Source organism: Mesorhizobium sp. P3_B5 (genome assembly GCF_056402815.1).
Map to the genome: position 1 here is coordinate 1 of NZ_JBFUGR010000018.1, position 54,379 is coordinate 54,379.

Consider the following 54,379-nt stretch of genomic DNA (forward strand, 5'->3'; position numbering starts at 1 on the left):
TGAGAGCGGCAAGCTCAAGCGCAGGAGCAAGATCGGCGGTGGTCGCCCGCGGGTCCGACGAGCTCTCTACATGGCGGCGCTGGGCGCCATCCGTGCCAATGACCGGTTCAAAGCTTTCTACGTCGCCCTTGCCGCACGTTCCGGATCAAAGAAACTCGCCATCGTCGCCGTCGCAAGGAAGCTTCTGGTCACCCTCAACGCTATCATCAGGGACAAAACCGCATTCACGTGAACACAGTTGCCATGCCGAGACTTAGGAGAGTTGTGGCGGTGCAAAACCGGCTCTGGTGAGCGCCACCGTCATTCTGAACCGCTGTGCGCGTGTGGACCGTCACGGCATGGATCCGCCCAAATCCCGCTACGCAGCGCACTGCCAGCCGTCACGCTCTCGGATGCGCTGACTCGTAAATCTCGAGCAGCCTTGCTGTGTCGACGCCAGTGTAGATCTGCGTCGTCGACAGGCTGGCGTGGCCGAGCAGCTCCTGGATGGTGCGCAAATCGCCGCCGCGTCCCAGCAGATGCGTGGCGAAGGAGTGGCGCAGCGCATGCGGCGTCGCCGTGTCGGGCAGGTTGAGCGCCGAGCGCAGCTTGGCCATGTCGCGCTGGACGATGGCCGGGTTCAGCGGGCCGCCGCGCGCGCCGCGAAACAACAGGCCTTTTGGGTCGAGATGATAGGGGCAGAGCCGGCGGTATTCGGCGATCGCCCGCAACGCCACCGGCAGCACCGGCACCAGCCGCGTCTTGCCGCCCTTGCCGGTGATGCGCAGCACGGTGTCGCTCGCCAAGGCGAGATCGGCACCCGACAGGCCGAGCGCTTCGGAAATGCGCAGGCCTGAACCGTAAAGCAAGGTCAGCACGGCAGCGTTGCGGGCGGCGATCCACGGTTCCTCGGCCAGCTGGCCTTCCACCGACACGACATGTTTGGCGTCGCTTGCCGTCAGTGGCTTGGGCAGCGATTTTGGTTGGCGCGGCGCGCGTAGCGCCGCCGCACCCGCCGCATTGGCGAGGCCGCGCCGCTCGAGAAAGCGCAGCAGCGAGCGGATGCCGGCCAGTCCGCGGCCGAGCGTGCGGGCGCCGGCGCCGGCGTTGCGGCGGGCAGCGAGAAAGCCGCGCAGATCGGCCGGACGCAGGTTGGCGATCTCGGCAATGCCGGGCGAGCCGCCGCAATGGCCGGTGAGGAAATGCAGGAACTGGCGCGTGTCGCGCTCATAGGCTTCGACGGTTTCCGGCGACAGCCGGCGTTCGCGCGCCAGCATCTTCAGCCAGCTTTCGCGCGCCGCCTGAAGGTCAGGCTTGGCCGGGATGAGGAATTCCTGCATGGCGCTGTTCCAGTTCCCTGCCATTGTCGGGCAGTCGGGTTAGGAAGCGGTGAAGAGCTGTGTCATTGAAATGACGCCGAGCGATCATTGAAATGACGCCGGGGCGGCGCTAGAGCAAGGCAAAGGAATGTTTGCCATGACCAAGCCCCAGAACCCCGTCCAGATGGCCGTGATCGGCGCCGCCCACGGCATCAAGGGTGAATTGCGGGTGAAGACCTTCACCGGCGAGCCCTTGGCGCTAGCCGATTACGGGCCGCTTTACGCCAGGGATGGCCGTGCCTTCCAGATCATCGATATAAGGCCGGCCAACACGGTCGTCGTGGTGCGCTTCAAGGGCATCAGTGACCGCAACGCCGCCGAGGCGCTGGCCGGCACCGAACTGTTCGTCGACCGCTCGATGCTGCCGGACGATGGCGAAGAGGACGAGTTCTATCATGCCGACCTCGTCGGGCTGGAAGTCCGCGACGACACCAATGCCGCCATCGGCAAGGTCGTCGCCGTGCACAATTTCGGCGGCGGCGACATTCTCGACGTGACGCTGGCGGGGCGCAAAGGCGTGCTGATCCCGTTCACGCAGGCCGCCGTTCCCCAGGTATCAATTGCCGACGCCTTCCTCCGCATCGATCTGGCGGCGGCGGGGGTGGTCGAGGACGAGGACGGCGATGCGCCGCGCGAGGAGGATTTCGACGCCAAGGGCAGGCCGCGCGGACCGAGGGATGCCGGGGGCAACCGGTGAGTTTTTCCGCCTCGGTGCTGACGCTCTATCCCGAGATGTTTCCTGGCGCGCTCGGCCTGTCGCTGGCTGGCCGCGCGCTGGTATCAGGCACCTGGTCGCTTGAGGCGATCCAGATCCGCGACTTCGCCACCGATCGTCACCACACGGTCGACGACACGCCGGCCGGCGGCGGCGCCGGCATGGTGATGCGCGCCGATGTGCTGGCGAGAGCCATCGACCACGCGTCGCCAACAGGTGATCCGCGCCCGCGCCTTTTGATGAGCCCGCGCGGAAAACCGCTGACGCAGGCGCGTGTGCGCGAACTGGCCGCCGGGCCGGGTGCTGTCATCGTCTGCGGCCGCTTCGAAGGCGTCGACCAGCGATTGATCGAAGCGCGCGGACTGGAAGAGGTCTCCGTCGGCGACTTCATCCTCTCCGGCGGCGAGCCGGCGGCACTGGTGCTGCTCGATGCCGTGGTGCGGCTGTTGCCGGGCGTGATGGGCAATGCAGTGTCGGGCGAGGAAGAAAGCTTTGAGAACGGCCTGCTGGAGCATCCGCATTACACGCGGCCGCAGGAGTTCGAGGGCCGGCCAATTCCCGAGGTGCTGATCTCAGGCAACCACGCGAAAATCGCGAAATGGCGGCGCGCCGAGTCGGAAAAGCTGACGAAGGAAAGACGGCCGGATCTGCCAGGCGCTGCCCCTCAGCCCTTGGTGAAATAGTAGAAGGCGAGAAACAGGCCGACGGCGACGACGAAACCGCGCACGGCGTTCTGCGGCACGCGCTTGGCGATCCAGACACCGGCATAGCCACCCAGCGCACCGCCGGGGATCATGACGATCGCCTGCGGCCAGGCGATGACGCCGCCGGAGACGAAGACCAGGATGGCGACGGCGGCGATGACCACGGCCAGCATGTTCTTCAGCGCGTTCAGTCGGTGATAGTCGCCGGCTTGCGTCAGGCCCAGCATCGCCAGCATCATCACGCCCATGCCGGCGCCGAAGAAGCCGCCATAGATTGCGGTGGCGAACTGCGCCAGCGAGCCGGCCAGCGAGCCGACCGACGCTTCATGTCCAGGCTTCGGCGCCGGCTTCAGCCACGGCCCGGCGGCGAACAGAGCGGTTGCGCCCAGCAGCAGCCACGGTACCAGGACACGGAACGAGGGATTGGAGAGCGCCAAGAGGATGAGCGCGCCGGCCAGTGCGCCCAAAGCCGAGATCAGGCAGAGCAGCAACGCGCCGCGCCAGAAATGCTTGATGTCGGCCCAGTAGGCGAGCGTCGAGGTGACGTAGCCGGGAAACTGTGTCACCGAGGAGGTGGCGTTGGCGACGATCGGCGGCAGGCCGACCAGCGTCATGGCGCCGAAGGTGATGAACGTGCCGCCGCCGGCAACCGCATTGGCCGCCCCCGAGAGAAAGCCCGCGAGAAAGAGCAGGACTGCGTCGAAAACAGACATGAGGGTGCCGCCGAACAAGAGTGCTTCTCCCGGATTAGGAAGCTTGCAGGGTCGGCGCAACCCCGCACTGGATGATTGCGTGGTGGCATACGAGCAAAAAAGACAGGGCCAAGGCGTGACAAAGCCTCGAAATAGCTGTATGTGCCCGCCCGAACCGGAAGAACAATCTACCGGACCCGTCAACAATGACGGTGTAGTCGCCCCTGCCCGAAAGAGCATAGCCGAGCGGTCATAGGAACTGCAAGGCGAGTGTCGGACGCTCTGACTGTCGGAAGAACAAGAAGTGGACTTTTAGATGGATATTCTCCGTCAGCTCGAGGCCGAACAGGCCGCCAAGATCGAAGCCAAGCGCAAGCTTCCCGAATTCCAGCCCGGCGATACCGTGCGCGTCCAGGTCCGCGTGACCGAAGGCACCCGCACCCGCGTCCAGGCCTATGAGGGTGTCGTCATCGCCCGCGCCGGCGCCGGCTTCCAGGAAAATTTCACCGTTCGCAAGATTTCCTACGGCGAAGGCGTGGAGCGCGTGTTCCCGGTCTACTCGCCGATGGTCGAAGGCGTCGAGATCGTTCGCCGCGGCAAGGTGCGTCGCGCCAAGCTCTATTACCTGCGCGATCGTCGCGGCAAGTCGGCCCGTATTTCGGAAAACACCGGCGTGCGCGCCCGCAAGCTGAACGACGACGAGCGCGATGCGCTGAACGCCGAGAAGGCCCGCATCGAGGCCGAGAAGGTGGCCGCCGCCCAGGCGCTGGCCATCGAGAAGGCAGCACAGGACGCCGCCGAGAAGAAGGCTGCCGACGAGGCTGCCAAGGCCGCGGAAGCGACCGCCGCCGAATAAGTTTTTTCAGGCGCAGATTTCGGAAAGGCGGCTTCGGCCGCCTTTTTCGTTTTCGAACGGAATTAACGGGAAATTTCGCTCTCAGCCGGGTTGACTCCAATTATCTTGTACACTAACTAATCGTGTACAAATTAACTGGAGACATGAAATGCCTGCACTCTACTCCACCCAAGCTCGCGCCGTCGGCGGCCGCGCCGGCCACGTCCGGAGCAATGATGGCCTGCTCAGCCTCGACCTCGCGTCGCCGAAGGAACTCGGCGGCAAGGGCGGCGCCACCAATCCCGAGCAGCTGTTTGCCGCCGGCTATGCCGCCTGCTTCGAAAGCGCCATGCGCTTCATCGCCGGCAAGCAGAAATTGCCGCTGCAGGATGCGGCGGTGACGGCCAATGTCAGCTTGCATGCCAATGGCCAGGGCGGCTTCCGGCTTGGCGTTTCGCTGGAGGCGGAGACTAAAGGTCTTGATCAGGCGGCCGCGGAAGCGCTTGTATCGGCAGCGCACCAGGTTTGCCCCTATTCCAACGCCATCAAGGGCAATGTCGAGGTGGCGCTTTCGGCAGTGGCGCTTCCGGCAAAGGCAGCATGACGACAAAGACGACAGAGAGTACCAGCGACGTCCCGGCGGTATCAGCCGGGACGTTCCGCGTTCCGCGGCTCGACCAGCAGCTCTGCTTCGCGCTCTATTCGGCGAGCGGGCTGATGACGAAACTCTACCGGCCGCTGCTCGAGCCGCTCGGCCTGACCTATCCGCAATATCTGGCAATGCTGGTGCTGTGGGAGCGCGCGCCAAGCACGGTCGGCGCGCTCGGCGAAGCGCTGGGGCTCGACTCGGCGACACTGACGCCGCTGCTCAAGCGGCTGGAAGCGAATGGCCTGGTGACCCGCCGGCGCGACGCCGCCGACGAGCGCCGCGTGCTGGTCGAACCGACGGCAGAAGGCCTGGCGCTGCGCGCACGCACGCAGGACGTATCCGCCGGGCTGGCCTGCGCCATGCCGCTCGAGGCGGCCGAGTTGAAATCCCTGCACCGCACGCTAACCCGCTTTGTCGCCGGCTTGCGCGCGGCGGGCACTGCGCCGGAGCGTGACTGATCGCCCGGTTGGAACGCCTGCCCGGCGCCATAGGGTAAACAATCTCTTACTAATATATCTTGCATTGGACATAACATCGCTTAGCAATGGGGCTTCGGCTGCCCCTTCTGCTTTTTGGAGTGATGTGATGGATTCTTTCGCCAGGGCGAACCGCTTCAACTGGGACAACCGAGCCGAATTGCATACCACTGACGAGGCCCATCGCTATTACCCGATCGATCGGGTTCTGGCCGGTGGCTTGAGCCTGACCGCGCTGGAAAAGCGGGAAGTCGGCAACCGCATCGCCGGCAAGGACATCGCCCACCTGCAGTGCCATATCGGGCTCGACACGATCAGCCTGAAGCATCTCGGCGCAAAAAGCGTCACCGGGCTGGATTTCGCGCCCAAGGCGCTTGCCGCGGCGCGCCGGTTTGCCGCGCAGGCCGGCGCCGAAGTCAGCTTCGTCGAGGCCTCGGTCTATGATGCGGTGGCGGCGCTCGACGACTATTACGACCTCGTCTACGTGACGTGGGGCACGACGATTTGGCTGGACGACATCTTCAGCTGGGCCAAGGTGGTCGCCAATCTGCTGCGGCCGGGCGGCAAGCTGTATTTCCTCGATGGGCACCCGACGATGTTCCAGTGCGGCCGCAAGACCGATCAGCCCGGTCTGTTGCTGGATTGGCGGACGCCGCCACAGGCGCCGCTGGAATGGCACGACACGCACACCTATACCGGCGACGAGCGGCCGCTGACCCATCGCCTGAATTATGAGTGGATCCACCCGTTGGGCGACGTCATCAACGCCCTCATCGCGTCCGACATGACGATCGACTTCCTCAACGAGCATGCCATTCTGGGCTGGAAGGAATTCCCCTACATGGTCGAGGCCGGCGAGGGACTTTACGCGCTGCCGGACGGTATGACCAAGATACCGCTTTCCGTGTCTATCGGCGCAACCAAGCGGCGCTGAGTTTACGCGCGGCGCCATGTTGCGGCGGATGGCCGCCGGGCAAAGATCGTTCCGAAATCCCCCGATAGAAAGCATCGAAATCCGCTTTTGCGCGAAGGGTCACATCGGACCGGCTTGCACGGCGCTTGCGGACGGCTAAAGTCGGCGCCGGATTTTCCTGCAAACCTTGGCTGTGCCGAGGCCTTTCAAGTTCTGGGAGTGTGTCATGACCAAATCGAAACTGCTGCTGGCCGGCCTGTTGGCTTGCCTTCTCGCGCCCGTCGCCGCATGGGCGCAGGCGCTGCCCGACCTCGGCGGCAAGAAGGTGGTGGTGGTGACCGAAAACGCCTATCCGCCGCTGCAGTTCATCGATGCCAAGACCGGCAAACAGATCGGCTGGGAATATGACGCGATGAACGAGATCGCCAAGCGGCTGAACTTTTCCGTCGAGTACCAGAACACCTCGTGGGACGCGATGATCCAGGCGGTTTCCGACAACCAGTACAACATCGGCATGACCGGCATCACCATCAAGGACGACCGCAAGGAGAAGGTCGATTTCTCTGACCCCTATATGCGCTCGGAACAGTTCATGCTGGTGCGCGGCGACGAGAGCCGCTTCACCGACGCCAAGACCTTTGGCGCCTTCAAGGACGGGCTGATCGGCGCGCAGGCCGGCACGACGCCGTTCTACACCGCCGTCTACAGCGTGCTCGACGGCAATGAGCAGAATCCGCGCATCAAACTGTTCGAGACCTTCGGCGCCACGGTGCAAGCACTGAAGTCGGGCGACGTCGATGTCGTCTTGACCGACGGCACCGCCGGCAAAGGCTATGTCGATGCTTCCGAGGGCAAGCTGAAGCTGATCGGCGGCCCGCTCGGCACCGAGGATTTCGGCTTCATTTTCCCGAAGGGTTCCGACCTGGTGAAGCCGGTCAACGCAGCGATCGCAGCGCTGAAGGCGGATGGGACGATCGATGCGCTGAACAAGAAATGGTTTCTTGATTACAAGATGGGGCAGTAGCCTCCTTTGCCACGCGCATTGCATGATGACTGCGCGCAGCAATTTGCGCTGACCTTGCTCCTTCACGCCCCCCTCTGTCCTGCCGGACATCTCCCCCACGAGGGGGGAGATTGGCAGTTCTTGCGGAGGCGCCTTTCTTTCAACGTTGCAGATTGGCGAACGCAGCGGTGGCGGCCGATCTCCCCCCAAGTGGGGGAGATGTCCGGCAGGACAGAGGGGGGCGCCTCGGCACGCCCTGCCATCCGCTTCGCCGACATCGCCTGATGCAAACGCCCCCCACTTCCACCACCAAATCCGATTTCCCCTGGTGGCTTGCCGTGGCCGTGGCGATCGCCGTGATCGCTGCCATCTTCATCGCCACCAGCAACCTCTACGCGCAGGTATTCACCACCGTCGCCAAGGGCATCGGCATCACCGTCTTCGTCACCGTCGTCGCCTTCGCGCTGGCTTGCGCCATCGGGCTCGGGCTTGCGCTGATGGGGCTGTCGGGGTCGCGCTGGCTGAGCCAGATTGCCCGCTTCTATGTCGAGATCATCCGTGGCGTGCCGATCCTGGTGCTGTTGTTCTGGATCGCCTTTGCCGGCGCGCCGACCTTCGTCGCGGCCTGGAACGCGCTAACCGCGCCGCTGCAGAATGCCGGCTTCTTCGGCGAGCTTCTGGTGCGCGACGTGTCGCTGCTCTGGCGCGCCATCATGGCGCTGACCATCGGCTACTCCGCCTTCATCTCGGAGGTGTTTCGCGCCGGCATCCAGGCGGTCGAGAAGGGCCAGATCGAGGCGGCGAAGGCTTTGGGATTGTCGCGCACGCAGCGCTTCCGGCTGATCGTCTTTCCGCAAGCAATCCGCACCATCCTGCCGCCGCTCGGCAACGACTTCGTCGCCATGGTCAAGGATTCCTCTCTGGTCTCGGTGCTCGGCGTCGCCGACATCACCCAGATGGGCAAGATCTACGCCGCCGGCTCCTTTCGCTTCTTCGAGACCTATTCGATCGTCGCCTATATCTATCTCATCCTCACCGTCGGCCTGTCGCTGGCGCTCAGGGCGCTGGAGAAGCGGCTGCGCAACCAGCATCAGGAATAGAAGTCAGGCGAAGACGGCGCTACCATCACCGACGATGCGGCCAGTTCCGGAGCGAATTCCATGATCGTCGACAAGGCCAATGCGGCGCTGGATTCCGTCTATGCGGCCGACACGCCGGAGGCGCTGGCGCGAGCCTACGCCGCCTGGGCCGCGACCTATGACAGCGAAACCGCCTCGCTCGGTTATTTGCTGCCGTTCCTGATCACCGCCTGGGTTACGCGGCATGTGCCGGCGGGCGAAGGCCCGCTGCTCGATGCCGGCTGCGGCACCGGCCTGTCGGGCCCGTCGCTCAAGGCGCTGGGCTATCCCGACATTGCCGGGCTCGACCTCTCCGACGACATGCTGAAGATCGCCGGCAGCCGCAACGCCTACAACGACCTGAAGAACGCGATGCTTGGCGGCCCGCTGCCCTGGCCGGACGGGCATTTTCGCGCCTTCTTCTCGACCGGCGTGTTCACCATCAGCCATGCACCGGCGTCGGGCCTGCACGAACTGGTGCGCATCACGAAAAAGGGCGGCCACGCGATCTTCACCGTGCGCGACCAGGTTTTTGACAGCGGCGGGTTTCAGGCCGTGTTCGACGAGCTGGAGCAGGCGCAAAAATGGCGGCCGGTCGAGGAAAGCCCATGGTTCTGTTGCTATGCCATCGCCGAGCCGGATGCATTGGTGAAGACGTTTGTGTTTGAGGTGATGTGAGCGGTGACGCCCTTCCCTTCTCCCCTTGTGGGAGAAGGTGGCCGAGCGAAGCTCGGTCGGATGAGGGGTGTTCCAGCTTGGCGAGGATGGAGACTTGGCAAGGACGGCGATCCTTCGCGCACCCCTCATCCGTCTCGGCGCTGCGCGCCGATCCACCTTCTCCCACAGGGGGAGAAGGCAAGGCCGCGCCCACACACGCCGCAATTGCCGAAAACCCAAAACATTGGTATGAGCCACGCCATGGAAGAGCTTTTTGGCGATCCGGCCTATAAGGGGTTCGTGCTGCAGGACAGAAAACGCCTGCCGTCGCGCTTCTCTGCGCGCGTTTGCGGCGCGCTTACCAGCCGACTTAGCTAGACCGCTTTCGCCGACCGAAAGGCCTGCGGCACTTCACCTCTTCCCCATTTTCAGATCGACGGATTTACGCACATGAGCGCACCGCGCACCCTCTACGACAAGATATTCGACGAGCACGTTGTCGACCGCCAGGACGACGGCACTTGCCTGCTCTATATCGACCGTCACCTCGTCCACGAAGTCACCAGCCCGCAAGCCTTCGAAGGCCTGCGCATGACTGGCAGAAAAGTCCGGCATCCTGAAAAGACGCTGGCCGTGGTCGATCACAATGTCTCGACCTCGCCCGAGCGCAAGTTCGGCATCAAGAACGAGGAAAGCCGCATCCAGGTCGAGGCGCTGGCCAAGAACGCCAAGGATTTCGGCGTCGAGTATTATTCCGAGACCGATATCCGCCAGGGCATCGTCCACATCATCGGCCCGGAACAGGGTTTTACGCTCCCCGGCATGACCATCGTCTGTGGAGACAGCCACACCTCGACGCACGGTGCTTTCGGCGCGCTGGCGCATGGCATCGGCACCTCGGAAGTCGAGCACGTGCTGGCGACGCAGACGCTGATCCAGCGCAAGGCAAAGAACATGCTGGTGCGTGTCGACGGCGTGTTGCCGGAAGGCGTCACCGCCAAGGATATCATCCTGGCCATCATCGGCGAGATCGGCACCGCCGGCGGCACCGGCTATGTCATCGAATATGCTGGCGAGGCGATCCGCGCGCTGTCGATGGAAGGCCGCATGACCATCTGCAACATGTCGATCGAGGGTGGCGCGCGCGCCGGCCTGATCGCGGCCGACGAGACGACCTTCGCCTATGTCAAGGACAAGCCGCGTGCGCCGAAGGGCGCGTCTTGGGATGCGGCACTCGCCTACTGGCAGACGCTGCAGTCCGACGAGGGCGCGCATTTCGACAAGGTGATCGTGCTCGACGCGGCCAAACTGCCGCCGATCGTCTCCTGGGGCTCGTCGCCCGAGGATGTCGTCTCGGTGCAAGGCATCGTGCCGAACCCGGATGACATCGCCGACGAGAACAAGCGTACCTCCAAGCAACGTGCACTGGACTATATGGGCCTGACGCCGGGCACCAAGATCACCGACATCACGCTCGACCGTGTCTTCATCGGCTCCTGCACCAATGGCCGCATCGAGGATTTGCGCGCCGTCGCCAAGGTGGTGGAAGGGAAAAAGGTCAGCGCGCATGTCGATGCGATGATCGTGCCGGGTTCCGGCCTGGTCAAGGAACAGGCCGAGGCCGAGGGCCTCGACAAGATCTTTGTCGCCGCCGGTTTCGACTGGCGCGAGCCGGGCTGTTCGATGTGCCTGGCCATGAACGATGACCGGCTGAAGCCGCATGAGCGCTGCGCCTCGACCTCGAACCGCAATTTCGAGGGACGTCAGGGTTTCAAGGGCCGCACCCATCTGGTGTCGCCGGCCATGGCGGCGGCGGCAGCGATCGCCGGCCATTTCGTCGACATCCGCGAGTGGAAATAGCCCAGAGTTTCGTCCCTGTTTTCAGAGCATTCGAGAAACCCCGGACCGCAAACGGTTCGGGGTTTTTCTTTGGCTCCGAGGGCATATTCGGTCTCGCTTAACCGCTTGTTTGGGCTTGCGGCTTAAACATCTTCCCTGACGGAAGCGAGAGAAGTCACGGTCCTTGGACACCGGCCTGTTCATAGCGCTGCTCAATCCGACGATCGCGCTGGCGCTCGGCGCGGCGTTCCTCGTGCTGTGGTCCTATCAGCGCCACCGTCCTTATCTGGCGGTGCTGGGCGCAAGCTACTGCGCCTCGGCGGGCGGCTTCCTGCTGCAGTATTTCACGCTGCCCGTCGGCATGGTGCTGACCAAGCTTCTCTCCAACATATGCTTCACCTTTGCCGCCTGCTGTCTCTGCGGCGCCATCGTGGCGCGCTATGGCCGGCGCGTACCCTTTGTCGGGATCGGTGTCCTGGCGGGTGGCGGGTTGGCCGCTTTTTGCTGGTTCCTGTTCGTCCAGCCGGATCTCACCTGGCGCATCCTTGCCATCAATTTCGGCTTCGGCGGCCTCAGCCTGCTGGTCGCCGCCGAACTGCGCCAGGTGCGCAACAACGGCCCGACGGAAAACATCCTGTTTGTTCTGTCGCTGCTGTCGGGCCTGAACTTCTTCGCCCGCACGCTGGCCGTCGTCATCGCGCATGGGCCGTTCACCAGCTATGACGGCTTCTATGCCTCGTCCTACTGGACGACGGCGCTGCTCTCGCACGCACTGCTGTCGCTGCTGATCGCACTTTGCCTGTTCTCGGCAGCCGCGCTCGACGTGATGAAGGCGCTGAAAACCGAGACGTTTACCGACCCGCTGTCCGGCCTGCTCAACCGTCGCGGTTTCGAAGAGCGGGCGGCTCTGCTTCTGCGGCAGTGCGCCTCGGCCAGGCTTCCGGTTGCGCTGGTGCTGGCCGACCTCGATCACTTCAAGGCGCTCAACGATGTGCACGGCCATGCGGCGGGCGACCGGGTCATCGCCGATTTCGCCGCAAAGCTGAATTTCGCCACCGGCGCGCGCGGTGCTGCCGGCCGCATCGGCGGCGAGGAGTTCGCGGTGCTGCTGCCTTTGTGCGACCTGGCTTCGGCGCGCCTGTTCGCCGAGGCGATCCGCTCGCTCTATTCGTCCGGCGGTGTCGCCAGCCTGCCGCCGGGTATCCGAGTGACCGCGAGCTTCGGTGTCGCCGCCCGCACCGGCGACGAAGGGTTGGAACCGCTGATGCGTCGTGCCGACGAGGCGCTCTACAAGGCCAAGAAGAACGGCCGCGACAGCGTGCGCCTGTCCTACGAGCGGCCGGAAACGGTGTTCGTGCCGGACTACGCCAGCCTCGGTTAGAGACACTTGTTTTGGCATGATCTTTTCCGAAAACCGGGTCTCACTTTTCGCTGACGCGGTCCTTCGGTTCGGGATCATGCCTGAACGTTAACGTCTTTTTCGCGCGTCGGTGGTTAGCTGTCGCCCCGGAGTGCGAAAGACGCAATGGGCAGCGCAGACTTCATCCTTGTCATCAATCTGTTCGTTGCCGGACTGCTGGCCGCGGCCTTCATGGCGATTGCGATCTATGATGTAGGACGCGTATCGGCACGCTGGCTGGCGTTCGGCTATGTGCTCGGCATGGTCTATTTCGCCGTCGAATTCAGCATCCCGGTTTTCGCCGACGCACGGCCTGCGGTTGTCACCGCTTTCGCCGTTTTCCTGGGCGCCACCATCGCCTTCAATACCGGGCTCGCCCGCAAGTATGGCGTGGCGCCGCCCTGGCCGCCGATGCTGTTCTTCCTGGTCTTCGCCACCGTCGCGGTCTGGTTCGTGCAGGATCTGCCGCGCCAGTCGCTTGCCCGCATGATGGCCTACCAGCTTCCCTATGCGGCCATGCAGCTGGTCGGTTTCGCCATCGTCTGGTCGTCAAGGCAAAGGCGCGACCGGCTCGATCGAGTTCTGCTGGCCGTGCTGGTGGCCAGCGCCGTGCAGTTCGCCTCAAAGCCGTTCATCGCGCATGCGCTGGGTGGCTGGGGCGCTGACCCGCAGTCTTATGTGCAGACCAGCTACGCGCTGGTGTCGCAGTCGCTCGGCACCGTGCTGGGCCTGGCGCTGGCGCTTCTGATGCTGGGCATCCTGGTTCGCGACGTGCTGGCCGAGGCGACCTCGAAGTCCGAAACCGACACGCTGTCGCGGCTGCTCAATCGCGGCGGTTTTGAGCGCCATGCCGAGGTCGCGCTGCGCGATGCCGTGCGCCAGGGCGTTCCGGTAGCGCTGGTCATTGCCGATCTCGACCACTTCAAGGGCATCAACGATAGCTATGGCCACGCCTCAGGCGACCGGGTGATCGCGACCTTCGCTGGCTTTCTTCGCGATGCCGCTGCCGACCACCACGTTGCCGGCCGCATCGGCGGCGAGGAGTTCGCCATCATTCTGCCGGGAACCAACCTTGCCGCCGCGCGGCTGTTTGCCGAGGGCACACGCAGCGCTTTCGGCGCGCTGCCGATCGATAGCCTGCCGGCGGAGCATCGCTGCAGCGCCAGTTTTGGCGTGGCCGAGCTTTCCGCGCGTGAAGGGTTTTCCGACCTGCTGCGGCGCGCCGACGAAGCGCTCTACCAGGCGAAAGGCGCTGGCCGCGACTGCGTGCGGGTCTCGGCCGGACCGGTCGTCCGGCAGGCGACAGCAGCGAACGCCGGATAGATCAGCGGCAAGGGCTGAGGTTGGGCATCTCGCCGTCGGAGAGGCCGTACATATAGGAGCGGCCTTTGATGAAAACCGGCGGCTGGTAGCAGCCGCGGCGGATCACATTGTCCGATTCGTTCTCGTAGATGACGTCTGGTTCGCCGGCGTTGCCAGCGCTGGTGTAGTCGGACAATTCTTTCGCCAGCTTGCCTTCGCCAACGATGATGCGCTTGTAGCCGGCGGCGCTGTCGATGACGAGATTGCCGAAGGAATCGGCATAGACGCGGTCGTGGTGGCGCGTCCCGGCGAGCGCCGGTGCGGCAAAGCCGATCGATAGTGCCGCCAGCATGAGCGCCGGAAGTCGTAGTGTGCCTGAATTCGAACGCATGGCGTCCTCCGTTTCCTAGAGGCAAGCCTCCTCGAATCGGAAATTAACCTTTTATTAACCTTTGTTAAGGGGGACAGCCGGTGATGCGGCAATCTCTTGGCAAACATGGTTAATATCAGTCGGAATGGAAAGCCCGGCGGCCATCATTCGGCCATGCTTGCCCGCACCATCGCGGCCGGCGTCGACTTGCAACCATGACGCTTGATCTTGGCAAGGCATGGCGGCTAGTTTGCCGCGCGGGAGGACAACATATGGCGTTACGCCGGGCTTTTCGGATGACGCTTGTGCTTGGCCCGCTGCTGGTAGCAGCAGCCTGCGTGCCGCAGAGCAACGCGCCGAAGGCCGCAAGCACCGCCGCCGCCGCTGTCTCGATAGCGCCGGGCGCACCTTCGACTGCTGCCCCCATCATCGTGGACACGGCCGCGCCGCAACCGCGCACTGCGACCTACAATTGCGCCGACGGCGGCAGGATCACGATCGAAAATCTCGGCACGGCGCTGCATGTCCTCGGCCCCGACGGCACATCTGAAGACCTGCCGGCGTCGCCGGCCAACCAGAACAGCCGGTACGGCGCAGCCCATGACGCAATCGTGATTGACGGACGCGAGGCGCTGGTGATGAAGGGTGGGAAAACGCCGGTGACCTGCAAGCGCTGACCGGGTGTGTCGATATTCAGCTGATGCCGGCCTGCGAATGGCAGCTTCCTGCGCTTCCGGCCTTCGCCGGCCGAACCACTCATGAGGGGTGCGCAGTTAAGGCTACGGCCGGCGTAGGCCGGTGCTCACGTACTGAAGTACGCTCCCGCTCCGGTTCTCGCAAACCACCATTCTCGGCTCGGCCTGAGCTGAATCTCGGCACACCCTCCGCGCCCGAGCCAGGCGAAATACCGCACTGCAGCGAACGCTGCGCCGGCTTTGGGCCGATGCCCTAATCGATTGAAGCGAAACGCCGCCTTTTTGTCAGACTAAATGACGTTTTCAAAACGATTTTCTGGCTTTGACGCGGTGCAAAAAGAGCATTAGAAACCGCCTGTCCGAAGTCGCATCCGGAAGCGGCAATGCCGCATTTCCGCCGGTGGCTCCAGAGACGCCGAACTGGGGGAGCCATGAGCAAATCACCAGCCACCCGCGCGAGACCGCTTTCGCCGCATCTGACCGTCTATCGGATGCCGATCACGATGACGATGTCGATCATCCATCGCATCACCGGCGGGGCGCTGTATTTCGGCACGCTGCTGGTCGCCGTATGGCTGATGGCGGCGGCGAGCTCCGAGGCCACTTTCGATTGGGTCAACTGGGCCTTCGGTTCGTGGCTCGGGCGGCTCATCCTGTTCGGCTACACCTGGGCGCTGATGCACCACATGCTGGGCGGTGTGCGCCATCTGGTGTGGGACACCGGCGCCGGTCTTGAAAAGCACACGGCATCGAAGATCGCCTGGGCGACGCTGGCCGGCTCGATCTCGCTGACGCTGTTGATCTGGATCGCCGGCTACATGGCGCGGGGAGCCTGATCCATGAGCGGTAAAAACACCGATATGCGCACGCCGCTGGCCAAGGTCCGCGGCCTTGGCTCGGCCCGCGAGGGCACCCAGCATTTCTGGCGCCAGCGGCTGACCGCGATTGCCAACATCCCGCTGACGCTGTTCTTCGTCGGCTTCCTCATCGCGCTCAACGGCGCCGGCTATGCCGAGGTGCGCGCGGCCCTCGCCAATCCGTTCGTGGCGCTGGTGCTTGCCCTGGTGCTGTTGTCCGGGCTCTATCATATGCGGCTCGGCATGCAGGTCATCATCGAGGACTATGTGCATGGCGAGGGCATGAAGCTGGCGCTGATCGCGCTCAACACTTTCTTTTCCGTAGTGGTCGGCGTCGCCTCGATCTTCGCCCTGCTCAAGCTGGCATTCGGAGGCTGAATTTGGCCAAGGACGCGAAGACCGCCAACAAGGCTGGTTACACCTATGTCGACCACAAATTCGATGTGGTGGTCGTCGGCGCTGGTGGCGCCGGCTTGCGCGCCACGCTCGGCATGGCCGAACAAGGCCTGCGCACCGCCTGCATCACCAAAGTGTTCCCGACGCGGTCGCACACCGTGGCGGCGCAAGGCGGCATTGCCGCGTCGCTGTCCAATATGGGTCCCGATTCCTGGCAGTGGCACATGTACGACACCGTCAAGGGTTCGGACTGGCTGGGCGATGTCGACGCCATGGAATATCTGGTGCGCGAAGCGCCGGCCGCGGTCTATGAGCTCGAACATTACGGCGTGCCGTTCTCGCGCACCGAAGAGGGCAAGATCTACCAGCGGCCATTCGGCGGCCACATGATGAATTACGGCGACGGCCCGCCGGTGCAGCGCACCTGCGCCGCCGCCGACCGTACCGGCCACGCCATCCTGCACACGCTCTACGGCCAGTCGCTGAAGAACAACGCGCAGTTCTTCATCGAGTATTTTGCGCTCGACCTGATCATGGAGCCGGACGGCACCTGCACCGGCGTGGTCGCCTGGAATCTCGACGACGGCACCATCCACCGCTTTTCGGCAAAAATGGTGGTGCTGGCGACCGGCGGCTACGGCCGCGCCTATTTCTCGGCGACGTCGGCGCACACCTGCACCGGCGACGGCGGCGGCATGGCCGCGCGCGCCGGCTTTCCGCTGCAGGATATGGAGTTCGTGCAGTTCCACCCAACCGGTATCTATGGCGCCGGCTGTCTGATCACCGAAGGCGCGCGCGGCGAGGGCGGCTATCTCGTCAATTCCGAGGGCGAGCGCTTCATGGAGCGCTACGCGCCGTCGGCCAAGGACCTTGCCTCGCGCGACGTCGTCTCGCGCTGCATGACGCTGGAGATCCGCGAGGGCCGCGGCGTCGGCAAGAAGAAGGATCATATTTTCCTGCATCTCGACCATCTCGATCCGTCCGTGCTGCATGAACGGCTGCCTGGCATTTCGGAATCGGCCAAAATCTTTGCCGGAGTCGACCTGACCAAGGAGCCGATCCCGGTGCTGCCGACGGTGCACTACAATATGGGCGGCGTGCCGACCAATTATTGGGGCGAAGTGCTCAACCCGACGGCGAAGAGCCCCGACCGGGTGTCGCCGGGGCTGATGGCGGTCGGCGAGGCCGGCTGTGCTTCCGTGCACGGCGCCAATCGCCTCGGCTCGAACTCGCTGATCGATCTCGTCGTGTTCGGCCGCGCGGCGGCGATCCGCGCCGGCCAGGTCATCGACCGGACGTCGGCGATCCCGGCGCCCAACGAAGCCTCGGTCGAAAAGATCATGGATCGCTTCGACCGGCTGCGCCACGCCAACGGTTCGACGCCGACGGCAAGCTTGCGCGAAAAGATGCAGAAGGCGATGCAGGACGACGCGGCGGTGTTCCGCACCCAGGAATCGCTCGAAAACGGCTGCAAGCGCATTTCGCAGATCTGGACCGAGCTCAAGGACGTCAAAGTGTTCGACCGCTCGATGATCTGGAACTCGGACCTGGTCGAGACGCTGGAGCTGGAAAACCTGATGGCCAACGCCATCACCACGGTCTATGGCGCCGAGGCGCGCAAGGAGAGCCGTGGCGCGCACGCGCGCGAAGATTTCTCAGCCCGCGACGACGCCAACTGGCGCAAGCACACGCTGGCGCGGCTGAGCGAAGACGGCAAGGTGACGCTCTCTTACCGGCCGGTGCACACCGAGCCGCTGCTGGCGGAAAAGGACGGCGGCATCAGCCTCGCCAAGATCGCGCCCAAGGCCAGGGTGTACTGACGATGGCGCTGGCGGCCTCAGGATATTCCGGCACGCCCCTTCCGGCCAAGCTCGGCCTGAAGGACGAGATGATCGCCGCCTTCATTGCGCTGCCCGATGACCTCAGCGATCTCGCCGAGGCCGTTGACTTCGCTCAAGTCGACCGGCTGGCCGATTGGTCGGAGATTTCCGGCGCTGCTCTGAAATACGATGCCGTCCACGCCTTCACCCGGCAACGTGCCGAGATCGAGGATCGTCTCGCCGGTGTCCAGGCGGCGATCAAGCGCGACGGCATGGTCTGGGTGTCGTGGCCGAAAAAGGCCTCGAAGGTGCCGACCGATGTCACCGAAGGCGTCATCCGCACCGAAGCCCTGAAACTCGACCTTGTCGACGTGAAAGTTGCCGCCGTGAACGAGATCTGGTCCGGGCTGAAGCTCGTCATCCGAAAGGGCCTGAGGTAATGGTCGAACTGACGCTCCCCAAGAACTCGCAGATCAAGGCGGGAAAAACCTGGCCGAAGCCGGAAGGCGCGACCAATTTGCGGGAATATCGCATCTACCGCTGGTCGCCGGACGATGACGAGAACCCGAGCATCGACACCTATTTCGTCGACATGGACGATTGCGGGCCGATGGTGCTCGACGCGCTGCTCTGGATCAAGAACAAGATCGACCCGACGCTGGCCTTGCGCCGCTCCTGCCGCGAGGGCATTTGCGGGTCCTGCGCCATGAACATCGACGGTTCCAACACGCTGGCCTGCACCAAGGGCTGCGACGACATTTCCGGCGCCGTCAAGGTCTATCCGCTGCCGCATATGCAGGTGGTCAAGGACCTGGTGCCCGACCTGACCAATTTCTACGCCCAGCACGCCTCGATCGAGCCGTGGCTGAAGACGGTGTCGCCGGAGCCGGCCAAGGAATGGCTGCAGAGCCATGAGGACCGCGAGAAGCTCGACGGGCTCTACGAGTGCATCTTGTGCGCCTGCTGTTCGACCTCGTGCCCGAGCTACTGGTGGAATGGCGACCGCTATCTCGGCCCGGCAACGCTGTTGCAGGCCTATCGCTGGCTGATCGACAGCCGCGACGAGGCAAAGGGCGAGCGGCTCGACAATCTCGAAGACCCGTTCCGGCTCTATCGCTGCCACACCATCATGAACTGCGCCCAGACTTGCCCCAAGGGACTGAACCCGGCCAAGGCGATTGCGGAAATCAAGAAGATGATGGTGGAACGGCGGGTGTAGCTTCAGCGAGATCGCGGTCTGCTGCGATCCTTCGCGCCCCCTCTGTCCTGCCGGACATCTCCCCCACGGGTGGGGAGATTGGCCGTCACTGCGTCTTTCACCAATTTCCAAGGTTGAAGGATGACGTGCTGTCGGCGAAGCTACCGATCTCCCCCCCATGTGGGGGAGATGTCCGGCAGGACAGAGGGGGGCGCTGTCCCGCCAGCGTCAGAAAGGACTGCAACCCAATGAGCGACGATCTTCCCATCCTCTCCCCCGTCGAAGCCCGGATACTCGGCTGCCTGATCGAGAAGAAGGAACTGACGCCGGATATCTATCCGCTGACGCTCAATGCCGCGCACGCCGCCGCCAACCAGAAGACGGCGCGCGAGCCGGTTATGGCGCTGGAGCAGGTGGAGGTGCACCGGGCCCTGAAGCTGCTTGAGCAGAAGGGGCTGGTGCGGCAGATGTTCGGTTCCCGCGTGGAGCGCTACGAACATCAGATGGCGCAACGATTCTCGCTGACCACGCCGCAGACCGCCTTGCTGGGGCTGCTGTTGTTGCGCGGGCCGCAGACGGCACATGAACTCTTGGCGCGGGGCGAGCGGATGGCCAAGTTTCCGTCGATCGAAGACCTGCGCGGTGAACTCGACATGCTGATCGGCCGCCGGCCGCCGCTCGTCCAGGAAATCCCGCGTGGACCAGGCCAGCGCGAGGACCGCTTCGTGCAGCTTCTCGGTGGCCCGGTGGACGTTGCTGCCCTGTCCGCGCAGCGCAATACGCTGATCATGCCTGTCTCCGACCTGGAAGCGAGGATTGAATCGCTGGAGCAGGAAGTCGCAGCACTTCGCGCCCGGCTCGACGCGTTGGGGGCTTAGCAATTAGCGGAGATGTCGGAGGGACAGCGCCCCCCTCTGGCCTGCCGGCCATCTCCCCCACGAGGGGGGAGATCGGCAGCTCCGCCGTCCCGCTCTCTTTCATCGCCGGCGATTGGCGAAAGCCGAGGCGACGTCCAATCTCCCCACTTGTGGGGGAGATGCCCGGTAGGGCAGAGGGGAGCGTGAAGGATCGCTACCCCAGGGCAAAGATCACCCAATCAGCCCAATTTCGCGTCGAGCGACACCTTTATGGCGCCGAGCGCTTGCGACACGGGGCAACCGGCCTTGGCCTTTTCTGCCAACTCCTGGAATTTCGCCGCCTCGATGCCCGGCACCTTGCCGACCACGGTGAGGGCGCTGCCGGTGATGCCGGTGCCGGGCACCAGCGTCACCACCGCCTTGGCGTTGAGCTCGGTGGCGGGCGTGCCGTTTTCGGCCAGGAAATGCGAGAACTGCATGGCAAAGCAGCCGGCATGTGCTGCCGCGATCAGCTCTTCCGGGTTGGTGCCGGATTTGCCGCTTTCGTCCTCGAAGCGCGCCTTGAAGGAATAGGGCGTGCCCTTCAGGGTTCCGCTCTGGCTGTCGAGCGTGCCTTTGCCCCCCTTCAGATCGCCTTTCCAGATGGCGTTTGCGGTGCGGTCCATGAAGTCCTCCTTGATTGATCCGATTGCGCCGGCCCGGTGCCGGCGTTCCTTCCAACTATAGCGCGGGCACGAGGGAAGACCACCGCGGTCTTGCGGCCATCGCCCACTCTTCGTGGCACTTCGCAAATTATTTTGAAAAAAATGTGCGTGCAAAAATGTCGACTTCGCCGTGCCCCGACCGTCCTGCGGGCGGCCACGGATTTCGTGGCGGATGGAGGTTCCCATGAACAATCTGTTTTCCGCGCATTGGATAGACACCGGCCGAGCCGCCGGCGACGAAAAAACCGACTGGCTGTATCAGCAGCCGTCCGGCTTCGGCCGGCTGCTTGCGGCGGTCGCCATCATCGGCGTTGCCTTCTGCTTTATCGATCATGCAGCGGGCAAGCACCCGGCTGACACTTTGATCGCCTCATCTTATGTTTCGCAGCAAGGGAGATAAAAAATGCAATATGTTTGCCTGGTCTATGGTGAGGAGAAAGACCTTCACGCCCTGACCGCCGAGGGGTCGGCCAAGCTCGATGCCGAGTCGCTGGCCTATGACAGGTCATTGGAAAAGCGCGGCCAGCTGATCATCGCGCAGGCGCTGCAGTCGGTAAAAACGTCGAAAACAGTGCGTCGGCGCCAGGGCAAGAGATTGATTACCGACGGCCCTTTCGCCGAGACCAAGGAGCAGTTGCTGGGCTTCGTCATGATCGAAGCAAAAGATCTCGACGAGGCGCTGGAGATCGCAGGCGGAATTCCGCTGGCCGAAATCGGCACCATCGAAGTCAGGGCGATCTACGACGTGCCGGGGTCGTGAACCCGAAGTCGGCGACTTTGAAACCAGGGGTTCCAGGCCGGTGGAATGCCTCTGGTTCTTCGCCGCAAGCAATCTTTGCGTGTTGAAGCAGCGCAATACTTCTCCTATCGTCGGCGCGATTTTGGGGGATGTTGGCATGCCGTTCTTGATTGCTATCCTTGGCGTCCTTGGGGCGGCAGCGTTCTGGTGGTACCGGATGAAGGCCATGAACGAGGCGGCGCGAGAAGTCGCCGATGTCGTCGGTCGGGTCCAGGGCAATATCCGCCGCAAGAAGCTGCGCAAGCAGGCGGCGCTGTCGCCGCTGACGGCGATCGACGATCCCGTCGTGGCCGCGGCGACGCTGATCACCGCCATGGTTTCCGAGAACGGGCCGATCCTGCCGCAGCGCGAAGCCGTCATCCGGTCGGTGATCTCGGAGATCGCCGACAAGAAGAAGACCGACGAGGCGGTGATCTATGCCAAATGGGCGGCGGCGCAGATCGACGACACGACGATCGTCATCGACAAGCTGGCGCCGTTCCTGCGCGAACGTCTCGATGTGGCCGAGCGAAACGATCTGCTGCAGATGGTGAACCGCGCGGCCCAGGGCGGCGAGAAACGCCTGGAGATTGCCGACCAGCGGATATTGCGGCTGCGGCAAAAGCTGGGTTTCGAGGTGAATTAAGTTCGCTGGCGGGGATCTGAGCCCGCTACCTTGGCAGATCGCCTTGGCGATTAGCGGAAACACCCATCGCTTCGTCATCCTGGGGCGTAGCAAGGAGCGAAGCGACGCGGCGCAGACCCCGGGATCCATGCCGCGACTTCAAAGCGTTGCTACGATGCAGAATTCTGGTCCGCTGCATTCTTCGACCAAGGTCACGCAATGGATCCTTGGGTCTTGCTCCGCTTCGCGTCGCTACGCCCAAGGATGACGACGTTGGGCAACGCTCAGATCGCCTCGCCCTTCAACAGCCGCGGCGTATCACCCGACAGGCCGGACGCCTGGCGAATGAAAAACTCCTTCAGCCTGGGCATGCGCTCGACGAGACCAAGGCCGATGTCGCGGACGGCGCGCAGCGGGCCGATGTCGTTGGAGAACAGCCGGTTCAGCACATCGGTGGTGATGCCCATCTGCACAGTGTCGAAACGCCGCCATTGCTGGTAGCGTTCGAGCACGTCGAGCGCGCCGATGTCCTGCCCCAGCCGGTCGGCCTCGACAACCACTTCGGCCAATGCGGCCACATCCTTGAAGCCGAGATTGAGGCCCTGGCCGGCGATCGGATGGATGCCGTGGGCGGCGTCGCCGGCAAGCGCAATGCGCGGCGCGACGAAGGCGCGGGCAATGGTCAGGCCGAGTGGCCAGGCGCGCGGTTTGTCGGCGACACGGATTTCGCCGAGCCTCAGGCCGAAGCGCAGTTCGAGTTCGTGCTCGAAGACGAGGTCGTCGCCATCGACCAGTTTTTGAGCATCCTCGGACCGCTCGACCCAGACCAGCGACGAGCGATTGCTGCCGTCCTTGCCCGGCTTGAGCGGCAGGGTGGCGAAAGGGCCGGCTGGCAGAAAATGCTCTTCGGCGCGGCCATTGTGCGGGCGCTCATGCGCCACGGTGCAGACGATGCCTGACTGGCCATACTCCCATTTCACCGTCTTGATGCCGGCCATGTCGCGCAATTTCGAGTTGACGCCGTCGGCGGCGACCAGCAATCGCGCCTTCAGCGTCGCGCCGTCGGCCAGATGCACGGTGATGCCGGCGCCGTTGCTGTCGAAGGCGCCGACGGCGACGCCTTCGATGATGTCGATGCCGAGTTTCTGCGCGCGCCGGCGCAAGGCACCGTTTAAATCCGCGTTGGCGACCATGTGCGCAAACGGCTCGCCCGGCGCGACCTCGCCGTCAAAGGTCAGAAACACCGGACGCACCGGATCGGAGGTGCGCGAATCGGTGACGATCATTTCTGTTATGGCTTGCGATTGGCCGACGATTTCCTGCCAGACGCCGAGCTGGTCGAGCATGCGGCAAGCGGCAGCGGCGATGGCCGAGGCGCGGCCGTCCTTCTGCCAGACGCCTGCGGGTGCTGCATCGACCACGGCGACAGTGAGGCTCGGCCGTGCTTGTTTCAGCGATACGGCGGCGGCAAGGCCGACATAGCCGGCGCCGGCGACCAGAACGTCGAGTGAGCCTCGGGCTTTTGCATCCGCCTTGCGGTCCGCCATGATAAATTCCTTTCGTGGCCTTGGCTGTTGCCGGCGGCCATTCCGGCCTTGACTGCCCGCCATTCCTGTCGGAAACCGCCTTAACACTTCCGCAGCCAGTGTCCCGATTCTGAAATTCGTCCGAGTTGGATATCGAGGGCAGTACGAATTTCAGAATCGTAAGGACACTAGCAAACTGACGATTTCTAGTGTCGTTTTGATTTCGAAGTTCGCTCCGAGCGCAATATCAAAATCAAGCGAACTTCGAAATCACGACACTAGGGGCGCGAAAAACATGACAGCGGCCATGGACGAGCTTCTCAGCATTCTCGACCTCGAGCAGCTGGAACACAACCTGTACCGTGGTCGCAGCCCCAAACTCGACTGGCAGCGCATCTTCGGCGGCCAGACCATCGCCCAGGCGCTGGTCGCCGCGCAGCGGACGGTCGAACCGGAGCGCCACGTGCATTCGCTGCATGGCTATTTCATGCGGCCGGGCGACACCAAGGTGCCGATCATCTACGAGGTCGACCGCATCCGCGACGGCGGCTCTTTCACCACCCGCCGCGTCGTCGCGATCCAGCACGGCCAGGCAATCTTTTCGCTGGAAGCCTCTTTCCAGCAGGACGAGATCGGTCTCGAGCATCAGGTGCCGATGCCGCAAGACGTGCCGGCGCCCGATAGCCTGTTGTCGCAGCGGGAATTGCTGGGCAAGTTCGGCGAGGCGGTGCCCGAGGGCATCAAGCGCTACTGGGAGCGCGACCGGCCGATCGAGATGAAGCCGGTGATGCTGAAGCATTACACAAGCCGCGAAAAACTGGAGCCGAAGCAGAACATCTGGATCCGCACCACCGGTCCGGTGCCGGCCGACAGAGGCATACAGGCGGCGGTGCTCGCTTATCTCTCCGATATGACGCTGCTCGACACCTCGACCTTCGCGCATGGCCGCGCCATTTTCGATCGCGACATCCAGGCGGCAAGTCTCGATCACGCCATGTGGTTCCATCGCAGCCATCCGCTCGACGACTGGATCCTCTACACGCAAGACAGCCCGTCGACGCAAGGCTCGCGCGGCTTCACACGCGGCTCGCTGTTTGCCCGCGACGGCACATTGATTGCCTCGGTTGCCCAGGAAGGCCTCATCAGGTTGAAGCGGCCGCCCGCAGAATAGGCATTTTTGAAAAATTGCCCATTTTTTAATCACAAGCGTTACCCCGGCTGTGCACATTTAGCCGCCAAACCTCTCCCAATCCGTTTGTTTACAGAGGGTTAACACCCTGCTTCGGCAATTGGCACGGAGCTTGAATCCTAGCGGGCACTCTCCGGCTCTCATTGGGATCGGCGAAGTCGTAAACGCGGGGGACCCGCAACAGCAAAGGGTGAAACCTTATGAAAATCGTGATGGCAATCATCAAGCCGTTCAAGCTCGACGAGGTGCGCGAAGCGCTCACCGCAGTCGGCATCCAGGGCCTGACCGTCACCGAAGTCAAAGGCTACGGGCGTCAGAAGGGACATACGGAAATCTATCGCGGGGCGGAATACGCGGTCAGCTTCCTGCCAAAAATCAAGATCGAAGTCGCGGTCAGCGGCGACCTGGTCGACAAGGCCGTCGAAGCCATCACCGCGGCGGCCAAGACCGGTCAGATCGGCGACGGCAAGATCTTCGTTTTCGGCATCGACCAGGCGGTGCGCATTCGCACCGGCGAAACAGACACCGACGCGCTTTGAGCGGCGAACACGTATTCCAATGGAGAGTTCAATGAACATACCTTCCACCTTGAAAACAACGGGACGTGTGGCCGCGCTTGGCTCGCTCGCTCTCGCTGCAATGGGCACGGTCGCCGCCTTCGCGCAGACCGCGGCTCCTGCCGCCGCCGATGCAGCTGCGGCTGCGCCGCCGGCACCCGCGCTCGACACCGGCAACACCGCCTGGATGCTGACCTCGACGGCGCTGGTGCTGATGATGACCATCCCCGGCCTGGCGCTGTTCTATGGCGGCATGGTGCGCAAGAAGAACGTGCTCGCCACCATCATGCAGAGCTTTGCCATCACCTGTCTGGTGACGGTGCTGTGGTTCATGTTCGGCTATTCGCTGGCCTTCTCCGACGGCGGCGGCATCAACAGCTATCTCGGCGGTACCTCGAAGTTCTTCCATCACGGCATCACCACGTCCTCGCTGTGGCTGCCGGGCGTCGCGAACATTCCTGAATTCGTCTTCTCGATGTTCCAGATGACCTTCGCCATCATCACGCCTGCGCTGATTGCCGGCGCCTTCGCCGAACGCTTTAAGTTCTCGGCGCTGCTGATCTTCATGGCGCTGTGGCTGCTCGTCGTCTACGTGCCGATCGCACACTGGGTCTGGGGTGGCGGCTTCCTCGGCACGGCTGGCGTGCTCGACTTTGCCGGCGGCACGGTCGTTCACATCAACGCCGGTGTCGCGGGTCTGGTCTGCGCGCTGGTTCTCGGCAAGCGCGAAGGCTACGGCACCACCAACATGGCGCCGCACAACCTCGTCTACTCGGTGATCGGCGCTTCGCTGCTGTGGGTCGGCTGGTTCGGCTTCAACGCCGGTTCGGAACTGGCGGCCGACGGCCTCGCCGGTGCTGCCATGCTCAACACCCAGGTTGCCACCGCAGCCGCGGCTCTCGCCTGGATGTTCGCGGAATGGATCATCGCCAAGAAGCCCAGCGTGCTCGGCATCATCTCCGGCGCCGTTGCCGGCCTGGTCGCGGTGACGCCGGCTTCCGGCTTCGTCAACCCGACCGGCGCCTTCATCGTCGGCATCGTCGCCGGCGTGCTCTGCTACATATCGGCAGTCAAGGTGAAGCACATGTTCGGCTATGACGACTCGCTCGATGCCTTCGGCGTGCACGGCGTCGGCGGTGTCATCGGTGCCCTGCTCACCGGCGTGCTGGCCGATCCGGCGATCAACAGCCTGTCGTCGGGTGCTTCGCTCGGCAAGCAGATCTACGGCGTCGCCGTCACCATCGTGTGGACGGCGGTCGCCACCTTCGTGATCCTCTATGTCGTCAAGGCCCTGGTTGGCCTGCGTCCGACGACACAGGAAGAGGTCGAGGGTCTCGACATCAGCCAGCATGGCGAAGTGGTGCCGTAAGGCCAGCTTTGCCAACGGGACCGGCGGAACCCTCCTCCCGCCGGTCCCCTTATCTCTCTACGCAATTCCCTAGGGAAAGCGCTGCACACCCGGAATTGCTCTAAAGAATGGAATCCCGTCGTGACGCTCCCGAAAGGTGCTCACGCATTGAGGCCCGGACCGGGTCCGGGCCTCTTTTTTTGGTACAATCGTTCTGGCAACGCCGATATTCTCGCAATCACGTTCGCGTGATGGAGATTTTCCAGGAAACATCAACCCTGCCGGTTCCGAACTGTGGAGGCGAACGTCGTTCGGACGGTCGCACAAACAGCAGGGAAGGAACCATCTCATGAACATCAAGAACATCTGCCTCGGAGCGCTTGCTCTTTCGATGGTCAGCGGCGTGGCATTTGCCGGTGCACTCGACGAGCCGGACAACATGGCGCCGTTCTTCACGGATTCCGGCATGAAAACCATGAAGCCGATGGAAGAGTTCAAGGCTGCTTTCATGGCGATGCCAATGGAAAAGCAGGAAGCGATGAAGAAGGAATGCAATGACGCGGCGATGAGCAAGCCGCACGCCGAATTCTGCGCCAATGTGCAGGCGCTCGGTGGCGCCAACTGAGGTTGCCAGGGATCAGGCTTAATCGAGCCTGGTCGTCTTGTCGCTTGCAATGAACGGCGGTGGGCCAATGCGCCCGCCATTTTTTCCACGCATCGGGCAGGCCAAATCATCCTCCGAGCGGGAGATGACGGTGCTGGACGGGCGTGGTATCCCTTTGAGCGTCGCCGTATTGCGACTCGTGCCAGGACAGGGAACCACGCATGAGGAAGATCTATGAGAAACCAAGGCTGGACAAGCGCGGCAAACTCTCTGCCGTGGTGGCGTCTGTGGTGTCCGCGAACGGATAGTCAGGTTTCACCGCCTCTCACTTTTTGCCCTTTCGCGAAGGCCTTGCGGCTCCCGATCGCGCGGGTTTTCATCTGTGCCCGCACTGTCTGGCCAACCGCTCCATCCCGTGTTTTAACGCTGCAGGCTCCGTATAGTTAATGCGGCCTTAACCTTCCCGCCGATAGTCTGACATTCGAATCTGCCGGAGTGCGTCTTGCGCCCGGCCAGTCCATGACAGACGGGGAAGAGCATGCGTTCAGGGGCTTCAGCACCGCTCGCGCTGACCGATACGGGGCACGGCATCCAGGCATTCGCGCGGCGCCAGGTCGGCCGGCTGGTCGGCGCTTGCCTGTTCGTGACCGTCGCCTTCGGCGTCGCCAGCCTTGCCACCTGGAACGTCGCCGATCCGAGTTTCTCGCACGCCACCGACAACATCGTCACCAACGCCATGGGCTATGCCGGCGCTGTCTTCTCCGACCTCGCCATGCAGTTCTTCGGCCTCGCCGCTGTTGCTGCGCTGGTGCCGGCGGTGATCTGGGGCTTCCTTTTGTTTACCGCGCGCGGCGTCGACAGGCTGCCGAAGCGCGGCCTCGCATGGTTCGGATTTGCGCTGACTGCCGCGGCGATCGCCGGTTGCGTGGTGCCGCCCAAGACCTGGCCGCTGCCGACCGGCCTCGGCGGCGTGTTCGGCGACATGGTGCTCAAGATCCCCGGGCTGGTCATTGGCGGCTACCCGTCCGGCATCATCGCCAGCGTGCTTGCGGTGCTGCTCATCGCACCGACGCTGTGGCTGTTTGCCTATGGGTCGGCGTTGCTCGCGCGCAAGAATGGTTTTGCCGTCCAGGAGGAACCTGCCGCTGCCGATCCGCGCGAGGACGACCTGCTCTTCGACAATGACGACGACGAGGGCGACGAGGGCATATTGGCGCTTGGCGCCATCACCCATTGGTGGCTGTCGCTGCGCGCCTATCTGCGCCGCCGCGCCGCGCGTCGGCGAGAGGAGCGGGACGAATACGAACCGGAGATGGAGCCACGCGCCGGCGGCTGGCGGCGTGCCGCCGAACGGGTCGAATCGGCCGAGTTCGCCGAAGCGCGGATGAGCGCCGACGGCCGCGCCCGTGTCGAGCCGGAATTCTTCGCCGCCATGGTCAACGATCGCAGCGTTTCGGTCGACCCCGACGATGACGACGTCTTCGACAACGATGACGAAGACATGGATCTCGACGACGACGAGCCTGTCGTCCAGCGCCGCGCGCAGGTGCAGAATTACCGCTCCGATGCCGCCACTCGTGTCGCCGCACCGGCGCGGCGCCCGGCGCCCGGCGCCCGCGTCCAGCGCGAAGCGCAGACCTCGCTGATCGGCTCCGAAAAATTCGAAATGCCGTCGCTGCATTTCCTGTCCGAGCCGAAGAATGTCGTGCGTGATGCCAGCCTGTCGAAGGATGCGCTGGAGCAGAATGCGCGCCTGCTCGAAGGCGTGCTGGAGGATTTCGGCGTCAAGGGCGAGATCATCGCCGTGCGTCCAGGCCCGGTGGTCACGCTGTACGAACTCGAGCCGGCGCCCGGCATCAAATCGTCGCGGGTCATCGGCCTGTCCGACGACATCGCCCGCTCGATGAGCGCGATCGCTTGCCGCGTCGCCGTGGTGCCCGGCCGCAACGCCATCGGCATCGAACTGCCGAACGCCAAGCGCGAGACGGTCTATCTCCGGGAAATCCTGGCCAGCCGCGATTTCGAAACCACCAAGGCCAAGCTGGCGCTGGCGCTCGGCAAGACCATCAATGGCGAGGCCGTCATAGTCGACATCGCCAAGATGCCGCATGTGCTTGTCGCCGGCACCACCGGCTCCGGCAAGTCGGTCGCCATCAACACCATGATTCTGTCGCTGCTCTACCGGCTGACGCCGCAGGACTGCCGGCTGATCATGATCGACCCGAAGATGCTGGAACTCTCGGTCTATGATGGCATCCCGCATCTGCTCACGCCCGTGGTCACCGATCCGAAGAAAGCGGTGGTGGCGCTGAAATGGACCGTGCGCGAGATGGAGGACCGCTACCGCAAGATGTCGAAGGTCGGCGTGCGCAACATCGACGGCTTCAACGCGCGGGTTCAGCTGGCCGAGAAGAAGGGTGAAAAGATCTCGCGCACCGTGCAGACCGGCTTCGACCGCCAGACCGGCGAGGCGATCTACGAGACGGAGAATCTCGACCTCGAGCCGATGCCTTACATCGTCGTCATCATCGACGAGATGGCCGACCTGATGATGGTCGCCGGCAAGGATATCGAAGGTGCGGTGCAGCGGCTGGCGCAGATGGCGCGCGCCGCCGGCATCCATGTCATCATGGCAACGCAGCGACCGTCGGTCGACGTCATCACCGGCACGATCAAGGCCAACTTCCCGACCCGCATCTCGTTCCAGGTGACGTCGAAGATCGACAGCCGCACCATCCTCGGCGAGCAAGGCGCCGAGCAGCTGCTCGGCATGGGCGACATGCTCTACATGGCCGGCGGCGGCCGCATCCAGCGCGTGCACGGCCCGTTCGTCGCCGATGAAGAGGTGGAAAAGATCGTCGCGCATCTGAAACTGCAGGGCGTGCCGGAATATCTCGACGCCATCACCGAGGACGACGGCGAGGACGACGATGACGAACCGTCGGGCAAGGGCGGCTCCGGCGGCGGCAACAGCAATTTCGAGGATTCCGACGATCCCTACGATCAGGCGGTCTCGGTGGTGCTGCGCGACGGCAAGGCCTCGACCAGCTATATCCAGCGTCGGCTCGGCATCGGCTACAACCGCGCCGCCTCGATCATCGAGAAGATGGAGAAGGAAGGCATCGTCGGCCCGGCCAACCATGCCGGCAAACGCGAGATCCTGGTGCCGACGGAGGACGCCAAGTTCTGATTGGACCCGACGGGCGGCAACTTTGAACCTTTTGGCGCGTTGAAGCGACTGAGCGCTGTCCGGCCGCCAAACTTAAGCCCAACTGGGGGGCCAAGGACTGCGACACAACCGAACCAGACGAGAGTGACCGGCATGACAAACGCATCATTCAATCCAACCCGCCGCCAGGTGCTCGGCCTCGGCCTGGTCCTTGCCGGCGCTGCAGCCGTCAACGTCGTTCCCGGGTTCCAGCTGCTGGCGTCGGCGCAAGCGGCGGTGCCGCCAGCGGCGCAGAAGATCGCCGACCATTTTTCCTCGGTCAAATCGATGAGCGGCGAGTTCGTCCAGTTCGGACCCAAGGGCGAGCAGACCGGCGGCAAGTTCTTTCTGGAACGGCCGGGCAAGATCCGCTTCAATTATGACGGATCGTCGAATTTCAAGGTGATTTCCGACGGCAAGTCGGTGGTCATCCTCAACAAGAAGATGAAAACTTCCGACCTCTATCCGTTGTCGAAGACGCCGCTGAAGCTGTTGCTCGACACCAAGATCGACCTCTCCGGTAACCGCGTCAAAAGCGTCAAGGAAGAGAGCGACCTGACCACCATCCAGCTTGCCGACAAATCGGTGTTCGGCAATTCGAAGATCACCATGATGTTCGACCCGAAATCCTATGAGCTGCGCCAGTGGACCATCACAGACGCGCAGGGCAAGGACACGACCGTGATGATCTTCAACGTCAAGGAAGGCGTCAGCTTCGCCCCCGACACCTTTGCCATCGACTATACGGCGAACCGCGAGCTGAACACCAAGACGCGCTAGATTCAGGTGAGGCCGGCCTGCAAATGGCGGTCTCCTCCGCTTCCGGTGCTCACGTACTTCAAGTACGCTCCGCTCCGGTTCTCGGAGACCACCATTTTCGGCTCGGCCTGACCTGAATCAGGGCGGCCGCCGGGGAAGCAGCCCGCAAAAGGCTGGCTTGTGTTTATGGCGCTTGGCTGGCACTAGATCGGCGACCTTTGTCCGGATCGCCGCATGCCCTTTTCCATCGCCACCTGGAACATCAACTCCGTTCGCCTGCGCATGCCGATTGTCGAGCGGCTGCTGGTCGAGCAGGCGCCGGATATGCTCTGCCTGCAGGAAACCAAGGTTCCCGACGAGCTGTTTCCGGAGAAGGCTTTCCGCAAGCTCGGCTACGAGCACATCGCCTTCCACGGCCAGAAGGGCTACCACGGCGTGGCGACGGTGGCGCGGCGGCCGATCGAGGTGGTCGAAAAGCGGCGCTTCTGCGAAATCGAGGACAGCCGGCATCTGTCGGTCACTGTCCAGGCCGGCGGCAAGACGATCCTCGTTCACAATTTCTATGTTCCGGCCGGTGGCGACGAGCCCGATCCCGTCATCAACCGCAAGTTCAAGCACAAGCTGGATTTCGTCGCGGAGATGAACGCCATCCGCGCCGACCATAGCGAGGTGTCGGGCTCGATCCTGGTCGGCGACCTCAATATCGCGCCGCTCGAACACGACGTCTGGTCGCACAAGCAGCTGCTCAACGTCGTCAGCCATACGCCGGTCGAGACCGAGAATTTCGAAGCCATGCGGCTGGCCGGCGACTGGGTCGACCTGATGCGGCTCAACGTGCCGCACGACCAGAAGCTCTACACCTGGTGGAGTTATCGCGCGCAGGACTGGGAAGCGTCGAACCGCGGCCGGCGGCTCGACCATGTCTGGTCATCGCCAAATCTGGTGCCGAGCTTTGCCGGCTACGACATCCTGCGGCTGGCGCGCGGCTGGGACCGGCCGTCGGACCATGTGCCGGTGATTGCAAGATTCGACCTCGAGTAGGTATCCGTCAGCTCGAAAAGCGCGGCGCCAGCTTCTCGATGCGGGCGATCATGGCCTGAAAATCCTCCAGGATGCGCTGGTGCAATTTCACCGCCACCTCGGGATACTCCTCGAGGATGCGGCGGAACATCTTGCGGCTGAGCCGGATCACTTCCGAATCGATTTCGGCCGACGCGCTGGTCAGCCGGTTGGTGTCGGCGATCAATGCCAGTTCGCTTAGGATGGTGCCGGGACCGGCCTTGCCGATCGGGATGCGGTCGCCATTCTGCTCGCGATAGAGCACGATGCGCCCGCTGACCACAATATAGGCCGAATCGGCCTCGTCGTCCTCGCGGTAAAGCTTATGGTCAGCCTTGAGCAGGGTGGATTCGGCGCCGAAGGCGAGCAGACGCAGCTGTTCCTGCGTGAAACCCTCGAAGAGCTTCACGGCGGACAGGATGCGGATGTCGTCATCCAGCGCCATCTCTAGCTGTGTCCCCGAGCGGTCAGTCCAATCCCTCCCTTAGAGCGCCGCGCGTCCTTCTTGGACGCGCAAAGGACGCTCTAGCAACTTTCAATTTGCGCATCGTGCTTTCCAAAAATCGAATCGATTTTTGGCCGATGCGCGGGGTCGATCCAGACACCTCCAACTGGATCGTCCCCGAAAACAGCCCCGCCCTGGCCGTTTTATCCCTTTAGTTTTTACGCAATTCCGGACGGAAAACCGCCCACACTTTTCCTGGAATTGCTGATCGGATCATGAAATGTTTAAGGAACCAGCTTGTAGCCGCCGCTTTCTGTCACAAGAATTTCGGCATTGGAAGGATCGCGCTCGATCTTCTGGCGCAGCCTGTAGACATGGGTTTCCAGCGTGTGCGTGGTGACGCCGGAATTGTAGCCCCACACTTCCTCCAAAAGCACGTCGCGCGTCACCACCTTCTGGTCGGCGCGGTAGAGATATTTGATGATCGAGGCCTCTTTCTCGGTCAGCCGCACTTTCGCGCCGCGCTGGTCGATCAGCAGCTTCTGGCTGGGCTTGAACGTGTAGGGCCCGACCGAGAATGTGGCGTCCTCGCTCTGCTCGTGCTGGCGCAATTGCGCACGGATGCGGGCCAGCAGCACGGCGAAGCGGAACGGCTTGGTCACATAGTCATTGGCGCCGGCTTCGAGACCGAGAATCGTGTCGGAATCGGTGTCGTGGCCGGTCAGCATGATGATCGGCGCCTTGTAGCCACCCTTGCGCAGTATTTTCACCGCCTCGCGACCGTCCATGTCGGGCAATCCGACATCCATGATGAGCAGGTCGATGAGGCCGCCACGTGCCGAGGCGACACCCTTGGCGGCGGTGGATTCCTGCAGAACGTCGAATTCCTCGTAGAGGGCCAATTGTTCGACGAGGGTTCCGCGAAGGTCGTCATCGTCGTCGACGATCAGAATGGTGCGTGATGTCATGGATCAATCCGTTGTTTTGAAAAGAATATTCAGTTGACCGCCCCCCGTTTATGCTCAAGCTGACCGGCACAACAGCCGATCACAGTGATTTGTTCCGTGACACGATCATACAAGAAAAAACGGCCGCGCAATGCAGCCGGCGCATTTTTGCCAAAAGGGCTGCGTGTGCTGGTGGTGCGGGCACGGCCGGGCCACCCTGCACAAGGGTTTCTGCAGGCCGGCAGCCTGGTGTTTGCCTGTGCATTGGGGCGCGGCGGCATCTCGGCCGACAAGCGCGAAGGCGACGGCGCGACGCCGCTCGGCGCGATGCGGATCTTGTCAGGATATTTCCGCGGGGATCATTTTGCCGCCGGCCGCAAAACCCGGCTGGCGATGGCGCCGATCGGTCCCGATCTCGGCTGGTGCGAGGTGCCTGACGACCGCAACTACAACCGGCCGGTCAAAATCCCCTATGGCGCCAGCCATGAGCGGATGCGGCGCGACGACCGTCTCTACGACGCCTGCCTGGTGCTCGACTGGAACATGGCGCCGCGCCGCCGCGGGCGCGGCAGCGCGATCTTCTTTCACCTGGCACGCCCCGGCTTCACACCAACACAAGGCTGCGTCGCGGTGACGGCACGGACTATGGCGCGGCTGCTGCCGTTGTTGTCGGATCGGACGGTGGTGAGGGTGGTGAGGTAGGGAGTAGGGAGTAGGGAGTAGGGAGTAGGGAGTAGGGAGTAGGATGCGCGTCGGTTCCCCCCTATTCCCTTACTGCCCACTGCCTATTCCCTTGTTTCTCTGCCAGCCGATGTCGAGAAGGCCCAACCGGCCGAGTTCCCGGTCCATCGCCCGCGTAACGTCCTTCCGCTTGGCGCCGATGTCACGCAACTGGCGATCCGACAGATCCTCGACGTTCTCGCGTGGCAGGTTGAGCGCGACTCTGGCGTGGCGAAGCCAGTCGGTCACGGCGCGTAACCAGGCTGGACGGGCGGCTGGCGAATTCAAAACGATGATGGACATGGTGTGCTCCGCTTCCTCCGGATATCAAATCCGGTTTGATGGTACTTCGATGGATGCATCATGCCGGATTGAAATCTAAGGAGGAAACGAGTAGTTCTTTTCCCATCGTCAAGTTTTATTTGAGGATGGCATGGCCCGCCTGTTGCCCGGAACGCGTGCTCTGAGGACGCTGGAAGCCGCGGCACGGCACCTCAATTTCACCCGCGCTGCCGACGAGCTCGGCCTGACGCCGGCCGCGGTCAGCCATCAGATCAAGGAAATCGAGGATCAGCTCGGCATCGTGCTGTTCACGCGCACCAGCCGCACCATCCGGCTGACCGAGGCGGGCACGGTGCTGTTCGAAGCGGCGATCGATGCGCTCGACCTTTTGGGCCGGGCCGTCTCGCGGGCGCAAAAGATGACACGCGGCACGGCGCTGCTGAAAATAACCCTCGATGCCCAGTTCGCGACAAAATGGCTGATGCGGCGCATCGACGATTTTCGCCGGCATCAGCCGGGCATCGAACTCAGGTTCGACATCACCTACGAAGTGCGTGATTTCGATCGCGACGACGTCGATATCGGCATCCGCTTCGGCACCGGAAAATATCCGGGGCTTTGCGCGGACCGGCTGTTCGACAACGTCATCATCCCCGTCTGCAGCCCGGCCTTGCTGCGCGCCGGGCCGCCGCTGAAGGAGCCGCGCGACCTGTTCCACCACACGCTCGCCCATATCCAGTGGTCGCGCCAGGGGGTGACATGGCCGAACTGGCGCATGTGGATGGCGGCCGCTGGCGTCGACGATTTCGACGACAGCCGCACCCTCGTCTTCGGGTCCTCAACCGATGCAACGCAGGCAGCGCTCGACGGCAATGCCGTGGCGCTTGCCGATTTCGCCATGGTCGCCAACGACCTCTCCGAGGGACGGCTGGTGCAGCCGTTCGAACTGGGCATCAAGGTTTCGCCCGACTTCGCCTATCATCTGGTCTACCCCCAGGGATCGGCGAACGATGCCAGGATCGTCGCGTTCAAGGACTGGATGCTAAACGAAGTCCACAACCCGCAGCCGGACCCGACACGTCGAAGCTGGGACGAGTTATAGGTCGTCCTCGAATCCGGGCGCAGAAAGCCCTGAGGGTTCAGCCCGCAACCACCGGCGCGCCGAACCAGCCGATCACCGCGCCGATGATCAGCAGCACGCCAAGCCAGTGGCCACCGTCGATGAGGGTCAGATCCCAGCCGAAATTTTCATAGCGATGGTTGGCCGTCAGCGTCGTGGCGACGAAGCCGAGCCAAAGGACGAAGCCGAAGACGAGGCCTGCGACAAGTGTCGGCTCGCCGCCGGTTATCGCGCCGACGACCAGGGCAAAGACCAGCGCCATGATCAGTTCGGTGACAAAGGAGATGATGAAGGGCAGTATTGATTTCTTTGACGTTGACGGATCGATCCTGGCCGCCCTCATCCAAGGCTTGCTGAGTACTGTGTACCAGATGGCGCCAAACAGCCACGCCGCCACGGCTGCGACAACCACGGCCAACCAGTTCACCACCGAAAAATCCATAAAGTCCTCCCCTCAAGCATGTCGCCCAAACGTGTGAGCGATTTGGGATAACGATATGCATATTTTTCAAATCAGTGTGCGATGGAACGCCTGTTCGGCGGTGGCGTCAAGCGAAGCGCCAGACGGTCGTGCGCTTGACCAGGGCATCCTCCAGCGCCCGCGTCACCGCCACTTCATAGACGGCAAGCGGCATCAGTCCAGTCTTCGGCAGATAGGAGCGGCCTGGATCGCCAACGAGGATGTCGGCGCCGCGCGTCTTCAGCGTTGCAAACCATGGCATCAGCATGTCGGCGAAGGATTTGTCGTAGAAGACGTCGCCGGCGAGAATCACATCCCAGCCGGCATCGGTGCCGATACAGTCCGTGCCGAGGAATGTGATGCCAACGTCATTGGCCTCGGCATTGAGGCGGATCGCCGTCTCGCAGAACGGGTCGATGTCGGCGGCAATCACCTCGGCAGCACCCGCCTTGGCGGCGGCAATGGCGACAAGGCCGGAGCCGGAGGCGAAGTCGAGCACGCGCTTTCCGCGCACCGTATCGGGTTTGTCGAGGACATAGCGGGCAAGGCCCTGGCCGCCGGCCCAGGCGAAGGCCCAGAAGGGCGGCGGCAGGCCGATTTCGACCAGCTCGTCCTCCGTCCGCTGCCAAAGATCATGCGCCTCGTCGGCCAGCCGCAGAAGAATCTCCGGCACATGCGGCGGCGCCATCAGCGCCGTGTTGTCGAGGATGAATTTTTTCGCGCTGTTGGGGGTGAGCGCCGTCACGGCACGGGCGTCAGGCCGCCCATGCGGCAGACCTCTTTCCATTCGGCCGGCGTCACCGGCTGCACGGAAAGCCGGCCGAGCCGCACCAGTGCCATCTCGGCCAGCTTGGGATTGGCCTTGACCTGCTCCAGCGTCGGCGGGTTTGGCACGTCCTTGAAGGCGCGGATGTCGACGCATTCCCAGCGCGGGTCGTCAGTGCTGGTATCGGGATGGGCGAGCGCACAGACCTCGGCGATGCCGACGACGTTCAGCCCTTCGTTGGAATGGTAGAAGAAGCCGAGATCGCCGATCTGCATCGCCTTCATGTTGTTGCGCGCCGCATAGTTGCGCACACCATCCCATTGCGTGCCGGCCTTGCCCTTCGCCTTCAGCGCCTCGAAGGAGAACACAGAAGGTTCGGATTTGAACAGCCAGTAGTTCATTCTCTTGCTCCTCCTTGCGGTTCGCCCGCCAGCGATTAACTAGCCGCCGGCTTGTTGAAGGTCCAGTTCCACTGACGGATTTCGACGCTTTCGAACAGGCCGGCCTTGGCATAGGGGTCGGCAGCCGACAGCGCTTGTGCGCCGGCAAGGTCCGGCGCTTCGACCACAACGAGGCTGCCGTTCGGCTTGCCGTCGGCATCGAGGAACGGGCCGGCAAAAGCCAGCTTCTTGTCGGCGTTCAGACCCTCGAGAAAGGCGACATGGGTAGGTCTTGTGTCGATGCGCACCTGCAGGCTTCCAGGCTTGTCCTTGCATACCAACGCAAACAGCATTTTCAAAACTCCGGTTTGTTCGAGATCAGAGGTCGGTTTCGGTCTTCAGCGGCCTTGTCATCAATGCCGAGACAGCCTGGCGGATGGTGATGGTGCCGTCCAGTATGGCTGATACAGCGGCGATGATCGGCGCGTCGATCTGGCGTTCGGTGGCGATGCGGGCGGCGATCGCCGCAGTCGGCACGCCCTCGGCCAGCGGCAGGCCGGCAAGCGCCTTGCCTTGGCCGAGCGCCAGCCCATAGGCGAAATTGCGCGACTGGGCGGATGAGCAGGTAAGCAAAAGATCGCCGAGCCCGGAAAGTCCCATCAGCGTCTCCGGCCTGGCGCCGAAGGCGGCGCCGATGCGGCGCAATTCGACGAAGCCGCGCGTCACCATGGCGGCTTGGGCGCTGGCGCCGAGCCCGGCGCCGGTGACGGCGCCGGCGGCAATGGCAAAGACGTTTTTCAGCGCGCCGCCGATCTCGACGCCGATCAGGTCGTCGCTCGAATAGCAGCGCAGATTTTCAGCCGAAAAGCGGGCTGCAAGCTCCGCTGCCAGTTCGTCGCCACGGGCGGCGACCACCACCGCCGTCGGTAGGCCACGAGCGACGTCGGTGGCGAAGCTGGGGCCAGACAAAGCGGCAACCGGATTGTCGGGCAGGATCTCTTCGACGATCGCCGACAGCAGCGCGCCGGTGTCGCGCTCGATGCCCTTGGCGCAGAGCACCAGCGGGATGGATTTCGGCATGTGGCTCTTCGCGGCCGACAGCATGGCGCGCAGCGACTGCGCCGGCGCCACCGCCAGCACGCAATCGGCGCCATCTAGTGCCTTGCCGATATCGCTCGTCGCCTCGATGCCGGGCTCGATGGCAATGCCGGGGAGATAGCGCGGGTTCGCGCCGCCACGAATAGCCGCGACGGTTTCCGGGTCTCGCGCGAACAGCCGGACCGAATGGCCGGCGCGCAGCATGGCCAGCGCCAGCGCGGTGCCCCAGGCGCCGCCGCCAAGCACGGCGACCCGCCAGCCGGTCTTGCCCCGGCCCGTCATGCTTTGGCCCCGCGCCGGCCGGAGCCGACCATCGGCGCAGAAATGCTGTCCAGTGGCCAGCGCGAGCGCGGCACGAAATCGAAGCCGTTCTCTTCCGCCAGGCCCGCCCGCAGCCGCTCGATGCCAGCCCAGGCGATCATCGCCGCATTGTCGGTGCAAAGCTTTAGTGGCGGCGCGATGAAAGCGAAGCCCGCCTGATCGCACAGCGTTTCCAGCGTCGCCTTGATCGTCCGGTTGGCGGCGACGCCGCCGGCAACGACCAGCGCTGGGTCCGCCTTGCCGGGAAATTCCTGACGGAACCGGTTCAGCGCCCCCGAAACGCGGTCACCCAGCGCATCGGCCACCGCTGTCTGGAAAGAGGCGCAGATGTCGGCGACATCCTGATCGCTCAGCGGGGCAATCGCCGTTGCCGCCTGGCGCACGGCGGTCTTGAGGCCGGAGAAGGAGAAATCGGGCTGTGCGGAGCCCTTCATCGGCCGCGGAAAGGCGAAGCGCGAGGCATTGCCGTTGGCTGCCGCCTTCTCGACATTCGGCCCACCGGGATAGGGCAGGCCGAGCATCTTGGCGGTCTTGTCAAAAGCTTCGCCGAGCGCATCATCGATGGTCGTCGCCCAGCGCCGGTAGTCACCGACACCACGCACCGCGACGATCTGGGTGTGGCCGCCGGAAACCAGCAGCAGCAGGTAGGGAAAATCGAGGCCGTCGGTCAGCCTTGCCGTCAGCGCATGGCCTTCGAGGTGGTTGATGGCGATCAGCGGCTTGTTGGCGGCGGCGGCGATGGCCTTGGCCGTCATCAGGCCGACGATTAGCCCGCCGACAAGGCCGGGACCGGCGGTGGCGGCGATGGCATCGATGTCGGCGAGTGCGACGCCCGAATCGGCAAGGGCCGCCTCGACGATGCCGTCCAGCGCCTCGACATGGGCGCGCGCGGCAATCTCGGGCACGACGCCGCCAAACGCGGCATGTTCCTCGATCTGGCTGAGCACGATGTTGGAGGCAATCACCGGCGCAGAAGCGCCGTCGAGCGTCACCACGCTGGCGGCGGTCTCGTCGCAACTCGTCTCAATGCCCAGAACGCGGATCAATTCGTCGCTACCCTCGAGATTGTGCAGCCCGCCTTTCCCCGTTAGGAGAAAGCCCGGAAAGGCCTCGCTTGCCGGGGGTTATCACGGACCGCGCGCCATGCAAACAATCTTGAGAATCGGAACACGCGGCAGCCCGCTGGCGCTGGCACAGGCGCATGAAACGCAGGCGCGGCTGACGGCGGCGCATGGCATGCCGAGCCAGGCGTTCGAAGTGGTCGTCATCTCGACCAGCGGCGACCGCATCCAGGATCGGCCGCTGTCGGAAGCTGGCGGCAAAGGGCTGTTCACCAAGGAGATCGAGGAGGCGCTGCTCGCCGGCAGGATCGACATCGCCGTGCATTCGTCGAAGGACATGCCGACGAAACTGCCCGACGGGCTGGAACTCAGCGCCTTCCTGCCGCGCGAGGATGCACGCGACGCCTTTATCGGCAAGGCGGCGAAAACAATCGCCGACCTGCCGCAGGGCGCCAAAATCGGCTCATCGTCGCTCCGGCGCCATGCGCTGATCCGGCGCATGCGGCCGGATCTCGATGTGGTGATGTTTCGCGGCAATGTGCAGACGCGGCTGCGCAAGCTCGACGAGGGCGTCGCCGAAGGCACCATCCTCGCCTATGCCGGGCTGAAGCGGCTCGGGCTCGAACATGTCGTCACCGATCTGATGCCGCTCGACAGCTTTCCGCCGGCGCCGGGGCAGGGCGCGATCTGCATCGAAAGCCGCATCGGCGATCGTGACGTGGAAAAGATGCTTGTGGCCATCCATGATGCGCCGACCGGCCAGGCACTGGCCTGCGAACGCGCTTTTCTGGCGGCGCTTGACGGGTCATGCCGCACGCCGATCGCCGGGTATGCGACGATATCTGGCGAAACCATCTTCTTTGCCGGGCTGATCATCTCGCCGGACGGCACAGTCTCCCATGAAGTCGACGCGCAAGGCCCGGCACACGAGGCCGCTCGCATCGGCGAGGACGCGGCCCGGACAATACGGGCCAAGGCCGGCGAAACATTTTTTGACGGCTGGGCCTGACATGGTCCGCGTCCTGGTGACCAGGCCGGAACCGGGGGCGTCACGCACGGCGCGGCGGCTGCAGGACATGGGTTTTCAGCCGATTTTGTTGCCATTGACCGATACGATGGCGTTGCCGGTTGAGGCCGGCGCGGTCGCCAGGGACGCCACGGCCGTTGCGATCACCAGCGCCAATGCGGTGCGCCATGCGCCGAAAGAAATCATCGCCGCGCTCGCCGCCTTGCCTTGCCATGCCGTCGGCAAAAGGACCGCGGAAGCCGCGCGTGCGGCGGGATTTTTGGCCGTCAGCGAAGGTGCTGGCGACGCCGAGGCACTGGCTGATGCGATTGCCGGTGATTTTTCGGGTAGGACGATCGTTTATCTCAGCGGGCGGGTGCGGTTTCCGGCGTTCGAGGCGCGGCTGCAGGCAGAAGGAGTGCTGGTTCGCGCCGTTGAGACCTATGACACCGTGACGCTGGACTATTCCGACGGTGCAATTGTCGAACGCCTGTCCGGCCAGCCGGTCGAGGCGGCGCTGCTCTATTCGGCCAAGGCGGCGGCAGCGCTGCAAACCCTGACGAGGCGGTCAGCTCTGCGCGATCTCTTTGAAAAGACGCTTGTTTTCGTCCTGTCGGCGCGTATTGCCGCAGCCCTGGACGAATTCGCTGGTGAAAAAATCCGGATTGCGACGGAACCTCACGAAGACGCGTTGCTTGAGCTTTTGCGGATATGGCGCTGACCCCGTGTCATCACGCCGCCCCTTTTCACCGCTTGGTGATGTGCTAGACCCATTTGAACCATCCCGAAGCGAATTTTGCGGAGCCCAAGCATGGTCAAGACGCCGAAGATGCGACATTCGAAAAGCCGGCGCGAGCCGGTGACCATCGAGCTCGAACCCGGCGCCGTGTCGCGCATCGTCGACGAGGATGCCGTCAAGGCGCACGCCGAAGACGTGAGGGCGGAGGAAGCGGTTTCGCAGCCCGAGGTGCCTGAAGAGCCGGTGCATGCCGACCAGGTCGATCTCGAGCCGTGGGAGCACGCCGACGCGGCAGCGGCCTCTCCGCAGGCCGAAACGGAAGCGCCGACCGAGGCCAAAGGCTCCACGGAACCGGAATCCACCTATCCCGGCTCGGACGCACCGCCGAGCCGCCCCAGGACCTCCGACTACAGTTTCGAGGACGCATCGCCCAAGGCGGGCGCCACCAAAGATGCAGCACGAAAAGCCGAAACAAGGGACCAACCGATGGCAGTTCAGCCGAAGCGCAGCGGGATCAACGGCATCGCTGCCGGCATCATCGGCGGCGTCATCGCGCTGGTCGGCGCCGGTGGGCTGCAATTTGCCGGCCTGCTCGGCGGGCCGGGCTCCGGTGCAGGCGGCGTGTCGCTCGACGGCGTCAATGGCGAAATCGCTTCGCTGAAGACCGAGATATCAGGACTGAAGGAAGCAGGCGGCAATCCCGATGCATCGGCCAAGGTGGATGGGCTGTCGGCGGCGCTGGATCAGGTCAAGACCGATGTCGCGGCGCTGAAATCGGCGGTCGAGCAAGGCGGCGCCGGCGACAATGCCGGGCTTGCCGCACTGGGCGACAAGGTCAAGCAGATCGAGACGGCGGTGGCCGCGCTCGGCCAGGCCGGCAATGCGGCGCCGGTCGATCTCGGCCCGCTCAACGAAAAGCTCGCCGGGCTCGACGCGCTGGTGAAATCCGCCGGCGAGGCGGCAAAGGCGCAGGAAGGCCGGTTGACCGCGCTGGAACAGTCGGTGTCACAGCTGTCCGGCAAGGTCGAAGCCCAGGCGTCGCAGCCGAAGATCGCGCTCGCCATTGCCGCTTCGGCGCTGAAGGCGGCGCTCGATCGGGGCGCGCCATTCGCGGCCGAACTCGAAACCTTTGCCGCGATTTCACCGGATGCGCCGCAAATCGCAACGTTGCGGGCCTACGCCGAAAAGGGCGTTCCGACCCGCACCGACATCGCAGCGGAAGCCGATGCCGCGGCCACTGCCATGGTCGCCGCTGCCACTCCTGTCGACGAGAATGCCGGCTTCCTGCAGAACCTGTTGTCGAGCGCCGAATCGCTGGTCAAGGTCAGGCCGATTGGCGCCGTCGAAGGCGCCGGCGCGCCGGAAACCGTCGCGCGCATGGAGGTTGCGGTCAACCAGGGCGATTACGCCAAGGCGCTCAGCGAATACGCGACGCTGCCCGAAGCGGTGAAGACCGCTGGCGCCGATTTTGCCGGCAAACTGAAGGCGCGCATCGAGGTCGAGACCCAGGTCGACGCGCTGATCGCTGGCGCGATGAAGGCGTGAGGGAGTTAAGATGATCCGAATTCTGATCTTTCTCGCCGTCGTTTTCGCCCTCGGCCTCGGTTTTGCCTGGCTGGCCGACCGGCCGGGCGAGATGCTCGTCACCTTCAACGGCTATCAGTATCAGGTCAGCCTGATGGTGGCGGCGGTGGCGATCGTCACCATCGTCGCCGCGGTGATGATTCTGTGGTGGCTGATCAAGTCGTTGTGGAACAGCCCCTATACGATCTCGCGCTATTTCCGCGTGCGCCGCCGTGACCGCGGCTACCAGGCGCTGTCGACCGGCATGATCGCCGCCGGCGCCGGTGACGGCGCGCTGGCGCGCAAGAAGACCAAGGAAGCGGCAAAGCTGATCCGCTCCGACCAGGAGCCGCTGATCCATCTGCTCGAAGCGCAGGCCTCGCTGCTCGAAGGCGACCATGAGGGCGCCCGCGAAAAGTTCGAGACCATGCTCGACGACCCCGAAATGCGGCTGCTCGGCCTGCGTGGGCTCTATCTCGAAGCCGAACGGCTCGGCGACCGCAATGCGGCGCGGCACTATGCCGGCCGTGCCGCGGTGATGGCGCCGCAACTGGCCTGGGCCGCCGAATCGACGCTGGAAGACCTGACCGGGCGCGGCGACTGGGACGGTGCGCTGAAACTGGTCGACGCACAGAAGTCGACGCGGCAGATCGAGCGCGACGCGGCCAACCGGCGACGCGCCGTGCTGCTCACCGCCAAGGCGCAGGCGCTGCTCGACAGCGATCCCAACGCCGCAAGAACCGCAGCGGTCGAGGCCAACCGGCTGCGCCCGGATTTCGCCCCGGCCGCGGTCGTTGCTGCAACCGCGCTGTTTCGGCAAAACGATGTGCGCAAGGGCTCGAAGATCCTCGAGGCGGCCTGGAAGGCCGAGCCGCATCCGGAGATCGCCGAACTCTACACCCACGCAAGGCCGGGCGACGCCGTGCTCGATCGCCTGAACCGGGCAAAGAAGCTGCAGGAGATGAAGAAGAACCACGCCGAATCGTCAATGACGGTGGCGCGCGCGGCACTTGATGCGCAGGATTTTGCCACCGCGCGGCGCGAGGCCGAGGCCGCGATCCGCATGGACCGCCGCGAAGGCGCCTATCTGCTTTTGGCCGACATTGAAGAGGCCGAGAGCGGCGACCAGGGCAAGGTGCGGCAATTGCTGTCGAAGGCAGTGCGGGCGCCGCGCGATCCGGCCTGGGTTGCCGATGGCGTCATCTCCGAGCGCTGGGCGCCGGTGTCGCCGGTCACCGGCAAGCTCGACGCGTTCGAATGGCGCGCGCCGATGGAGCGACTCGGCCAGCTCATCGACAGCCATGAGGAAACGCCGGAGGCCGAAGTGCCGGCAATTGCGGCGCCAGTCGTATCGGTCAAGGAAAAGCCTGCCGACGTGATCGCTCACCCGGCTGTTTTCGCCGGCAAGACGACAGGAGCGACCGGAGCGGTAGCGGAAAGCGGCGAGGAGCTGGTCACGCCGGTCACCGCCGCCGCCTTTGCCGCGGTGCCGGCCGATGCCGAAGCCGTTGAGCCGGCGGAGGAACTTGCCCGGCTGCCCGACGACCCCGGCGTCGATCCCGATGAGGAAGCGGAGAAGTCACCGCGCCGGTTTCGACTGTTTTGATGTGAATAGGCCCGTTGGCCGGTTGGGAATAAATTGATGTTCGAACGCGTTCTCTCATTTCTGAAGGACCTGCCGAGCGGTGCCGGCGCCCGCGCCAACGCGGACGATCCGCGCGTTGCGGCATCTGCCCTTCTCTATCATGTGATGAACGCCGACGGCGTGCGTCAGGACGTCGAATGGGAGCGGTTCAAGGAAGTGCTGGCGGAAAGCTATTCGATCAGCGGCGCCGAACTCGATGCGCTGGCCGCCGCAGGCGAGCGCGCCGACAATGAGGCGATCGACCTCTATGCCTTCACCAGCGTGCTGAAGCGCCATCTCGATGCCGAGGCGCGCAAGGCTTTCATCGGCCTGATGTGGGAGATCGTCTACGCCGATGGCGAGCTGCACGAGCTCGAGGACAACACCGTCTGGCGCGTCGCCGAGCTGATCGGCGTCGAACGCCGCGACCGTGTCGAGGCACGCCGCAAGGCGGCGGCTGAAGCGCCCGGCGCCACCGGAACGTCGAGCGACGAATAGGATCCCGCCTTCCCATGCCGCCCAGACCGAGTTCGAAGCCAAAGATCCTGATCGTGCTGCATCAGGAGACTTCGAGCCCCGGTCGCGTCGGTCACATGCTGCTCGAAGAAGGTTTCGATCTCGACATCCGCCGGCCGCCGCTGGGCGACGCCTTGCCGGAAACGCTGGACGGCCATGCCGGCAGCGTGGTGTTCGGTGGACCGATGAGCGCCAATGACGAGGATGAGTTCGTCCGCCGCGAGACCAACTGGCTGGAGATCCCGTTGAGGGAGAACCGGCCGTTCCTCGGCATCTGCCTTGGCGCGCAAATGCTGGCCAACCATCTCGGCGGCAAGGTCGAGGGTCACGGCGAGGGGCTGGTCGAAATCGGCTGGTATCCGCTGAAAGCGACAGAAGCCGGCAAAAGGCTGCTGCACTGGCCCGAGATGGTCTACCAGTTCCACCGCGAGGGCTTTTCGCTGCCCAGGGATGCGACGCTGCTGGCGACGGCCGAGACCTATCCCAACCAGGCCTTCCGCTATGGCGACAATGCCTGGGGCATCCAGTTTCATGGCGAGTTGACCCAAATGATGATGCAGCGCTGGGTGGTGCGCGGCGCGCACCGTTTCGAATTGCCCGGCGCGCAGCCCGGCCGCGACCATCTCGGCGGCCGGCTGATCTGGGATATGCACCTCAAGCGCTGGCTCAGCGAATTCCTACAGACGATTTTTGGACGGCCGGCTGTGGGATAGGGTAAAATCCGATTACTCTGAACGGTCTAGCTTGAGCCAAAGACTACTTACGTTCGCCGAGGCGTGGACGACCGCTTTGCGCCGCCATTCGGTCATCCGGCCGGCGACGGCTGCACCGTCGCCTCGCGCGATACTGACAGACCCGCGAGAAGCGGAGTGTACGCGGCGAGCCTGCGGGATACGAACTCCGTGAAGAGCCGCACGCGCTTCGTCTTGCGTGCCTCCCCCTGCGTGAGAAGCCAGAGTGTCCCGTGCATGGGCAGGTTGGTGCCCGGCACCCTCACCAGCAGGGGGTCGGTATCTCCGACGAAGCACGGGAGTTTCGTCATCCCGATCCCTTGCTGCGCCGCGATGATCTGCGTCTCGGCGTCAGGAGTCCTGAACGGAGCTCCCGTGGTGTGAACGTTTACCTCGCGCGCCCAGTCCGGAATTCCATGATCGTCTATGACGATCCACCGGATGGGATCAGGCTTGCCCGCACTCAACGCGGCTAGTCGATCGCGAGACATATAGACGCCGCTGAACAACTGCGGTCCCTTCAGGCCGTGCAGATTGAGAGGCAGGGTCTTGCGGTCGGCGACAATACGGATCGCGACGTCGGCCTCTCGGTTGGTCAGATTTGCCACCTCGCCGGACGTCAAGATTTCCATCTCGATGTCCGGATGCAAACGCGCAAAGTCGGCGAGATCCGGCATGAGCAAGTGTGTGGCGAGGAACGGTGGAAGCGTCACCCGCAAAAGCCCGCGCGCGCTCTGGTCGCGACCGAAGACGCGCGTCTCCAGCAAATGCGACGACGCTTCCATCTGGTGCGCGAGATCGAGGACCTCTTCCCCCGCAGCCGTCAGGCGGTACCCCGAAGGCAGCTTTTCGAACATCTGCGCCCCCAAGTTTTCCTCGAGCTGGGCGATGCGTCGCAGCACGGTCGCGTGGTTCACGCCAAGGCGCTTGGCGGCGGCCCGCACCGAGCCGCCGCGCGCGACGGCAAGAAAATAGCGAACGTCATCCCAGTCGATCATGGTGCAATCCAGCACCACGTGGTGCGCCTTCCAACCCCATATCTAACACACTGATCTGTAGTAGTGCGCGCGATATCGCGGCGTTCAATCGTCCAGCTGGATCGTTTTCGCACCACCGATGTGCGCGATTCCGCACTCACCGCCTGACTTCGGCGGACCCATTTTGAGGTTCTCGATGAAACCTCACCGTACAGCCAATCAGCGAAAGACAAAAGATTATGAAAGCACTCGAAGGTAAAGTCGCAGTCATCACCGGCGGAAGCAGCGGGATTGGCTTGGCCACAGCCAAGCGTTTCGTGGAAGAAGGTGCGCAGGTCGTGATCATTGGGCGACGCGAGAAAGTCTTACAGGAGGCCGCGGCCCTTATCGGGAGAAACGTGACAACAGTCGTCGGCGACGTGTCGCGCCTGGAGGACCTGGACCGGCTCTATGCCGTCGTGAAGGAGAAACATGGTCAGATAGACATTCTCTTCGCAAACGCGGGCGCCGGGACAATCGCTCCGCTCGCGGCAGCTACCGAGGCCCATTTTGACCAGACCTTCGATGTGAACGTGAAGGGGTTGTTCTTTACGGTTCAGAAGGCCCTTCCCATCTTGAAAGACGGCGGATCGATCATTCTGAACTCTTCGGTCTCGAATGTGATGGGGCTGCCAGCGTTCAGCACCTACGCGGCAAGCAAGGCGGCTGTTCGCAGCTTCTCGCGGTCTTGGACCCAGGAGCTGAAGGACCGCAATATCCGCGTCAATACGATGAGCCCTGGCGCGATCGAGACTCCCGCCTTGGCGACAACGACCGGCCTTACCGCTGAGCAAGCCGAGCAAGCGGTCGCGCAGTTTGCTTCACAGATCCCAATGGGTCGCAGGGGCAAACCGGAGGAAATCGCGGCTGCTGTCACGTTCCTCGCCTCCGATGAAAGCTCCTACATCACCGGTATGGATCTCGCCGTCGATGGTGGTTGGGCGCAGGTCTGACCCGGCGTTAACACAAGATCGGAGAAGCATCATGAGCTACGCAATCATCGGCTTCGGCAATATCGGCCGAGCACTGGCCAAGGCGTTTGCCCGCAAGGGCATCGACGTGTCCGTTGCAACCACGCACGACCCGGAAAGCTTTGCAGCCGATGCGGCCGCGATCGGGCGCACGATCATCCCCAAGAAGCTGGCGGACGCGGTCAAGGCGGACATCATCTTCTTGGCTGTCCGTTTCGAGTCGCACCCGGAGGTCGCGAAGGCGCTCGCCACCTGGCAGGGGAAGGTCATCGTCGATATGACCAATGCCTATGGCGTGCCTCCTGAAAAACTGGGGGGACAGCCTTCTTCCAGTTTCGTTGCACAGGCATTCACTGGCGCAAAACTAGTCAAGGGCTTCAACCATCTGGTCGCTGCCGTCCTTGATCAGGATCCGGCCGTTCATGGTGGCAGGAGGGTCGTGTTCCTGGCGAGCGACGATGAAAACGCCGCAGCGGAGATTGGCGTGCTTGCGGAAAAGCTCGGTTTCGCGCCGATCAACCTTGGCCGGCTTTCGGAAGGCGGATTGCTGGTCCAGGCGCGCGGAAATAGCTGGGGGCATCTGATCTTCAAGGACTTGGTCAAGTTCGACTGAACCACACGACGTGCCAACCGCCTGGATCGGATCGGGCGCGATCCGATCCAAGCGAAATGCCCAACCGTAAAGGAGATTCCGATGTACGACCAATCCAAGCTATCCGAGTTGATCCGGTTCGCACGTGTAGATGCGGGCTCCACTGTCATTGACGTCTACCCAGGCGAGGGCGATTGGACGCGTCTGTTCTCCGACTCCGTCGGACCGGAGGGGCGGGTCTACAGCTTCGTGCCGGCCGAAGTCGCCCACTTCAAGAGCGATCCGGTCGGCCGCATGCGGACGCTTGCGGAGGAGCCTGGCCGAGAGAACGTCGAAGCCGTCTCAGCTGACCTCGTCGCGCTGCCGGAAGCCACGCAACCTGCCGATATCGTGTGGCTGCACCTGTTCTACCACGATCTCCACACCGCGCTGATCCAGGCCAGGGGCGCGACGGCGGCCCAGTTCAATCGAGTTGTCCACGAGCGGCTGAAGCCCGGTGGGTTCTACGTTATTGTCGACCACGCCGCCGCCGCAGGGACGGGCACAAGCGACGCCCAGTCGCTGCATCGGATTGAGCCTGCATCCGTCCGCGAGGAGGTGGAGGCGGCCGGCTTCGTGCTGGACGCGGAAAGCACCATACTCGCGAACAAGGATGATGCGCACTCGATCAAGGTGTTCGATCCCTCGATCAAGGGCGAGACCGATCGCTTCGCCTATCGGTTTGTGAAGATCTGACACTGAGCTATCCGCCAACGATGAGGTCGGCGACTTTGACAAGTGCGACGACCGATTGTGGGTTGGTTTCGCAACGACAGCTTACTGCAGACATCGGTTAGAACCGGATCGTAGGCTGTCGGCCCCATCTCAGCCGTTGCCGGCGCAAGCTGATTAGCCCCAGAATTGGATCCAGTGGCCTGGATCCAGCGCCCAATCAATTCCGCCCGTTCAAATGCCGCACCCGCCGCAGCTGCGGAAACAGCCAGGCCCACAGGCCGACAACCGCGATGGCGCCGACACCGCCGACCACCACCGCCGGGACCGTGCCGATCAGCGCCGCCATGGTGCCGGCGCGGAACTCGCCGACCTCGTTGGAAGCGCCGACGAAGACCTGGTTGACGGCGTTGACGCGGCCGCGCAGTTCGTCCGGCGTCCACAGCTGGATCAGCGTCTCCCTGATATAGACGCTGAACATGTCGGTGGCGCCGAGCAAGACGAGTGCTGCGATCGACAGCCAGGTAATGGTCGACAGGCCGAACAGCACGGTGAAGGCGCCGAACGACGCGGCGGCGGCCAGCATGATCATACCCGCATGGTTGCGGAGCGGGTGGCCGGCCAGCCAGATGGCGACGCAGATGGCGCCGATGCTGGGCGCCGAGCGCAGCAAGCCGAGGCCCCAGGGGCCGAGTTGAAGGATGTCGCGCGCATAGACCGGCAGCAGTGCCGAGGCGCCTGACAGAAGTACGGCGAACAGGTCGAGCGAGATGGCGCCGAGCACGATCTTCTCGCTCCAGATGTAGCGGAAGCCGCCAAACAGCGTCTCCATCGTCGGCTTGTCGGTGGCGCTCTGCTGGGTGGGCTTGGGAATGGTGAAGATCAGCAGGCCGGCCACCAGCATCAGCGCGGCGGCGACGGCGTATGCGGCTTCGGCCGAGACGCCATAGAGAAGGCCGCCGGCGACCGGGCCGACAATGGTCGCGGTCTGCCAGGCCGACGAGTTCCAGGCAATTGCGTTGGCGAAATCCTCCGGCGGCACCAGATTGGCGAACAGCGACGACGAGGCCGGTCCGTAAAAAGCGCGCGCCACGCCGAAAAGGGCGAGCACGGCGAAGACCGGCAGCGGGCTGACGAGGCCGCGCAGCGTCAGGAGCAGAAGAACCAGCGCGCAGCCTGCCTCGATCACCGTCGCCAGCGCCATGATCAGGCGGCGACCGAAGCGGTCGGCGACGGCACCGGTGACCAGCACCAGCAGCAGCGACGGCAGGAACTGGACGATGCCGACAATGCCGAGATCGAAGGGATCGCGCGTCAAATCATAGATTTGCCAGCCGACCGCGACGGAAACGATCATGGTGGCGAAGGTGGTGAGGAAGCGCGCTGCCCAGTAGCTGAGGAAGGCGCGATGCCGGAAGGCGGCATAGCGCTGGTCGGGCGGTGTCTGGTCAGGTGTCATGGAGATCGGCCCCGTTGGGATGGCATTGGCCGGCGGGGCACTTCCACGATGGGCGCTGGTCCGGCCAAGGGAACGTTAGCTCAGTTCGCGGCGGGGTGTGCGCTAAAATCGGCGCTGGATCAAGGGATTTTCTGCCCGCGGCCGGTGTTGGCGAGGCTTATACGCTGCTCAGCATCAGGCTGGTTTCGCTGTTGAGGATGCCATCGATTGCCCTGACTTCACGCAGCACACGGTCGAAGTCCGAAAGGCTCGTCGCATGAATCTCGGCGATCAGGTCCCAGGTGCCGTTGGTCGTATGAAGCGAATACAGCTCCGGTATACCGCGCAGCCGCTTGATGATGGTGGTGGTGGATTTGCCGGTGACCTCGACCATCATGATGGCGCGGATGGCCTGATCGTCGACGTCCTGGCGCACGCGGACGGTAAAGCCGAGCACGGCGCCCGACGACAGTAGCCGATCCAGCCGTGCCTGCACGGTTCCGCGCGAAACATCGAGCATGTCGGCGAGCTTTGAAATGGGCGCGCGGCCGTCCTCCCTGAGGACCGAAATCAGCCGGCGATCGATTTCATCGAAGATGTGCATGTCAATGTTGCAAGGTTATGGTGAACATATTGCCCAGTTCCAGCATCAATTTCGAGCACTCTGCAGGTTTCTTGTAAATTTTGCCAGCCCTATGCTCTCGTCTCGTCAGAAATTCCTCTTCCAAGCGGAGCGCATCGATGGTGCAATATGTCGGCACGGCAAACCTGATACGGCTGGTCGATTCGATCGGGGTGGAAGCCTTCATCATCGGCTTGGCCGATTACATCGAGGCCGATTTCCGCCGCTGGGACAGTTTTGAGAAATCCGCGCGCCTGGCCAGCCACTCCGCTGCCGGCGTGATCGAGCTGATGCCTGTCAGCGATGGCGATCTCTACGGGTTCAAATACGTCAACGGCCATCCTGGGAACACGCAGCACGGCCTGCAGACTGTGACCGCCTTCGGCATGATGTCGGATGTGGCGACGGGCTATCCGCGGTTCCTGTCCGAAATGACCATCACCACCGCCTTGCGCACGGCCGCCACTTCGGCGCTGGCGGCCAGATATCTGGCGCGCCGCGACGCCAGGACGATGGCCATCATCGGACTTGGCGCGCAGTCGGAATTCCAGGCGCTGGCGTTCAAGGCGCTTCTGGGCATACGAGACCTGCGTATCTTCGACATCGACCCGGCCGCGACGGAAAAGTTCCGCGCCAACATCGCCGGCCGCGGCTTCGAAATCTTCTGCGCATCCTCCACCGAAGAGGCGGTGCTTGGCGCCGACATCATCACCACGATCACAGCCGACAAGCTGTACGCGACGATCCTCTCGGACAACATGATCGGCGCCGGTGTTCATATCAACGCCGTCGGCGGCGACTGCCCCGGCAAGACCGAACTGCAGCGCGATATCCTGCTGCGCGCCGACGTCTTTGTCGAATTTCCCGAGCAGACCCGCATTGAGGGCGAAATCCAGCAGATGCCGTCGGACTACCCGGTCAATGAACTGTGGCGGGTCATCGCCGGCCACGCGTCCGGCCGATGGAGCGACCGGCAGGTGACGATCTTCGATTCGGTCGGTTTCGCCATCGAGGATTTTTCCGCGCTCCGCTTCCTCATGGACAGGGTGCAAGGCACGGATTTCTTCGTCGACATCGACCTTCTGGCGCAGCCAGCCGATCCGCGTAATCTGTTTGGCCTGCTGTCGGCGTCGGCCGCCGGCGACGCGGTCTCGGCTTGCGCGGCGCAATGACCATGCGTTCCGTTTCCGCACAGGCGCCGCGCGGGGTCGTCATGATCCGCCCGCATCACTTCACCCCCAACGAGGCGACCGCGGCCGACAACGCGTTCCAGAACCGTGACGGAACGCGGACGGACGCCCTGATCAGCGCCGAGGCCTATCAGGAATCGACGCGCATGGCGGCGCGCCTCGAGGCGGCCGGCGTCACCGTCCATCTCTTTGAGGACGAGACCGACGGGCGTCCGGATTCGGTCTTCCCCAACAACTGGTTCTCGACCCATTCCGGCGGCCATATCGCGGTCTATCCGATGTTTTCGCCCAGCCGGCAGGCGGAACGGCGATGGGACATCATCGAGTTCCTCAAGCGGCATTACCGCGTCCAGGACATCATCGACTATTCCGGACTGGAGCAGGATGGTATTTTTCTCGAAGGCATCGGCGCCATGGTGCTCGACCATATCGAGCGCGTCGCCTATGCCGCCCGGTCGAACCGCACCAACGAGGTGGCGCTGGAGCGCTTCTGTACGCATTTCAACTTCGAACCGATGCTGTTCGACGCCTTCGACCGATCCGGGCGGCCGATCTACCACACCAACGTCATGATGTGCCTCGGCACCGAACTCTGCCTCATCGGCCTCGCCAGCATCATGTCGGACCGCCGGCGAGCCGAAGTGCGCGAACGGCTGGAAGCGGGCGGGCGCATTGTCGTCGACCTGACAGCCGAGCAGATCGAGGCGTTCGCCGGCAACGCGCTTGAACTGCAGGGGCGCGACGGCCGCGTGTTGGCGATCTCATCGCGGGCGATGCGGTCGCTTCGTCCCGATCAGGTCGCCGCCATCGAAAACTGCATTGCGCCCATCAGCCTCGACATTCCGACCATAGAACTCGCGGGCGGATCGGTCCGCTGCATGCTGGCGGGAATCCACTTGGCGCAGAGGTGAAGCGGGGCCTGCAGGAAATCTGAACGCGGGGCTCAGGAACGCAGCGCAGCGGAGATAGCCTCGAGGCCGCCTTGCAATTCGGCTTCCTTCGGCCAGCCGAAGCCGACGCGGAAGAAACTTTTCGGCATGTCGAACCAGTGGCCGGGTCCGACATAGGTGCCCTGGTTCTCCAGCAGGTTCACATAGAAGCGGTCGAGGTCGAAACCGGGATCGACCTTGAGCCTGGGGAAGCCGACGACGCCGCCTTCCGGCCGCACCCAGTCGACCAGCGGTTCGCGGTCGATCCAGGCCTGGACGATGTCGCGTCGCCTGGCCATTTCAGGCAGCAGCGCCGCCAGGAAAATGTCGCGGCGTTCGAGCATGCCGCGCGCAATGCCTTCGTCGATGACGCTGCCGCAGATGCCGATCTGCTCCTTGGCGGCGAGGAACTTTTCCTGAAGTGCTACGTCGCGGGTGACCAGCCAGCCGATGCGGATGCCGGGAATGCCAAAAGCTTTCGACAGCGACGAGACGCTGATCGCGCGCGGGCCCAGCGAGGCGGCGGTCGGCAGGCGCGTTCCATAGGAAAGGTCGCGATAGGTTTCGTCGACCAGCAGATGGCAGCCGCTAGCCTCGGCCAGCGCCACCAGCGCGTCGAGATCGGCCTGGCGCATCATCGTGCCGGTCGGGTTGTGCGGACAGGTGACGCTGATCAGCTTTGTATTCGGCCGCATGGCCGCTGTGACGCTGCCGACATCGATGGCAAAACCCTCGTCGAAATTCAGATCGACATAGGAGATGGCGCAGCCGATCGCTTTGGGCGTCTCGATGTTGGTGGCGTAGTTGGGCCTGATGACGACAAGGTGGTCGCGCTCGGACAGAAGCGAGGTCGAGATGATGAACAGCGCGCCCGCCGCACCGGCGGTGACCAGCACATCGTCAGGCGAGATGCCTTCGTCC

Annotated in this window: 61 protein-coding genes (1 of these 61 cut by a window edge); 43 read left to right on the forward strand and 18 right to left on the reverse strand. The window is 63.7% G+C overall.

What is annotated here, in order from left to right:
• Positions 1-232: transposase (locus AC1DVW_RS27060; protein WP_477327167.1), on the forward strand; the 232-nt coding region annotated here is incomplete at its 5' end.
• A 148-nt stretch (positions 233-380) separates the two neighbouring features.
• Here AC1DVW_RS27060 and AC1DVW_RS27065 read toward each other — a convergent pair.
• Positions 381-1,319, reverse strand: coding sequence for a tyrosine recombinase XerC (locus AC1DVW_RS27065; protein ID WP_477327169.1), 939 nt, complete (start codon positions 1,317-1,319; stop codon positions 381-383).
• Between the two features lie 136 nt (positions 1,320-1,455).
• On the opposite strand from AC1DVW_RS27065, the gene rimM reads away from it, so the two are divergent.
• Both rimM and trmD read left to right on the forward strand, forming a co-directional pair.
• Complete coding sequence (rimM, locus tag AC1DVW_RS27070) at positions 1,456-2,055, forward strand: ribosome maturation factor RimM (protein ID WP_477327171.1); 600 nt, start codon at positions 1,456-1,458, stop codon at positions 2,053-2,055.
• A complete protein-coding gene (gene trmD, locus AC1DVW_RS27075) occupies positions 2,052-2,756 on the forward strand; it encodes a tRNA (guanosine(37)-N1)-methyltransferase TrmD (RefSeq protein WP_477327173.1) in 705 nt (234 codons plus the stop codon). Before rimM ends, trmD begins: the two co-directional genes overlap by 4 nt.
• Here the strand turns inward: trmD and AC1DVW_RS27080 are convergent.
• Positions 2,738-3,490 carry a sulfite exporter TauE/SafE family protein gene (locus tag AC1DVW_RS27080; RefSeq protein WP_477327175.1) on the reverse strand — a complete coding sequence of 251 codons (753 nt, stop codon included), beginning with the start codon at positions 3,488-3,490 and terminating at the stop codon, positions 2,738-2,740. The genes trmD and AC1DVW_RS27080 overlap by 19 nt on opposite strands.
• 295 nt (positions 3,491-3,785) lie before the next feature.
• Between AC1DVW_RS27080 and rplS the strand changes: the two genes are divergently transcribed.
• The 10 genes from rplS (at position 3,786) to AC1DVW_RS27130 (ending at position 13,681) form a co-directional block, all read left to right on the forward strand.
• Positions 3,786-4,325: a 50S ribosomal protein L19 gene (rplS, locus tag AC1DVW_RS27085; protein ID WP_477248724.1), complete on the forward strand. Its 540-nt coding sequence runs from the start codon at positions 3,786-3,788 to the stop codon at positions 4,323-4,325.
• A 148-nt stretch (positions 4,326-4,473) separates the two neighbouring features.
• Positions 4,474-4,908 carry an organic hydroperoxide resistance protein gene (locus tag AC1DVW_RS27090; protein ID WP_477270332.1) on the forward strand — a complete coding sequence of 145 codons (435 nt, stop codon included), beginning with the start codon at positions 4,474-4,476 and terminating at the stop codon, positions 4,906-4,908.
• Complete coding sequence (locus tag AC1DVW_RS27095) at positions 4,905-5,411, forward strand: MarR family winged helix-turn-helix transcriptional regulator (protein WP_477327177.1); 507 nt, start codon at positions 4,905-4,907, stop codon at positions 5,409-5,411. The genes AC1DVW_RS27090 and AC1DVW_RS27095 overlap by 4 nt, the downstream gene beginning before the upstream one ends.
• Positions 5,412-5,538: 127 nt before the next feature.
• Positions 5,539-6,363, forward strand: a complete 825-nt coding sequence (locus AC1DVW_RS27100) for a class I SAM-dependent methyltransferase (RefSeq protein ID WP_477270336.1) — start codon at positions 5,539-5,541, stop codon at positions 6,361-6,363.
• A gap of 205 nt (positions 6,364-6,568) precedes the next feature.
• On the forward strand, positions 6,569-7,366 hold the full coding sequence (locus tag AC1DVW_RS27105) for a transporter substrate-binding domain-containing protein (RefSeq protein WP_477327179.1): 798 nt from the start codon (positions 6,569-6,571) through the stop codon (positions 7,364-7,366).
• Between the two features lie 263 nt (positions 7,367-7,629).
• Positions 7,630-8,445 (forward strand): amino acid ABC transporter permease, encoded by an 816-nt coding sequence (locus tag AC1DVW_RS27110; protein WP_477327181.1) that lies wholly within the window; start codon positions 7,630-7,632, stop codon positions 8,443-8,445.
• Between the two features lie 60 nt (positions 8,446-8,505).
• Positions 8,506-9,141, forward strand: a complete 636-nt coding sequence (locus AC1DVW_RS27115; RefSeq protein WP_477327184.1) for a class I SAM-dependent DNA methyltransferase — start codon at positions 8,506-8,508, stop codon at positions 9,139-9,141.
• Between the two features lie 429 nt (positions 9,142-9,570).
• Positions 9,571-10,980 (forward strand): 3-isopropylmalate dehydratase large subunit, encoded by a 1,410-nt coding sequence (gene leuC / locus AC1DVW_RS27120; RefSeq protein ID WP_477327186.1) that lies wholly within the window; start codon positions 9,571-9,573, stop codon positions 10,978-10,980.
• Positions 10,981-11,143: 163 nt separating this feature from the next.
• The gene (locus AC1DVW_RS27125; RefSeq protein WP_477327188.1) at positions 11,144-12,340 is read left to right on the forward strand and encodes a GGDEF domain-containing protein; all 1,197 of its coding nucleotides are present in this window, start codon (positions 11,144-11,146) and stop codon (positions 12,338-12,340) included.
• Between the two features lie 144 nt (positions 12,341-12,484).
• A complete protein-coding gene (locus tag AC1DVW_RS27130; protein WP_477327189.1) occupies positions 12,485-13,681 on the forward strand; it encodes a GGDEF domain-containing protein in 1,197 nt (398 codons plus the stop codon).
• 1 nt (position 13,682) lies between these two features.
• Here AC1DVW_RS27130 and AC1DVW_RS27135 read toward each other — a convergent pair whose 3' ends face one another.
• Complete coding sequence (locus AC1DVW_RS27135; protein ID WP_477327190.1) at positions 13,683-14,051, reverse strand: hypothetical protein; 369 nt, start codon at positions 14,049-14,051, stop codon at positions 13,683-13,685.
• Between the two features lie 275 nt (positions 14,052-14,326).
• Here AC1DVW_RS27135 and AC1DVW_RS27140 point away from each other — a divergent pair, with 275 nt between their 5' ends.
• The 7 genes from AC1DVW_RS27140 to AC1DVW_RS27170 all read left to right on the forward strand — a co-directional run bounded on the left by AC1DVW_RS27140 (position 14,327) and on the right by AC1DVW_RS27170 (position 19,874).
• A complete protein-coding gene (locus AC1DVW_RS27140) occupies positions 14,327-14,707 on the forward strand; it encodes a hypothetical protein (protein WP_477327192.1) in 381 nt (126 codons plus the stop codon).
• A gap of 449 nt (positions 14,708-15,156) precedes the next feature.
• Positions 15,157-15,561: a succinate dehydrogenase, cytochrome b556 subunit gene (gene sdhC / locus AC1DVW_RS27145; protein ID WP_477248736.1), complete on the forward strand. Its 405-nt coding sequence runs from the start codon at positions 15,157-15,159 to the stop codon at positions 15,559-15,561.
• 3 nt (positions 15,562-15,564) lie between these two features.
• Positions 15,565-15,960 (forward strand): succinate dehydrogenase, hydrophobic membrane anchor protein, encoded by a 396-nt coding sequence (sdhD, locus tag AC1DVW_RS27150; protein ID WP_477248737.1) that lies wholly within the window; start codon positions 15,565-15,567, stop codon positions 15,958-15,960.
• Positions 15,961-15,962: 2 nt separating this feature from the next.
• A complete protein-coding gene (sdhA, locus tag AC1DVW_RS27155; RefSeq protein ID WP_477327194.1) occupies positions 15,963-17,798 on the forward strand; it encodes a succinate dehydrogenase flavoprotein subunit in 1,836 nt (611 codons plus the stop codon).
• A gap of 2 nt (positions 17,799-17,800) precedes the next feature.
• Positions 17,801-18,238, forward strand: coding sequence for a DUF3052 family protein (locus AC1DVW_RS27160; RefSeq protein ID WP_477327196.1), 438 nt, complete (start codon positions 17,801-17,803; stop codon positions 18,236-18,238).
• A complete protein-coding gene (locus AC1DVW_RS27165; protein WP_477327198.1) occupies positions 18,238-19,017 on the forward strand; it encodes a succinate dehydrogenase iron-sulfur subunit in 780 nt (259 codons plus the stop codon). The genes AC1DVW_RS27160 and AC1DVW_RS27165 overlap by 1 nt, the downstream gene beginning before the upstream one ends.
• A gap of 227 nt (positions 19,018-19,244) precedes the next feature.
• Positions 19,245-19,874: a YceH family protein gene (locus tag AC1DVW_RS27170; RefSeq protein ID WP_477327200.1), complete on the forward strand. Its 630-nt coding sequence runs from the start codon at positions 19,245-19,247 to the stop codon at positions 19,872-19,874.
• A gap of 218 nt (positions 19,875-20,092) precedes the next feature.
• Here the strand turns inward: AC1DVW_RS27170 and AC1DVW_RS27175 are convergent, their stop codons facing one another.
• A complete protein-coding gene (locus AC1DVW_RS27175; RefSeq protein WP_477327202.1) occupies positions 20,093-20,518 on the reverse strand; it encodes an OsmC family protein in 426 nt (141 codons plus the stop codon).
• Between the two features lie 223 nt (positions 20,519-20,741).
• On the opposite strand from AC1DVW_RS27175, the gene AC1DVW_RS27180 reads away from it, so the two are divergent.
• From AC1DVW_RS27180 to AC1DVW_RS27190, 3 genes are all read left to right on the forward strand, one after another.
• A complete protein-coding gene (locus AC1DVW_RS27180; protein ID WP_477248743.1) occupies positions 20,742-20,957 on the forward strand; it encodes a hypothetical protein in 216 nt (71 codons plus the stop codon).
• 3 nt (positions 20,958-20,960) lie between these two features.
• Positions 20,961-21,317 carry a YciI family protein gene (locus tag AC1DVW_RS27185; RefSeq protein WP_477248744.1) on the forward strand — a complete coding sequence of 119 codons (357 nt, stop codon included), beginning with the start codon at positions 20,961-20,963 and terminating at the stop codon, positions 21,315-21,317.
• Positions 21,318-21,453: 136 nt separating this feature from the next.
• A complete protein-coding gene (locus AC1DVW_RS27190) occupies positions 21,454-21,981 on the forward strand; it encodes a hypothetical protein (protein WP_477248745.1) in 528 nt (175 codons plus the stop codon).
• A gap of 263 nt (positions 21,982-22,244) precedes the next feature.
• On the opposite strand, the gene AC1DVW_RS27195 is transcribed toward AC1DVW_RS27190, so the two are convergent.
• Entirely contained in the window at positions 22,245-23,507 is a 1,263-nt protein-coding gene (locus tag AC1DVW_RS27195) for a ubiquinone biosynthesis hydroxylase (protein ID WP_477248746.1), read from the reverse strand.
• Between the two features lie 274 nt (positions 23,508-23,781).
• Here AC1DVW_RS27195 and tesB point away from each other — a divergent pair, with 274 nt between their 5' ends.
• From tesB to AC1DVW_RS27230, 7 genes are all read left to right on the forward strand, one after another.
• Entirely contained in the window at positions 23,782-24,657 is an 876-nt protein-coding gene (tesB, locus tag AC1DVW_RS27200; RefSeq protein WP_477248747.1) for an acyl-CoA thioesterase II, read from the forward strand.
• A 218-nt stretch (positions 24,658-24,875) separates the two neighbouring features.
• On the forward strand, positions 24,876-25,214 hold the full coding sequence (locus AC1DVW_RS27205) for a P-II family nitrogen regulator (RefSeq protein WP_477248748.1): 339 nt from the start codon (positions 24,876-24,878) through the stop codon (positions 25,212-25,214).
• A gap of 100 nt (positions 25,215-25,314) precedes the next feature.
• Positions 25,315-26,601: an ammonium transporter gene (locus AC1DVW_RS27210; RefSeq protein WP_477248833.1), complete on the forward strand. Its 1,287-nt coding sequence runs from the start codon at positions 25,315-25,317 to the stop codon at positions 26,599-26,601.
• Positions 26,602-26,929: 328 nt separating this feature from the next.
• Complete coding sequence (locus AC1DVW_RS27215; RefSeq protein ID WP_477248749.1) at positions 26,930-27,205, forward strand: hypothetical protein; 276 nt, start codon at positions 26,930-26,932, stop codon at positions 27,203-27,205.
• 517 nt (positions 27,206-27,722) lie between these two features.
• The gene (locus tag AC1DVW_RS27220; RefSeq protein WP_477327204.1) at positions 27,723-30,374 is read left to right on the forward strand and encodes an FtsK/SpoIIIE family DNA translocase; all 2,652 of its coding nucleotides are present in this window, start codon (positions 27,723-27,725) and stop codon (positions 30,372-30,374) included.
• Positions 30,375-30,506: 132 nt separating this feature from the next.
• Positions 30,507-31,172 (forward strand): outer-membrane lipoprotein carrier protein LolA, encoded by a 666-nt coding sequence (locus AC1DVW_RS27225; protein ID WP_477248751.1) that lies wholly within the window; start codon positions 30,507-30,509, stop codon positions 31,170-31,172.
• 213 nt (positions 31,173-31,385) lie between these two features.
• The gene (locus AC1DVW_RS27230; RefSeq protein WP_477327206.1) at positions 31,386-32,192 is read left to right on the forward strand and encodes an exodeoxyribonuclease III; all 807 of its coding nucleotides are present in this window, start codon (positions 31,386-31,388) and stop codon (positions 32,190-32,192) included.
• Positions 32,193-32,199: 7 nt separating this feature from the next.
• Here AC1DVW_RS27230 and AC1DVW_RS27235 read toward each other — a convergent pair whose 3' ends face one another.
• Together AC1DVW_RS27235 and AC1DVW_RS27240 are read right to left on the reverse strand one after the other, a co-directional pair.
• Complete coding sequence (locus AC1DVW_RS27235; RefSeq protein ID WP_477327208.1) at positions 32,200-32,655, reverse strand: cyclic nucleotide-binding domain-containing protein; 456 nt, start codon at positions 32,653-32,655, stop codon at positions 32,200-32,202.
• Positions 32,656-32,939: 284 nt separating this feature from the next.
• A complete protein-coding gene (locus AC1DVW_RS27240) occupies positions 32,940-33,623 on the reverse strand; it encodes a response regulator transcription factor (RefSeq protein ID WP_477248755.1) in 684 nt (227 codons plus the stop codon).
• An 84-nt stretch (positions 33,624-33,707) separates the two neighbouring features.
• On the opposite strand from AC1DVW_RS27240, the gene AC1DVW_RS27245 reads away from it, so the two are divergent.
• Entirely contained in the window at positions 33,708-34,304 is a 597-nt protein-coding gene (locus tag AC1DVW_RS27245; protein WP_477327210.1) for a L,D-transpeptidase family protein, read from the forward strand.
• Between the two features lie 69 nt (positions 34,305-34,373).
• Here AC1DVW_RS27245 and AC1DVW_RS27250 read toward each other — a convergent pair whose 3' ends face one another.
• Positions 34,374-34,625: a hypothetical protein gene (locus AC1DVW_RS27250; protein WP_477327212.1), complete on the reverse strand. Its 252-nt coding sequence runs from the start codon at positions 34,623-34,625 to the stop codon at positions 34,374-34,376.
• A gap of 130 nt (positions 34,626-34,755) precedes the next feature.
• On the opposite strand from AC1DVW_RS27250, the gene gcvA reads away from it, so the two are divergent.
• Positions 34,756-35,706, forward strand: a complete 951-nt coding sequence (gene gcvA, locus AC1DVW_RS27255) for a transcriptional regulator GcvA (protein ID WP_477327214.1) — start codon at positions 34,756-34,758, stop codon at positions 35,704-35,706.
• Between the two features lie 37 nt (positions 35,707-35,743).
• Here the strand turns inward: gcvA and AC1DVW_RS27260 are convergent, their stop codons facing one another.
• The 6 genes from AC1DVW_RS27260 to tsaD all read right to left on the reverse strand — a co-directional run bounded on the left by AC1DVW_RS27260 (position 35,744) and on the right by tsaD (position 39,792).
• Positions 35,744-36,166, reverse strand: coding sequence for a DUF1761 domain-containing protein (locus AC1DVW_RS27260; RefSeq protein WP_477248759.1), 423 nt, complete (start codon positions 36,164-36,166; stop codon positions 35,744-35,746).
• Between the two features lie 106 nt (positions 36,167-36,272).
• Positions 36,273-36,971: a class I SAM-dependent methyltransferase gene (locus AC1DVW_RS27265; RefSeq protein WP_477327216.1), complete on the reverse strand. Its 699-nt coding sequence runs from the start codon at positions 36,969-36,971 to the stop codon at positions 36,273-36,275.
• Complete coding sequence (locus AC1DVW_RS27270) at positions 36,926-37,351, reverse strand: EVE domain-containing protein (RefSeq protein ID WP_477327218.1); 426 nt, start codon at positions 37,349-37,351, stop codon at positions 36,926-36,928. Before AC1DVW_RS27270 ends, AC1DVW_RS27265 begins: the two co-directional genes overlap by 46 nt.
• Positions 37,352-37,386: 35 nt before the next feature.
• Positions 37,387-37,683 carry a YciI-like protein gene (locus AC1DVW_RS27275; RefSeq protein WP_477248762.1) on the reverse strand — a complete coding sequence of 99 codons (297 nt, stop codon included), beginning with the start codon at positions 37,681-37,683 and terminating at the stop codon, positions 37,387-37,389.
• 25 nt (positions 37,684-37,708) lie between these two features.
• Complete coding sequence (locus AC1DVW_RS27280; RefSeq protein WP_477327220.1) at positions 37,709-38,710, reverse strand: NAD(P)H-dependent glycerol-3-phosphate dehydrogenase; 1,002 nt, start codon at positions 38,708-38,710, stop codon at positions 37,709-37,711.
• The gene (tsaD, locus tag AC1DVW_RS27285) at positions 38,707-39,792 is read right to left on the reverse strand and encodes a tRNA (adenosine(37)-N6)-threonylcarbamoyltransferase complex transferase subunit TsaD (protein ID WP_477327254.1); all 1,086 of its coding nucleotides are present in this window, start codon (positions 39,790-39,792) and stop codon (positions 38,707-38,709) included. The genes AC1DVW_RS27280 and tsaD overlap by 4 nt, the downstream gene beginning before the upstream one ends.
• Positions 39,793-39,892: 100 nt before the next feature.
• Here tsaD and hemC point away from each other — a divergent pair, with 100 nt between their 5' ends.
• From hemC to AC1DVW_RS27315, 6 genes are all read left to right on the forward strand, one after another.
• Positions 39,893-40,819: a hydroxymethylbilane synthase gene (hemC, locus tag AC1DVW_RS27290; protein ID WP_477327222.1), complete on the forward strand. Its 927-nt coding sequence runs from the start codon at positions 39,893-39,895 to the stop codon at positions 40,817-40,819.
• 1 nt (position 40,820) lies between these two features.
• Positions 40,821-41,537 carry a uroporphyrinogen-III synthase gene (locus AC1DVW_RS27295; protein ID WP_477327224.1) on the forward strand — a complete coding sequence of 239 codons (717 nt, stop codon included), beginning with the start codon at positions 40,821-40,823 and terminating at the stop codon, positions 41,535-41,537.
• A gap of 90 nt (positions 41,538-41,627) precedes the next feature.
• Positions 41,628-43,100: a COG4223 family protein gene (locus AC1DVW_RS27300; protein ID WP_477327226.1), complete on the forward strand. Its 1,473-nt coding sequence runs from the start codon at positions 41,628-41,630 to the stop codon at positions 43,098-43,100.
• A 10-nt stretch (positions 43,101-43,110) separates the two neighbouring features.
• The gene (locus tag AC1DVW_RS27305) at positions 43,111-44,724 is read left to right on the forward strand and encodes a heme biosynthesis HemY N-terminal domain-containing protein (RefSeq protein WP_477327228.1); all 1,614 of its coding nucleotides are present in this window, start codon (positions 43,111-43,113) and stop codon (positions 44,722-44,724) included.
• Between the two features lie 36 nt (positions 44,725-44,760).
• Entirely contained in the window at positions 44,761-45,240 is a 480-nt protein-coding gene (locus tag AC1DVW_RS27310; protein WP_477248768.1) for a tellurite resistance TerB family protein, read from the forward strand.
• 14 nt (positions 45,241-45,254) lie between these two features.
• Positions 45,255-45,971: a glutamine amidotransferase gene (locus AC1DVW_RS27315; RefSeq protein ID WP_477248769.1), complete on the forward strand. Its 717-nt coding sequence runs from the start codon at positions 45,255-45,257 to the stop codon at positions 45,969-45,971.
• Positions 45,972-46,063: 92 nt separating this feature from the next.
• On the opposite strand, the gene AC1DVW_RS27320 is transcribed toward AC1DVW_RS27315, so the two are convergent.
• A complete protein-coding gene (locus AC1DVW_RS27320; RefSeq protein ID WP_477248770.1) occupies positions 46,064-46,987 on the reverse strand; it encodes a LysR family transcriptional regulator in 924 nt (307 codons plus the stop codon).
• A 218-nt stretch (positions 46,988-47,205) separates the two neighbouring features.
• Here AC1DVW_RS27320 and AC1DVW_RS27325 point away from each other — a divergent pair, with 218 nt between their 5' ends.
• The 3 genes from AC1DVW_RS27325 to AC1DVW_RS27335 all read left to right on the forward strand — a co-directional run bounded on the left by AC1DVW_RS27325 (position 47,206) and on the right by AC1DVW_RS27335 (position 49,303).
• Complete coding sequence (locus tag AC1DVW_RS27325) at positions 47,206-47,958, forward strand: SDR family NAD(P)-dependent oxidoreductase (protein ID WP_477327230.1); 753 nt, start codon at positions 47,206-47,208, stop codon at positions 47,956-47,958.
• A gap of 31 nt (positions 47,959-47,989) precedes the next feature.
• Positions 47,990-48,589: an NADPH-dependent F420 reductase gene (locus tag AC1DVW_RS27330; protein WP_477270402.1), complete on the forward strand. Its 600-nt coding sequence runs from the start codon at positions 47,990-47,992 to the stop codon at positions 48,587-48,589.
• Positions 48,590-48,670: 81 nt separating this feature from the next.
• Entirely contained in the window at positions 48,671-49,303 is a 633-nt protein-coding gene (locus AC1DVW_RS27335) for a class I SAM-dependent methyltransferase (RefSeq protein ID WP_477248773.1), read from the forward strand.
• Between the two features lie 196 nt (positions 49,304-49,499).
• Here the strand turns inward: AC1DVW_RS27335 and AC1DVW_RS27340 are convergent, their stop codons facing one another.
• Positions 49,500-50,738 carry an MFS transporter gene (locus AC1DVW_RS27340; RefSeq protein WP_477270404.1) on the reverse strand — a complete coding sequence of 413 codons (1,239 nt, stop codon included), beginning with the start codon at positions 50,736-50,738 and terminating at the stop codon, positions 49,500-49,502.
• A gap of 157 nt (positions 50,739-50,895) precedes the next feature.
• The gene (locus tag AC1DVW_RS27345) at positions 50,896-51,321 is read right to left on the reverse strand and encodes an Lrp/AsnC family transcriptional regulator (protein WP_477327232.1); all 426 of its coding nucleotides are present in this window, start codon (positions 51,319-51,321) and stop codon (positions 50,896-50,898) included.
• A gap of 137 nt (positions 51,322-51,458) precedes the next feature.
• Between AC1DVW_RS27345 and AC1DVW_RS27350 the strand changes: the two genes are divergently transcribed.
• Together AC1DVW_RS27350 and ctlX are read left to right on the forward strand one after the other, a co-directional pair.
• The gene (locus tag AC1DVW_RS27350; RefSeq protein ID WP_477327234.1) at positions 51,459-52,511 is read left to right on the forward strand and encodes an ornithine cyclodeaminase; all 1,053 of its coding nucleotides are present in this window, start codon (positions 51,459-51,461) and stop codon (positions 52,509-52,511) included.
• Between the two features lie 2 nt (positions 52,512-52,513).
• On the forward strand, positions 52,514-53,440 hold the full coding sequence (gene ctlX / locus AC1DVW_RS27355; protein ID WP_477327236.1) for a citrulline utilization hydrolase CtlX: 927 nt from the start codon (positions 52,514-52,516) through the stop codon (positions 53,438-53,440).
• Between the two features lie 32 nt (positions 53,441-53,472).
• Here the strand turns inward: ctlX and AC1DVW_RS27360 are convergent, their stop codons facing one another.
• A protein-coding gene (locus AC1DVW_RS27360; RefSeq protein WP_477327238.1) for an aminotransferase class I/II-fold pyridoxal phosphate-dependent enzyme crosses the window boundary here: on the reverse strand, positions 53,473-54,379 show its 3' portion. It continues 194 nt past the right edge of the window; the window shows 907 of its 1,101 coding nt (coding positions 195-1,101); its start codon lies beyond the right edge, outside the window; the stop codon is at positions 53,473-53,475.

Bases quoted from the DNA above. Each gene is read 5' to 3' on its own strand.
- rimM (WP_477327171.1), top strand. From the start codon at position 1,456: ATGACCAAGCCCCAGAACCCCGTCCAGATGGCCGTGATCGGCGCCGCC.
- sdhD (WP_477248737.1), top strand. From the start codon at position 15,565: ATGAGCGGTAAAAACACCGATATGCGCACGCCGCTGGCCAAGGTCCGC.
- AC1DVW_RS27235 (WP_477327208.1), bottom strand. From the start codon at position 32,655: ATGGCGCTGGATGACGACATCCGCATCCTGTCCGCCGTGAAGCTCTTC.
- AC1DVW_RS27135 (WP_477327190.1), bottom strand. From the start codon at position 14,051: ATGCGTTCGAATTCAGGCACACTACGACTTCCGGCGCTCATGCTGGCG.
- AC1DVW_RS27295 (WP_477327224.1), top strand. From the start codon at position 40,821: ATGGTCCGCGTCCTGGTGACCAGGCCGGAACCGGGGGCGTCACGCACG.
- hemC (WP_477327222.1), top strand. From the start codon at position 39,893: ATGCAAACAATCTTGAGAATCGGAACACGCGGCAGCCCGCTGGCGCTG.
- AC1DVW_RS27350 (WP_477327234.1), top strand. From the start codon at position 51,459: ATGGTGCAATATGTCGGCACGGCAAACCTGATACGGCTGGTCGATTCG.
- AC1DVW_RS27345 (WP_477327232.1), bottom strand. From the start codon at position 51,321: ATGCACATCTTCGATGAAATCGATCGCCGGCTGATTTCGGTCCTCAGG.
- AC1DVW_RS27160 (WP_477327196.1), top strand. From the start codon at position 17,801: ATGGCGCTGGCGGCCTCAGGATATTCCGGCACGCCCCTTCCGGCCAAG.
- AC1DVW_RS27330 (WP_477270402.1), top strand. From the start codon at position 47,990: ATGAGCTACGCAATCATCGGCTTCGGCAATATCGGCCGAGCACTGGCC.
- AC1DVW_RS27230 (WP_477327206.1), top strand. From the start codon at position 31,386: ATGCCCTTTTCCATCGCCACCTGGAACATCAACTCCGTTCGCCTGCGC.
- AC1DVW_RS27210 (WP_477248833.1), top strand. From the start codon at position 25,315: ATGGGCACGGTCGCCGCCTTCGCGCAGACCGCGGCTCCTGCCGCCGCC.
- AC1DVW_RS27225 (WP_477248751.1), top strand. From the start codon at position 30,507: ATGACAAACGCATCATTCAATCCAACCCGCCGCCAGGTGCTCGGCCTC.
- AC1DVW_RS27335 (WP_477248773.1), top strand. From the start codon at position 48,671: ATGTACGACCAATCCAAGCTATCCGAGTTGATCCGGTTCGCACGTGTA.
- AC1DVW_RS27100 (WP_477270336.1), top strand. From the start codon at position 5,539: ATGGATTCTTTCGCCAGGGCGAACCGCTTCAACTGGGACAACCGAGCC.
- AC1DVW_RS27280 (WP_477327220.1), bottom strand. From the start codon at position 38,710: ATGACGGGCCGGGGCAAGACCGGCTGGCGGGTCGCCGTGCTTGGCGGC.
- AC1DVW_RS27320 (WP_477248770.1), bottom strand. From the start codon at position 46,987: ATGATCGACTGGGATGACGTTCGCTATTTTCTTGCCGTCGCGCGCGGC.
- AC1DVW_RS27170 (WP_477327200.1), top strand. From the start codon at position 19,245: ATGAGCGACGATCTTCCCATCCTCTCCCCCGTCGAAGCCCGGATACTC.
- ctlX (WP_477327236.1), top strand. From the start codon at position 52,514: ATGCGTTCCGTTTCCGCACAGGCGCCGCGCGGGGTCGTCATGATCCGC.
- gcvA (WP_477327214.1), top strand. From the start codon at position 34,756: ATGGCCCGCCTGTTGCCCGGAACGCGTGCTCTGAGGACGCTGGAAGCC.
- AC1DVW_RS27090 (WP_477270332.1), top strand. From the start codon at position 4,474: ATGCCTGCACTCTACTCCACCCAAGCTCGCGCCGTCGGCGGCCGCGCC.
- AC1DVW_RS27180 (WP_477248743.1), top strand. From the start codon at position 20,742: ATGAACAATCTGTTTTCCGCGCATTGGATAGACACCGGCCGAGCCGCC.
- tesB (WP_477248747.1), top strand. From the start codon at position 23,782: ATGACAGCGGCCATGGACGAGCTTCTCAGCATTCTCGACCTCGAGCAG.
- AC1DVW_RS27315 (WP_477248769.1), top strand. From the start codon at position 45,255: ATGCCGCCCAGACCGAGTTCGAAGCCAAAGATCCTGATCGTGCTGCAT.
- AC1DVW_RS27305 (WP_477327228.1), top strand. From the start codon at position 43,111: ATGATCCGAATTCTGATCTTTCTCGCCGTCGTTTTCGCCCTCGGCCTC.
- AC1DVW_RS27175 (WP_477327202.1), bottom strand. From the start codon at position 20,518: ATGGACCGCACCGCAAACGCCATCTGGAAAGGCGATCTGAAGGGGGGC.
- AC1DVW_RS27325 (WP_477327230.1), top strand. From the start codon at position 47,206: ATGAAAGCACTCGAAGGTAAAGTCGCAGTCATCACCGGCGGAAGCAGC.
- AC1DVW_RS27165 (WP_477327198.1), top strand. From the start codon at position 18,238: ATGGTCGAACTGACGCTCCCCAAGAACTCGCAGATCAAGGCGGGAAAA.
- leuC (WP_477327186.1), top strand. From the start codon at position 9,571: ATGAGCGCACCGCGCACCCTCTACGACAAGATATTCGACGAGCACGTT.
- AC1DVW_RS27105 (WP_477327179.1), top strand. From the start codon at position 6,569: ATGACCAAATCGAAACTGCTGCTGGCCGGCCTGTTGGCTTGCCTTCTC.
- AC1DVW_RS27195 (WP_477248746.1), bottom strand. From the start codon at position 23,507: ATGGCGGACCGCAAGGCGGATGCAAAAGCCCGAGGCTCACTCGACGTT.
- AC1DVW_RS27205 (WP_477248748.1), top strand. From the start codon at position 24,876: ATGAAAATCGTGATGGCAATCATCAAGCCGTTCAAGCTCGACGAGGTG.
- AC1DVW_RS27240 (WP_477248755.1), bottom strand. From the start codon at position 33,623: ATGACATCACGCACCATTCTGATCGTCGACGACGATGACGACCTTCGC.
- AC1DVW_RS27275 (WP_477248762.1), bottom strand. From the start codon at position 37,683: ATGCTGTTTGCGTTGGTATGCAAGGACAAGCCTGGAAGCCTGCAGGTG.
- AC1DVW_RS27260 (WP_477248759.1), bottom strand. From the start codon at position 36,166: ATGGATTTTTCGGTGGTGAACTGGTTGGCCGTGGTTGTCGCAGCCGTG.
- rplS (WP_477248724.1), top strand. From the start codon at position 3,786: ATGGATATTCTCCGTCAGCTCGAGGCCGAACAGGCCGCCAAGATCGAA.
- AC1DVW_RS27130 (WP_477327189.1), top strand. From the start codon at position 12,485: ATGGGCAGCGCAGACTTCATCCTTGTCATCAATCTGTTCGTTGCCGGA.
- AC1DVW_RS27080 (WP_477327175.1), bottom strand. From the start codon at position 3,490: ATGTCTGTTTTCGACGCAGTCCTGCTCTTTCTCGCGGGCTTTCTCTCG.
- AC1DVW_RS27300 (WP_477327226.1), top strand. From the start codon at position 41,628: ATGGTCAAGACGCCGAAGATGCGACATTCGAAAAGCCGGCGCGAGCCG.
- AC1DVW_RS27115 (WP_477327184.1), top strand. From the start codon at position 8,506: ATGATCGTCGACAAGGCCAATGCGGCGCTGGATTCCGTCTATGCGGCC.
- AC1DVW_RS27185 (WP_477248744.1), top strand. From the start codon at position 20,961: ATGCAATATGTTTGCCTGGTCTATGGTGAGGAGAAAGACCTTCACGCC.
- AC1DVW_RS27340 (WP_477270404.1), bottom strand. From the start codon at position 50,738: ATGACACCTGACCAGACACCGCCCGACCAGCGCTATGCCGCCTTCCGG.
- AC1DVW_RS27215 (WP_477248749.1), top strand. From the start codon at position 26,930: ATGAACATCAAGAACATCTGCCTCGGAGCGCTTGCTCTTTCGATGGTC.
- AC1DVW_RS27110 (WP_477327181.1), top strand. From the start codon at position 7,630: ATGCAAACGCCCCCCACTTCCACCACCAAATCCGATTTCCCCTGGTGG.
- AC1DVW_RS27095 (WP_477327177.1), top strand. From the start codon at position 4,905: ATGACGACAAAGACGACAGAGAGTACCAGCGACGTCCCGGCGGTATCA.
- AC1DVW_RS27265 (WP_477327216.1), bottom strand. From the start codon at position 36,971: ATGGAAAGAGGTCTGCCGCATGGGCGGCCTGACGCCCGTGCCGTGACG.
- AC1DVW_RS27270 (WP_477327218.1), bottom strand. From the start codon at position 37,351: ATGAACTACTGGCTGTTCAAATCCGAACCTTCTGTGTTCTCCTTCGAG.
- AC1DVW_RS27065 (WP_477327169.1), bottom strand. From the start codon at position 1,319: ATGCAGGAATTCCTCATCCCGGCCAAGCCTGACCTTCAGGCGGCGCGC.
- AC1DVW_RS27220 (WP_477327204.1), top strand. From the start codon at position 27,723: ATGCGTTCAGGGGCTTCAGCACCGCTCGCGCTGACCGATACGGGGCAC.
- sdhC (WP_477248736.1), top strand. From the start codon at position 15,157: ATGAGCAAATCACCAGCCACCCGCGCGAGACCGCTTTCGCCGCATCTG.
- AC1DVW_RS27140 (WP_477327192.1), top strand. From the start codon at position 14,327: ATGACGCTTGTGCTTGGCCCGCTGCTGGTAGCAGCAGCCTGCGTGCCG.
- AC1DVW_RS27190 (WP_477248745.1), top strand. From the start codon at position 21,454: ATGCCGTTCTTGATTGCTATCCTTGGCGTCCTTGGGGCGGCAGCGTTC.
- AC1DVW_RS27310 (WP_477248768.1), top strand. From the start codon at position 44,761: ATGTTCGAACGCGTTCTCTCATTTCTGAAGGACCTGCCGAGCGGTGCC.
- AC1DVW_RS27250 (WP_477327212.1), bottom strand. From the start codon at position 34,625: ATGTCCATCATCGTTTTGAATTCGCCAGCCGCCCGTCCAGCCTGGTTA.